At 41.4% G+C, this 57,671-nt stretch carries 60 protein-coding genes and 1 other annotated feature (2 of these 61 only partly in view); of the genes, 8 read left to right on the forward strand and 52 right to left on the reverse strand.

The genetic code is table 11. From position 1 onward, the window contains the following. From pstB (MHI35_RS11350) to MHI35_RS11390, 9 genes are all read right to left on the reverse strand, one after another. Positions 1 to 296: the 5' end (the start) of a phosphate ABC transporter ATP-binding protein PstB gene (gene pstB / locus MHI35_RS11350; RefSeq protein WP_335349175.1), read on the reverse strand. The gene continues 487 nt to the left of window position 1, outside the view; 296 of the gene's 783 nt are visible here — the first part of the coding sequence; its start codon is at positions 294 to 296; its stop codon lies off the left edge, out of view. Positions 297 to 310: 14 nt separating this feature from the next. Further along, positions 311 to 1,123 carry a phosphate ABC transporter ATP-binding protein PstB gene (gene pstB, locus MHI35_RS11355; RefSeq protein WP_417894679.1) on the reverse strand — a complete coding sequence of 271 codons (813 nt, stop codon included), beginning with the start codon at positions 1,121 to 1,123 and terminating at the stop codon, positions 311 to 313. Between the two features lie 23 nt (positions 1,124 to 1,146). After that, complete coding sequence (gene pstA, locus MHI35_RS11360; protein WP_144522067.1) at positions 1,147 to 2,031, reverse strand: phosphate ABC transporter permease PstA; 885 nt, start codon at positions 2,029 to 2,031, stop codon at positions 1,147 to 1,149. Continuing rightward, positions 2,031 to 2,957 carry a phosphate ABC transporter permease subunit PstC gene (gene pstC, locus MHI35_RS11365; protein WP_003217329.1) on the reverse strand — a complete coding sequence of 309 codons (927 nt, stop codon included), beginning with the start codon at positions 2,955 to 2,957 and terminating at the stop codon, positions 2,031 to 2,033. The genes pstA and pstC overlap by 1 nt, the downstream gene beginning before the upstream one ends. Positions 2,958 to 3,036: 79 nt before the next feature. After that, the gene (locus MHI35_RS11370; RefSeq protein WP_034661310.1) at positions 3,037 to 3,954 is read right to left on the reverse strand and encodes a phosphate ABC transporter substrate-binding protein; all 918 of its coding nucleotides are present in this window, start codon (positions 3,952 to 3,954) and stop codon (positions 3,037 to 3,039) included. A gap of 214 nt (positions 3,955 to 4,168) precedes the next feature. After that, a complete protein-coding gene (locus MHI35_RS11375) occupies positions 4,169 to 6,304 on the reverse strand; it encodes a peptidoglycan D,D-transpeptidase FtsI family protein (RefSeq protein ID WP_335349173.1) in 2,136 nt (711 codons plus the stop codon). Between the two features lie 122 nt (positions 6,305 to 6,426). After that, complete coding sequence (locus tag MHI35_RS11380) at positions 6,427 to 7,713, reverse strand: MFS transporter (RefSeq protein WP_144522069.1); 1,287 nt, start codon at positions 7,711 to 7,713, stop codon at positions 6,427 to 6,429. Positions 7,714 to 7,835: 122 nt separating this feature from the next. Next, positions 7,836 to 8,444 (reverse strand): superoxide dismutase SodA, encoded by a 609-nt coding sequence (gene sodA / locus MHI35_RS11385; RefSeq protein ID WP_007501264.1) that lies wholly within the window; start codon positions 8,442 to 8,444, stop codon positions 7,836 to 7,838. A 186-nt stretch (positions 8,445 to 8,630) separates the two neighbouring features. Beyond that, the gene (locus MHI35_RS11390) at positions 8,631 to 9,116 is read right to left on the reverse strand and encodes a DUF456 domain-containing protein (RefSeq protein ID WP_335349172.1); all 486 of its coding nucleotides are present in this window, start codon (positions 9,114 to 9,116) and stop codon (positions 8,631 to 8,633) included. Between the two features lie 142 nt (positions 9,117 to 9,258). Here MHI35_RS11390 and MHI35_RS11395 point away from each other — a divergent pair, with 142 nt between their 5' ends. Next, positions 9,259 to 10,029: a DUF1189 domain-containing protein gene (locus MHI35_RS11395; RefSeq protein ID WP_144457659.1), complete on the forward strand. Its 771-nt coding sequence runs from the start codon at positions 9,259 to 9,261 to the stop codon at positions 10,027 to 10,029. Positions 10,030 to 10,085: 56 nt separating this feature from the next. On the opposite strand, the gene MHI35_RS11400 is transcribed toward MHI35_RS11395, so the two are convergent. Beyond that, positions 10,086 to 10,631 (reverse strand): GNAT family N-acetyltransferase, encoded by a 546-nt coding sequence (locus tag MHI35_RS11400; protein ID WP_335349171.1) that lies wholly within the window; start codon positions 10,629 to 10,631, stop codon positions 10,086 to 10,088. Positions 10,632 to 10,822: 191 nt separating this feature from the next. Here MHI35_RS11400 and MHI35_RS11405 point away from each other — a divergent pair, with 191 nt between their 5' ends. Then, positions 10,823 to 11,125, forward strand: a complete 303-nt coding sequence (locus MHI35_RS11405) for a hypothetical protein (protein WP_012010590.1) — start codon at positions 10,823 to 10,825, stop codon at positions 11,123 to 11,125. Between the two features lie 105 nt (positions 11,126 to 11,230). Continuing rightward, the gene (ispG, locus tag MHI35_RS11410) at positions 11,231 to 12,343 is read left to right on the forward strand and encodes a flavodoxin-dependent (E)-4-hydroxy-3-methylbut-2-enyl-diphosphate synthase (RefSeq protein WP_003217392.1); all 1,113 of its coding nucleotides are present in this window, start codon (positions 11,231 to 11,233) and stop codon (positions 12,341 to 12,343) included. 46 nt (positions 12,344 to 12,389) lie between these two features. Here ispG and MHI35_RS11415 read toward each other — a convergent pair whose 3' ends face one another. Next, positions 12,390 to 12,752 carry a cell division protein CrgA gene (locus MHI35_RS11415; RefSeq protein ID WP_211064160.1) on the reverse strand — a complete coding sequence of 121 codons (363 nt, stop codon included), beginning with the start codon at positions 12,750 to 12,752 and terminating at the stop codon, positions 12,390 to 12,392. A gap of 139 nt (positions 12,753 to 12,891) precedes the next feature. Between MHI35_RS11415 and MHI35_RS11420 the strand changes: the two genes are divergently transcribed. Then, entirely contained in the window at positions 12,892 to 13,470 is a 579-nt protein-coding gene (locus MHI35_RS11420) for a 5' nucleotidase, NT5C type (protein ID WP_224925912.1), read from the forward strand. An 18-nt stretch (positions 13,471 to 13,488) separates the two neighbouring features. On the opposite strand, the gene MHI35_RS11425 is transcribed toward MHI35_RS11420, so the two are convergent. The 5 genes from MHI35_RS11425 to MHI35_RS11445 form a co-directional block, all read right to left on the reverse strand. Next, positions 13,489 to 14,406, reverse strand: coding sequence for an ROK family protein (locus tag MHI35_RS11425; RefSeq protein WP_335349170.1), 918 nt, complete (start codon positions 14,404 to 14,406; stop codon positions 13,489 to 13,491). A gap of 131 nt (positions 14,407 to 14,537) precedes the next feature. Next, complete coding sequence (locus MHI35_RS11430; RefSeq protein ID WP_003217433.1) at positions 14,538 to 14,966, reverse strand: Fur family transcriptional regulator; 429 nt, start codon at positions 14,964 to 14,966, stop codon at positions 14,538 to 14,540. Then, entirely contained in the window at positions 14,944 to 15,804 is an 861-nt protein-coding gene (locus MHI35_RS11435) for a metal ABC transporter permease (protein ID WP_335349169.1), read from the reverse strand. Before MHI35_RS11435 ends, MHI35_RS11430 begins: the two co-directional genes overlap by 23 nt. Further along, the gene (locus tag MHI35_RS11440; RefSeq protein WP_144522085.1) at positions 15,804 to 16,580 is read right to left on the reverse strand and encodes a metal ABC transporter ATP-binding protein; all 777 of its coding nucleotides are present in this window, start codon (positions 16,578 to 16,580) and stop codon (positions 15,804 to 15,806) included. Before MHI35_RS11440 ends, MHI35_RS11435 begins: the two co-directional genes overlap by 1 nt. A gap of 135 nt (positions 16,581 to 16,715) precedes the next feature. After that, positions 16,716 to 17,597: a YitT family protein gene (locus MHI35_RS11445; protein ID WP_335349168.1), complete on the reverse strand. Its 882-nt coding sequence runs from the start codon at positions 17,595 to 17,597 to the stop codon at positions 16,716 to 16,718. A gap of 140 nt (positions 17,598 to 17,737) precedes the next feature. Here MHI35_RS11445 and MHI35_RS11450 point away from each other — a divergent pair, with 140 nt between their 5' ends. Beyond that, positions 17,738 to 17,992 carry a DUF2624 domain-containing protein gene (locus MHI35_RS11450; RefSeq protein ID WP_335349167.1) on the forward strand — a complete coding sequence of 85 codons (255 nt, stop codon included), beginning with the start codon at positions 17,738 to 17,740 and terminating at the stop codon, positions 17,990 to 17,992. Between the two features lie 48 nt (positions 17,993 to 18,040). Here MHI35_RS11450 and MHI35_RS11455 read toward each other — a convergent pair whose 3' ends face one another. Both MHI35_RS11455 and MHI35_RS11460 read right to left on the reverse strand, forming a co-directional pair. Beyond that, positions 18,041 to 18,934, reverse strand: a complete 894-nt coding sequence (locus MHI35_RS11455; protein ID WP_044139400.1) for a deoxyribonuclease IV — start codon at positions 18,932 to 18,934, stop codon at positions 18,041 to 18,043. Between the two features lie 9 nt (positions 18,935 to 18,943). After that, positions 18,944 to 20,263: a DEAD/DEAH box helicase gene (locus tag MHI35_RS11460; RefSeq protein WP_144486558.1), complete on the reverse strand. Its 1,320-nt coding sequence runs from the start codon at positions 20,261 to 20,263 to the stop codon at positions 18,944 to 18,946. Between the two features lie 155 nt (positions 20,264 to 20,418). Here MHI35_RS11460 and vrrA point away from each other — a divergent pair, with 155 nt between their 5' ends. Both vrrA and MHI35_RS11470 read left to right on the forward strand, forming a co-directional pair. Then, positions 20,419 to 21,114, forward strand: coding sequence for a VrrA/YqfQ family protein (gene vrrA / locus MHI35_RS11465; RefSeq protein WP_211063025.1), 696 nt, complete (start codon positions 20,419 to 20,421; stop codon positions 21,112 to 21,114). A gap of 157 nt (positions 21,115 to 21,271) precedes the next feature. Continuing rightward, on the forward strand, positions 21,272 to 22,216 hold the full coding sequence (locus MHI35_RS11470) for a 4-hydroxy-3-methylbut-2-enyl diphosphate reductase (RefSeq protein ID WP_003217509.1): 945 nt from the start codon (positions 21,272 to 21,274) through the stop codon (positions 22,214 to 22,216). A gap of 38 nt (positions 22,217 to 22,254) precedes the next feature. Here MHI35_RS11470 and MHI35_RS11475 read toward each other — a convergent pair whose 3' ends face one another. From MHI35_RS11475 to rpsU, 25 genes are all read right to left on the reverse strand, one after another. Next, positions 22,255 to 23,376, reverse strand: a complete 1,122-nt coding sequence (locus tag MHI35_RS11475; RefSeq protein WP_335349166.1) for a Nif3-like dinuclear metal center hexameric protein — start codon at positions 23,374 to 23,376, stop codon at positions 22,255 to 22,257. Continuing rightward, positions 23,369 to 24,085 carry a tRNA (adenine(22)-N(1))-methyltransferase gene (locus tag MHI35_RS11480; protein WP_144522093.1) on the reverse strand — a complete coding sequence of 239 codons (717 nt, stop codon included), beginning with the start codon at positions 24,083 to 24,085 and terminating at the stop codon, positions 23,369 to 23,371. Before MHI35_RS11480 ends, MHI35_RS11475 begins: the two co-directional genes overlap by 8 nt. 110 nt (positions 24,086 to 24,195) lie before the next feature. Continuing rightward, the gene (gene cccA / locus MHI35_RS11485; RefSeq protein WP_041815739.1) at positions 24,196 to 24,555 is read right to left on the reverse strand and encodes a cytochrome c550; all 360 of its coding nucleotides are present in this window, start codon (positions 24,553 to 24,555) and stop codon (positions 24,196 to 24,198) included. 303 nt (positions 24,556 to 24,858) lie between these two features. Then, complete coding sequence (rpoD, locus tag MHI35_RS11490; protein ID WP_008342392.1) at positions 24,859 to 25,980, reverse strand: RNA polymerase sigma factor RpoD; 1,122 nt, start codon at positions 25,978 to 25,980, stop codon at positions 24,859 to 24,861. A gap of 201 nt (positions 25,981 to 26,181) precedes the next feature. After that, the gene (gene dnaG, locus MHI35_RS11495; RefSeq protein WP_144522095.1) at positions 26,182 to 28,011 is read right to left on the reverse strand and encodes a DNA primase; all 1,830 of its coding nucleotides are present in this window, start codon (positions 28,009 to 28,011) and stop codon (positions 26,182 to 26,184) included. A gap of 33 nt (positions 28,012 to 28,044) precedes the next feature. Further along, positions 28,045 to 28,545 (reverse strand): YaiI/YqxD family protein, encoded by a 501-nt coding sequence (locus MHI35_RS11500; protein WP_144486564.1) that lies wholly within the window; start codon positions 28,543 to 28,545, stop codon positions 28,045 to 28,047. A gap of 261 nt (positions 28,546 to 28,806) precedes the next feature. Further along, entirely contained in the window at positions 28,807 to 29,628 is an 822-nt protein-coding gene (locus MHI35_RS11505; protein WP_108611178.1) for a pyruvate, water dikinase regulatory protein, read from the reverse strand. A 25-nt stretch (positions 29,629 to 29,653) separates the two neighbouring features. Beyond that, positions 29,654 to 30,292 carry a helix-turn-helix transcriptional regulator gene (locus MHI35_RS11510; RefSeq protein ID WP_024423017.1) on the reverse strand — a complete coding sequence of 213 codons (639 nt, stop codon included), beginning with the start codon at positions 30,290 to 30,292 and terminating at the stop codon, positions 29,654 to 29,656. Positions 30,293 to 30,458: 166 nt separating this feature from the next. Next, positions 30,459 to 32,504: a glycine--tRNA ligase subunit beta gene (glyS, locus tag MHI35_RS11515; protein WP_335349165.1), complete on the reverse strand. Its 2,046-nt coding sequence runs from the start codon at positions 32,502 to 32,504 to the stop codon at positions 30,459 to 30,461. Beyond that, complete coding sequence (glyQ, locus tag MHI35_RS11520) at positions 32,497 to 33,384, reverse strand: glycine--tRNA ligase subunit alpha (RefSeq protein WP_003217487.1); 888 nt, start codon at positions 33,382 to 33,384, stop codon at positions 32,497 to 32,499. Before glyQ ends, glyS begins: the two co-directional genes overlap by 8 nt. A 112-nt stretch (positions 33,385 to 33,496) precedes the next feature. Beyond that, positions 33,497 to 33,674: a binding site (T-box leader), on the reverse strand. Positions 33,675 to 33,713: 39 nt separating this feature from the next. Then, positions 33,714 to 34,484, reverse strand: coding sequence for a DNA repair protein RecO (recO, locus tag MHI35_RS11525; protein ID WP_012010612.1), 771 nt, complete (start codon positions 34,482 to 34,484; stop codon positions 33,714 to 33,716). Between the two features lie 36 nt (positions 34,485 to 34,520). Continuing rightward, positions 34,521 to 34,664: a YqzL family protein gene (locus MHI35_RS11530; protein ID WP_003217288.1), complete on the reverse strand. Its 144-nt coding sequence runs from the start codon at positions 34,662 to 34,664 to the stop codon at positions 34,521 to 34,523. Positions 34,665 to 34,812: 148 nt separating this feature from the next. After that, positions 34,813 to 35,718: a GTPase Era gene (gene era, locus MHI35_RS11535; protein WP_088000408.1), complete on the reverse strand. Its 906-nt coding sequence runs from the start codon at positions 35,716 to 35,718 to the stop codon at positions 34,813 to 34,815. After that, the gene (locus MHI35_RS11540) at positions 35,711 to 36,109 is read right to left on the reverse strand and encodes a cytidine deaminase (RefSeq protein WP_144481943.1); all 399 of its coding nucleotides are present in this window, start codon (positions 36,107 to 36,109) and stop codon (positions 35,711 to 35,713) included. The genes era and MHI35_RS11540 overlap by 8 nt, the downstream gene beginning before the upstream one ends. A gap of 113 nt (positions 36,110 to 36,222) precedes the next feature. Continuing rightward, positions 36,223 to 36,609 carry a diacylglycerol kinase family protein gene (locus tag MHI35_RS11545; protein ID WP_144522100.1) on the reverse strand — a complete coding sequence of 129 codons (387 nt, stop codon included), beginning with the start codon at positions 36,607 to 36,609 and terminating at the stop codon, positions 36,223 to 36,225. Further along, on the reverse strand, positions 36,587 to 37,066 hold the full coding sequence (gene ybeY, locus MHI35_RS11550; RefSeq protein WP_144522102.1) for an rRNA maturation RNase YbeY: 480 nt from the start codon (positions 37,064 to 37,066) through the stop codon (positions 36,587 to 36,589). Before ybeY ends, MHI35_RS11545 begins: the two co-directional genes overlap by 23 nt. Next, the gene (locus MHI35_RS11555) at positions 37,067 to 39,178 is read right to left on the reverse strand and encodes an HD family phosphohydrolase (RefSeq protein ID WP_392387428.1); all 2,112 of its coding nucleotides are present in this window, start codon (positions 39,176 to 39,178) and stop codon (positions 37,067 to 37,069) included. Positions 39,179 to 39,292: 114 nt separating this feature from the next. Beyond that, positions 39,293 to 40,252: a PhoH family protein gene (locus MHI35_RS11560; RefSeq protein WP_003217430.1), complete on the reverse strand. Its 960-nt coding sequence runs from the start codon at positions 40,250 to 40,252 to the stop codon at positions 39,293 to 39,295. A 3-nt stretch (positions 40,253 to 40,255) separates the two neighbouring features. Then, complete coding sequence (yqfD, locus tag MHI35_RS11565) at positions 40,256 to 41,446, reverse strand: sporulation protein YqfD (RefSeq protein WP_335349164.1); 1,191 nt, start codon at positions 41,444 to 41,446, stop codon at positions 40,256 to 40,258. An 18-nt stretch (positions 41,447 to 41,464) separates the two neighbouring features. After that, positions 41,465 to 41,746 (reverse strand): sporulation protein YqfC, encoded by a 282-nt coding sequence (yqfC, locus tag MHI35_RS11570; protein ID WP_012010618.1) that lies wholly within the window; start codon positions 41,744 to 41,746, stop codon positions 41,465 to 41,467. 207 nt (positions 41,747 to 41,953) lie between these two features. Beyond that, positions 41,954 to 42,451 carry a hypothetical protein gene (locus MHI35_RS11575; protein ID WP_211063019.1) on the reverse strand — a complete coding sequence of 166 codons (498 nt, stop codon included), beginning with the start codon at positions 42,449 to 42,451 and terminating at the stop codon, positions 41,954 to 41,956. Between the two features lie 31 nt (positions 42,452 to 42,482). Continuing rightward, positions 42,483 to 43,475 (reverse strand): flotillin-like protein FloA, encoded by a 993-nt coding sequence (gene floA, locus MHI35_RS11580; protein WP_144522111.1) that lies wholly within the window; start codon positions 43,473 to 43,475, stop codon positions 42,483 to 42,485. Between the two features lie 26 nt (positions 43,476 to 43,501). Then, the gene (locus tag MHI35_RS11585) at positions 43,502 to 44,815 is read right to left on the reverse strand and encodes an NfeD family protein (protein ID WP_144522113.1); all 1,314 of its coding nucleotides are present in this window, start codon (positions 44,813 to 44,815) and stop codon (positions 43,502 to 43,504) included. A gap of 141 nt (positions 44,816 to 44,956) precedes the next feature. Further along, positions 44,957 to 45,406, reverse strand: coding sequence for a GatB/YqeY domain-containing protein (locus tag MHI35_RS11590; protein WP_041086254.1), 450 nt, complete (start codon positions 45,404 to 45,406; stop codon positions 44,957 to 44,959). 14 nt (positions 45,407 to 45,420) lie between these two features. Further along, positions 45,421 to 45,594 (reverse strand): 30S ribosomal protein S21, encoded by a 174-nt coding sequence (gene rpsU / locus MHI35_RS11595; protein ID WP_003152957.1) that lies wholly within the window; start codon positions 45,592 to 45,594, stop codon positions 45,421 to 45,423. 182 nt (positions 45,595 to 45,776) lie between these two features. Here rpsU and MHI35_RS11600 point away from each other — a divergent pair, with 182 nt between their 5' ends. After that, positions 45,777 to 46,706 (forward strand): Na/Pi symporter, encoded by a 930-nt coding sequence (locus tag MHI35_RS11600; RefSeq protein ID WP_335349163.1) that lies wholly within the window; start codon positions 45,777 to 45,779, stop codon positions 46,704 to 46,706. Positions 46,707 to 46,746: 40 nt separating this feature from the next. Here MHI35_RS11600 and mtaB read toward each other — a convergent pair whose 3' ends face one another. The 9 genes from mtaB to lepA form a co-directional block, all read right to left on the reverse strand. After that, entirely contained in the window at positions 46,747 to 48,105 is a 1,359-nt protein-coding gene (gene mtaB / locus MHI35_RS11605) for a tRNA (N(6)-L-threonylcarbamoyladenosine(37)-C(2))-methylthiotransferase MtaB (protein ID WP_335349189.1), read from the reverse strand. After that, positions 48,105 to 48,875, reverse strand: coding sequence for a 16S rRNA (uracil(1498)-N(3))-methyltransferase (locus MHI35_RS11610; protein ID WP_335349162.1), 771 nt, complete (start codon positions 48,873 to 48,875; stop codon positions 48,105 to 48,107). The genes mtaB and MHI35_RS11610 overlap by 1 nt, the downstream gene beginning before the upstream one ends. Positions 48,876 to 48,898: 23 nt before the next feature. Continuing rightward, positions 48,899 to 49,834 (reverse strand): 50S ribosomal protein L11 methyltransferase, encoded by a 936-nt coding sequence (prmA, locus tag MHI35_RS11615; RefSeq protein ID WP_144522120.1) that lies wholly within the window; start codon positions 49,832 to 49,834, stop codon positions 48,899 to 48,901. A 22-nt stretch (positions 49,835 to 49,856) separates the two neighbouring features. Then, positions 49,857 to 50,990, reverse strand: a complete 1,134-nt coding sequence (dnaJ, locus tag MHI35_RS11620) for a molecular chaperone DnaJ (RefSeq protein WP_119125137.1) — start codon at positions 50,988 to 50,990, stop codon at positions 49,857 to 49,859. A gap of 165 nt (positions 50,991 to 51,155) precedes the next feature. After that, the gene (gene dnaK / locus MHI35_RS11625) at positions 51,156 to 52,997 is read right to left on the reverse strand and encodes a molecular chaperone DnaK (RefSeq protein WP_335349161.1); all 1,842 of its coding nucleotides are present in this window, start codon (positions 52,995 to 52,997) and stop codon (positions 51,156 to 51,158) included. A gap of 24 nt (positions 52,998 to 53,021) precedes the next feature. Next, a complete protein-coding gene (grpE, locus tag MHI35_RS11630) occupies positions 53,022 to 53,579 on the reverse strand; it encodes a nucleotide exchange factor GrpE (protein WP_335349160.1) in 558 nt (185 codons plus the stop codon). A gap of 62 nt (positions 53,580 to 53,641) precedes the next feature. Next, a complete protein-coding gene (gene hrcA / locus MHI35_RS11635) occupies positions 53,642 to 54,673 on the reverse strand; it encodes a heat-inducible transcriptional repressor HrcA (protein WP_012010631.1) in 1,032 nt (343 codons plus the stop codon). A gap of 81 nt (positions 54,674 to 54,754) precedes the next feature. Next, on the reverse strand, positions 54,755 to 55,894 hold the full coding sequence (gene hemW, locus MHI35_RS11640) for a radical SAM family heme chaperone HemW (protein WP_335349159.1): 1,140 nt from the start codon (positions 55,892 to 55,894) through the stop codon (positions 54,755 to 54,757). Between the two features lie 117 nt (positions 55,895 to 56,011). Next, positions 56,012 to 57,671 carry the 3' portion of a translation elongation factor 4 gene (gene lepA, locus MHI35_RS11645; protein ID WP_088000422.1) on the reverse strand. The gene runs 179 nt beyond the window's last position, so 1,660 of the gene's 1,839 nt are visible here — the last part of the coding sequence; the start codon falls outside the window, past its right edge; the stop codon is at positions 56,012 to 56,014.

Consider the following 57,671-nt stretch of genomic DNA (forward strand, 5'->3'; position numbering starts at 1 on the left):
ACCATACCAACATTTTTGCGCAGCTCGACTAAATCGACACGACCTTTTAAAATGTTGTCCTCTTTATACATCATATCCCCGGTGATTTTCACACCTGGCACAGTTTTGACCATAAGATTTAACGTTTTAATAAACGTTGACTTTCCGCAGCCAGACGGGCCGATAATCGCTGTGACTTCATGCTCTCTAATCGCTAAGTCAATATGCTTCAATGCATGATGCTGTCCATACCAAAGGTTCATATCATTCACACGAAACACTTCTTTTTTTGCTGTTTCAGTTGCTACTGCATTCATCAAATCCACCCGCCTTATCCAAATCGACCATTGATATAGTCTTCTGTTTTTTGCTGCGCAGGACGTGTAAAGATACGTTCTGTGGCATCATATTCTACTAGATCTCCGTTTAAGAAAAAGGCCGTACGATCTGATACACGAAGCGCTTGCTGCATGTTGTGTGTCACAATGACGATTGAATAATCATTTTTCAATTCGCCTAATAGCTCTTCAATTTTCGCATTTGAGATAGGGTCTAGGGCAGATGCTGGTTCATCTAATAGCAAAACACTAGGTTTCATCGCAAGTGTACGGGCAATACAAAGGCGCTGCTGCTGACCGCCTGACAATGATAAAGCGGATCGGTGCAAACGGTCTTTGACCTCATCCCATAACGCCGCCTTTGTTAAGCTTTCTTCAACCGCATCATCAAGCACAGATTTTCTTTTTTCCCCAGCATACTTTAACGCATGGGTGATGTTATTGTAGATCGATTTAGGAAAAGGATTTGGTTTTTGGAAGACCATCCCGATTTCTCTTCTTAAATTCACGACATTAATACGATCATCCAAAATATTTAATCCTTCGTACATGATTGCCCCTTCACTTCTCGCACCTGGAATTAAATCGTTCATGCGGTTAATGCTACGTAAAAAGGTAGACTTCCCACAGCCGGATGGGCCGATTAATGCGGTAATCGCATTCTTCTCAATCTCGAATGAAATGTGATTGACCGCTCGTTTTTCACCATAATAAATGCTTAAATCCTGCACCTGTAAAATCTGTTCCACTTGAAGTGGAGCCTTTTTCGCTGCAATCTCTTTTTTTTCTGCTAGCATTTGAACCATATCCCCTTCACACCTCTCTCACATTATTTTGACGTAAGCTTTTTATGAATAAATGAACCAAGCCATCTAGCTGCTAAGTTGAACAATAAGACTGAAAGGACAAGTACAGCTGATGCACCATTTGCAATGGCCTCTGCATCTGGAATGATTCCTTGTGTATTGACGTTCCATATATGAACGGCTAATGTTTCTGCCGGTCTAAACACATTCAGCGGTGACGTATCAGAAAAAGGACTCCAGTTTGTGAAATCAAGGCGCGGTGTAGAGAGACCTGCTGTAAAAAGAAGGGCTGCCGCCTCACCAAAGACTCTTCCTGATGCTAAAATCGCACCAGTGATAATAGATGGAAGCGCACCTGGAATAAGGATCGTTTTGACTGTGTGCCACTTCGTTACACCAAGCGCAAGTGATGCTTCCTTTTGATCCTTCGGTACAGAGCGAAGCGCATCTTCTGTGACCCTGACCATCACCGGCAGGTTAAACACAGTGAGTGCAAGAGCTCCCCCAATGATCGTATAGCCCCAGCCTGTTAAATTCACAAACATAAGTAAACCAAACATACCAATGACGATAGACGGAAGTGAAGACAGCACTTCAATACATGTACGAATAAAATCTGTGACTTTGTTTTGAGGCGCATACTCTGCCATATACACGCCACCACCGACGCCAAGCGGTACTGTAATCAGCATCGTAATAAACAAAATATAAAACGAGTTAAAGAGCTGATCCCTAATACCACCGCCAGAGCCAATCGCACTTGAGCGTGTTGTTAAAAAGTCGAAATTTAATTCTTTTGCACCGTTGAAAATGATATAAGAAAACAAACCAACGAGAATCGCCGTAATAATGGCAGCACATAATCCAAATATAAATGTGGCAAAACGATCGGTCATTTTGCTATTCATTAAATCTTCCTCCTAGACGACAAGTATCTGATAATGAGTATGAACATAAATGATACAACTAGAAGGACAAGTCCCATTGACCAAAGTGTATTGTTCTCAACACTTCCATACGTTGTGTGACCCATGTTTAACGTAATAATGGTTGTTAATGTACCAGCTGTATCCATAATGCTCTCTGGTAAATTACGCGTGTTTCCAATGACCATCTGTACAGCAAGGGCTTCGCCAAATGCTCTAGCCATGCCAAGAACGACCGCTGTCATTAATGTTGGCAGAGCTGCCGGGACAAGCACACGTCTAATCGTTTGCCATCTTGTTGCGCCTAATGCGTACGATCCCTCACGTAAACTTTTTGGTAGTGAACCCATTGCATCAGTCGCAATAGATGTAACGGTTGGCAGAATCATAATAGACAGGACAATCGTTCCTGCTAGCACGCTATGCCCTGAACCGCTTGACTTGAAGTGTCCGATAAACGGTACCAATACTGTAAGACCTATGAATCCGTAAACAACGGATGGAATCCCTACAAGCAATTCAATGACTGGCTGGAGGATTTTACGTCCCCAAGCAGGTGCAATTTCTGTCATAAAGATTGCGCCTGCAATGCCTAGCGGCGCTGCAATGAGTGCCGATAGGAGCGTGACGGCGATTGATCCGAAGATAAAAGGAAATGCACCGTACTGCGGGTTTTCTGCTGTTGGGTTCCAATTGATACTGGTTAAGAACTCAATTGGGCTTACACCATTTACGATGAAAGATTGTAAACCCTTAATGCCAAGAAAGATGGTGATGGCGATCGATACAGCAATCATTAAGAATGCGCAGAATCTCACCAAAATACTTCCTCTTACTTCATCCATTTGCCTATTTTTCTTCGAGCTAATCAGTCGATCACTCGCTTCTGTATGTTCTATCTGCTTCATCTTTTTCTACACTCCTATGAATGTCATAAAAGGAAAAGTGAAAAGCTCCACTTTTCCTTCATCAGCAATTCAAGACCTCTTACTTATCTGTTTGTTTGCCTGTTGCGTCTCTTTCTACTTTCATATTAGAAACTGAGATGTAGCCTTGGTCTTTGACGATTTCTTTTTGTACTTCATCACTCATGAGGTAATCTAAGAATTGTTTTGCTAGACCATCTGGCTCACCTTTTGTATAAGAATGCTCGTAAGCCCAAATTGTATATTTACCGCTTTCTACATTGCTTTCTTCCGGTTTCACACCATCAATGCTAAGCGGTGTAATTTTGTCATCTGTTAAATAAGAGAATGCTAGGTATCCAATCGCACCTGGTGTTTCTGCAATCAATTTTTTCACTGTGTTTGAAGAATCTTCTGTGATTCCTTCTGCAGGTGTTGCACCATCAAGTGCATATTTCACAAATGTTGCACGAGTTCCTGAAGAGTCAGGTCTGTTCACAAGAGTGATTTTTTGGTCTTTCCCGCCAAGCTCTTTCCAGTTTTTGATTTTACCAGTGAAGATTTTTTTCAATTCGTCCTTTGTGATGTCTTTGACACCCACTTCAGGGTTTACAGCTGCAGCCATTCCAACAACTGCTACTTTGTGGTCTGTTAAAGCTTTTGCGTCGATTCCGTCTTTCTCTTCTGCGAATACATCTGAGTTACCAATTTGTACAGATCCTTCTGACACTTGAGAAAGTCCAGTTCCTGAACCGCCGGCTTGTACTTGAATATCGGCTTTTGGATGTTTATCCATGAATTTTTCTGCTGCCGCAAGAACTAAAGGCTGCATCGCAGATGATCCTGAGATGGTAATGGAACCTGATGCCTCATCTTTGTTTGAAGCATTTCCTTTACTGTCTTTTGAATCTCCGCTTGAGCTGCTGTTTCCGCATGCTGTAACGAATGCTAACAATGCGATTGTAAGGAAAGTAAGCAGCCATAATTTGTTCTTTTTCATTTCAAGAATACCCCCTGAATAATTTGTCCTACGAGTAATACATTAAAGGTTCTTTATTAATTTCGTTTAAATGGAATGTTAAGGTTTTGTAAATGTCGAAGTTTTGTAGAGATCTTGCGATGTTTTTTATGTATTTTGTCAATTTATCTCGATAAATTTGAAGAAAACGTAAAAAAACGCCCACAAAAAGTGAGCGTTTTTACCTAGAAAAGGTCTAGTCATTTGTTTCTGCTTCATTTTCAATTTTATTTTTGTTCTTCGCTTGTGTATCATTGCTTTCCTGTTTTGATTTTAGCTCAAAGTATTTGTCTAATACTTGTTCACCGATATCATTTGTAATTGGATAGCGCTGATTGTAGTCTTGATACACCCATGGTACAACGACGGAAATGGCCACTTCTGGGTTATCAGCAGGCGCATACGCCACAAGTGTCGTGTTGTATGTTGGTGTGCCGCGCTTGCTTTTAATTGGGCCGTCATAGAATGATTGAGCGGTTCCTGTTTTGCCAGCTGGGTTGTATTTTTTGTTGCCAAAGTTCGAGTAAGCTGTCCCTCTTGGGTTCTGCATGACAAGCTTGAAGCCTTGCTGAACACGCTTGATCTGATCACTTGTCATGTCTAGCTTATTCAATACGTCAGGTTTGACGGATTCTGTTACAGCACCAATACCGCGCTGCGGATCTGGCTCTCTCACTTCTTTCACAAGCTGCGGACGTAAACGATATCCGCCATTGGCAACCGTTGAAACGTATTGCGCCATTTGTAGCGGTGTAAACGTATCATACTGTCCAATTGCATAGTCAAGCAGGAGACCAGATTGTGTAGACGTTCCCCGGTAGCCTGTCGCTTCGTTTGGCAGGTCAATCCCTGTTTTGACCCCAAGACCAAATTTACTGAAATTATAACGGAATGTATCAAAAGCTTTCGGATCGATTGGGAGCGGTTGGTTCTTACGATACTCCCCTTTTCCAACGGCAATCGCTGTTTTAAACATATACACGTTAGATGAACGCTCGAGTGCCGTTAAATCATTAATGAGTCCCATATTTTGATAGGATTTCTTAGGCGGTGACTGCGCGATATATAGCGGTTCATCGTACTGAGTACTTCCAATATGAATCACGCCTGTTTTATAGCCAGTCAGTACAGTGGCCCCTTTTACAGCTGAGCCCATCGCATAAGATGATGTCATTGACCCTAATGCGTAGTCATCAAATTTGTATTTTCCGTTTTTGTTTGAAATCTGTTTCCCCGCAACAGAGAGAACTTCTCCATTTCTAGGGTCCATCATGACAACAAACGCACGATCAAGAAGCTCTGTCCCGCCTCGTTGTTTCGCACTTCTTAAGTTCTTTTCAACGATTTTTTCTACCGCTTTTTGCAGCTGAATATCAATGGTGAGCACAAGGTCTTTCCCGCTCTTTCCTTCTGTTAGCACTTTAGAGCTTGTTACATTGCCCTCTTTATCAGTTGTGCTCTGCTCTTTTTCCTTCTGTCCTTGCAGAACATCTTCATATTGATATTCTAAATAGCTTTTTCCTACACGGTCATTTCGGCTGTAGCCGAGTGATAAATAATGTTCAAGCAGTGACTGCGGGAGTCCTTCATCACTTGAAGACACACTGCCGAGCATACTGCGGAGCAGTCCTTTATACGGATAGCTACGTGACCAGTCTGTTGTGACATCCACACCTGGCAGCACGTCCAAATGCTCAGAGACATAAGCAATTTCGCTTGGCTTCACATCATCATTTTTAATGAATTGAGGCGTAAGTGCATAGCCTGCATCCATTTGTCTTTTAATCGCAAGCACTTGTAAGTCTTTTTTCGTCAGTTGATTTAATTCCTTGTCCGTGATGCGTTTCAGCTGAAGCTCATATAATTTATCATCAGCGACCTTATCGTCACCCTTTAATTCCGATTCCTTTTGAACAAGCTTTTTCGCTTCATTCGGATGCGTTAAAATCCAGAAATCTTTTTTGTCACGATCTGTGATTTTTTTCGTGCTCACATGAATCATATCCGCTAATTTTGTAGCCACTTTGAGCCGCTCTTCTTGTGAAGTTGTAGAGGTTCTCGTATATGTAATGGCATTTAGCGCTTTATTGCTGACAATCGTATTATAGTTTCGATCGTAAATTTTTCCACGCGGAGCAGCTGAGCTGACATTTACATCCTCTTGTTTTTCTGCCTGCTTTTTATAATCTTCTCCATTGACAATTTGTACAAATCCGAGTCTTACAACAACACCAGTAAAAATAATAAACGCAGCTAAAAACAGTAAATTCAGCCTGAGTGGAAGTGTTTTGCGCCCTTCCTTCGCATCTTTTTTGTTTTTCTTGTTTCTCATCACATCACCTTTTCTATCAAGAAAGAAATGGCACCCCTTTTTGTGTATAAAAGGTGCCATCATCATTTTAGCGGTTTTTCTATTATTTATCTATAAATTTGATGTTCCATTGGTAAGAAATTTTACCTTTCTCCCTTAATAAGGTTCGTCTGAGAAACTGGCTTTTGACCGTCTGCCTCTTTCATATCAACAGTTTTTTCTTTCAAATGAATATCTTTTACAAAGTAATAAATGAGGGTATGTCCCGCTCCAAGCACAACAAGAGATGCTGGTATTCCGAGTTCATCTCCAAGTAAGGTGACAGATAGAAGAAACAACACAATGGAACAAATACGGCCAGCATTTAAAAACAGCTCCCTGACCACAATATATTCAATTCGGGCTTTCCTTGCATACCTTGCATGGCCGATGACATCGTATGTTAAGGATACATATGGAACAAGCAGAAGCGGGTATCCTATGGCGATGGCTACCGCATACATGAGAAGTGATACATAGGATAAGTGAAAGACGATTAAAAACAAGGCACCGTATAAAATCAGCCCGCCAAGCATAATGGCTTTCTTACGCCACTTTTTCTTAATCAAACGCGTAGCGAAGAAATAAGCGAAAAAGGCAACACCTGAGTTCACCAAACCAAATGTCCCAAGAGCAAGCTCACTGTTTGTTGCGATAAACACAAAGACACTAATTAAGAAGACAAAGACCCCTTCACGAAGCCCTTGAAAAAAGTGAGCTGTTGTAATCTTACGCCAATTCTCATCGGCATGGCGTTCTTTCCATATTTGCTTGATGATGAATTTCCCTTTGGACTGCCTTCTCTTGAGGAAAAAGCTCATCACAACCGCTAGTGAAAACAAAAAAAGCGATAACGTGAAAATCACCGTATAGCCTGTATCATCCGTTAATTGAGATATGACAATCCCTGCAATAAGAGGACCGATCATGCCAGCTGTAGATGACAGCACGCCGAGAAATCCATTAAAGAAATCTCTTGTTTCAGGCTCAGTGATCTCAAAGGTAAGTACGTTAAAAGCAAGCCAGTAAAAACCATAACCGATCCCAAGGACACTCCCTAATAAAACAAGCCGTGCGGCCGCGTGCTCTCCTGCTATTAAGACAATTAAGTAAAAAGCAGCTAAGAAGATAACGCCGAAACGAAGGACAAACGCTCGGTCTATTTTTTTAGCGAGCTTGCCTGCGAATAAAAATGTAATGGGCTGCAGCACAACAATAGCCAGGTTGTAAATCGCAAGATCGGTGAATTTTCCAGACTGTTTCCATAAATACACGTTTACAAACGTATTAGAAAGCGCAATAGCAAGTGCATATAATCCGCCAATCGTGAGGAGGAGCATTAAATCTCTTGTCACATCCATGTCCCCGAACATTTTCTTTAATCTGCTCATATATTTCATTCTCCTTTTCTACACAATAGTCTGTCTCATCAAAAGGCAGATATGTAAAAAAAGGAGGGAAAATATAAAAAGACCTGCTTCTCTAAAGAGCAGGTCTTTTCAAATCAAATGATTTATTTAGCTTCGCTGTAAAGGCGAGCCACTTCATCCCAGTTCACAACATTCCAGAATGCTGAAATGTAATCAGGACGACGGTTTTGGTAGTTTAGGTAGTAAGCATGCTCCCAAACGTCAAGTCCTAGAATTGGTGTTTTTCCTTCAGTTAAAGGAGAATCTTGGTTTGGCGTGCTTGTGATTTCAAGTTTGCCATTGTTCACAACAAGCCATGCCCAACCAGAACCAAAGCGTCCTGCAGCTGCTGCAGCGAAATCAGATTTGAATTTTTCAAATCCGCCTAATTCTTTTTCGATTGCATCTGCAAGTTCACCAGTTGGTGCGCCGCCACCGTTTGGTGAAAGAAGCGTCCAGAATAATGAGTGGTTAGCATGTCCTCCGCCATTGTTACGTACAGCTGTACGGATGTTCTCAGGCACAGAGTTTAGGTTAGCCACTAGCTCTTCGATTGATTGATCTTCAAGAGCTGATACACCTTCGATTGCTTTGTTTAAGTTTGTTACGTATGTGTTGTGGTGTTTTGTGTGGTGAATCGTCATTGTTTCCTTGTCGATATGTGGTTCTAATGCATCGTAAGCATATGGTAATTCTGGAAGTTTAAAAGCCATGGTTAAATTCCTCCTTAGAAATGTATGTACTGAAATGCTTCCTTAGGTGTAAGCAAGCAATTCACCCTACTCAAAGAGTATCAAAAGAATTGGCTTGTTTCAACGTTATTGCTCATGATCTGAAACATTTCAGTGTTTATTTTGTATTTAGCCCTTTAGAAAAAGTTTTAAACGCCCCTTTTCTATTTATTGAAGAACATAAAATAAAAAGATGCCCAGCATTAGCGCTTGGATCAGTCCTTTGGCAAATACACCTGATATAAATCCGATTAATGAGCCCAATCCTACTTTCACACTTGTCTTCACATCTTTTTGATGAACAAGGAGCTCTGCAATCACACTTCCGATAAATGGACCAATGATAATTCCTGCAATCGGGATGACAAAAGGACCGACTAATAACCCAATGGTGCTTCCCCAAATAGCTGCACGGCTACCGCCAAAACGCTTGACCCCAATAAGATTTGAGACATAATCTGCCGCAAATAATACTGCGGTAAACACGGCTTGAATGAGCCAAAACGTCAGTGTCAGCGGCTCGAAGCTGAAAAAGAAACCATATAGAATAAAACCGAGAACCATAAAAACCACGCTAGGGATAATTGGATAAACAAGTCCAACAAATGCAATGATAAATGCACAAATAATGAGAATCCAATACAGCACGTCCAAGTCACAGCCGCCTCCTTTTATTTGCTGTATTCATTATGCCTCATTCCCTCTATCTTAACCAGCAATGAAGGCCATACTTGTACTTGTTAGATAGACATTGATACAATATGAGAAATAGAAAAGAATGTAGGAAGTGAATTGATTGAACGTATTTAAACTATTGTTAAAAGGCATTTATTCACCAAAAGATATTGCTAAAGCACGGTTTACAGGGATTGGAAAAGCGATTTTATTCATTTTTATCCTTTCGATCATCGCAGCAGTTCCTCAGGGTTATCATATGAGTCAAGAGATCTCGAATGCAATGTCAGGATTTCAGCATGTGATCAAAAAAGATTTACCTGATTTCTCAATCGAAAAAGGAAAGCTTCAAGCGGATCAAAGTGAACCGATAGAAAAAGAAGAAAACGGCATTACGATCTTTTTTGATCCTGCTGAAAAAATAAAAGCAAGTGAGCTTGAATCAAAGCAAACGGCCATCGCATTATTAAAAGAAAAAGCAGTGATTGCCATCGATGGGCAAATGACAGATATTCCGTATCAGCTGCTTGGTGGAACGCTGACAAAAGACGAACTTGCTCGCGTCACAAATCAGAATCAAGCGATTATTATCCCAGTCATCTGTGTGCTGCTATATCTATCAACTGCGGCTCTCATGTTCATTAGCGCAACTTTCCTTGCGATGCTTGGTACATTTATTAAACGCATGCAGCAAAAAGAGCTTTCCTTCCAAATGCTGTGGAAACTCTCTGCTTACTCACTCACATTAACAACAGTCTTTTTCGCCATCATGAGCGCATTAAACACACCTGTTGCGAATTCATTTTTATTAAATTGGGTCATTAACTTTATCTTCTTATACCTTGTCGTAAAGGAAATACCCGCTAAACATAAACCACTTGTTAAAAATTAATTAAGTATATGAAAGCTCCCCCAACTCGGAGGAGCTTTTTATGTATATGCCGTGCTCTATGATTCATCCGGATGAATGATCGCAAACAAATAATGATCTTCCCATACGTCATTAATCTTTACTTTTTTACGATTCAGTCCCTCATTTTCAAAACCTGACTTTTCCAGCACACGAATGGAACCTATATTACTCGGCTTTACTCCAGCTTCAATACGATGCAGGTGCAGCTCATCAAAAGCATAATCGATGATTAAACGAATGGCTTCTGTCATATACCCTTTCCCGCCATGCTTTTCATCCAGTACATACCCTAGCCAAGCTCCCTCTATCGGACCTCTTACGACAGAACTTAAAGAGATTGTTCCAATTAAGGCATCTGTTTCATTTAAGAAAATACCTTGCATGTAGGCTTCATCCTGTGCGCATCTTTCCACACTGCGCTGAATTCGTTCAATTTGACGAGACAACGTGAAAAAATCGTCTTTCACCAAAGGTGTAAATTGCTGAAAATAGGAGCGATTCTCAAGCTCAAGTGTAAGTAGTGATTGTGCATCTTCTTCTGTTAGCGCTCTCACATATATATGCTGACTGATTTTCTTCATAAACTCTCCCCCCCTGTTTTTATTTTATCATCATCGTGATAGATGCTTGAAAAAGCACCGCCGAACGTAAATTCATTACAAGACGCACTAGAACGAACTAGAACCTTCCTTTCCAGCTTTTCTTCTCATGTTGGTTCTATCATTTCAGCACATGCATAGACTGAAGTAAACTCTTAAAAGCGGTGAGTGAAATGCGGCGTATTATTTTTTTGCTAATCAGTTTGTTTGTTCTCTTTATTATCTTTTTTGATTTGAAAAATGGCACCATCCCCGTTGAAGAAGGTCCAGCAGTCCCTGCAAATGCCTTTCAAACGGCTGAGAAAAAAGCATATAAGAAAGTCACGGTGAAACAAGGTGAAACCGTCGTCTCTATCGTTCATACAAGTAAGCCACTTGATGAAGTCATTGAGGATTTCGAAGAGCTGAATCAAGGCGTCAAAGCAAACGAAATTCGGGCAGGCAGCACATATAAGTTTCCGGTATATAAGAGATAAAACGTTAATTCCTTGTCATTCATACAAAGAGACTGTTACAATATGAACTGTAAAACAAGACGTACATGGCAAATGATTGCTTGTACACTAAGGAGCGATTGACAAGTGAGTGAAGTCACACATCGTACTAAAACGCGTCCCGTCAAAGTGGGACCTTTAACTATAGGTGGAAATAATGAGGTTGTCATTCAAAGTATGGCAACAACCAAAACACATGATGTCGAAGCGACAGTAGCTGAAATTAAGCGTCTTGAAGAAGCAGGCTGTCAAATCGTGCGTGTCGCATGCCCAGACGAGCGTGCAGCAAATGCGATTGCAGACATAAAAAAACAAATCAACATCCCGCTTGTTGTCGATATTCATTTTGACTACAAGCTTGCACTGAAAGCGATTGAAGCAGGTGCAGACAAAATTCGAATCAATCCAGGGAACATCGGAAGACGAGAAAAAGTCGAAGCAGTTGTGAAAGCAGCCAAAGAAAAAGGCATTCCAATCCGTATTGGGGTAAACGCTGGTTCATTAGAGAAAAAAATTCTTGATAAATACGGCTACCCAACAGCAGATGGTATGGTCGAAAGTGCACTGCACCACATTAAAATTCTTGAAGATCTAGATTTTCATGATATCATCGTCAGCATGAAAGCATCTGATGTCAACTTAGCGATTGAGGCGTACGAAAAAGCAGCAAAAGCATTTGATTACCCTCTTCACCTTGGAATTACAGAATCAGGTACATTATTTGCAGGTACGGTCAAAAGTGCAGCTGGTCTCGGCGCTATCTTGAATATGGGGATTGGGAACACACTCCGCATCTCATTAAGTGCTGATCCAGTTGAGGAAGTAAAAGTAGCACGCGAACTGTTAAAATCATTTGGTCTTGCAGCAAATGCAGCAACACTGATCTCTTGCCCAACTTGTGGACGAATCGAAATTGACCTCATTAGCATTGCAAATGAAGTCGAAGAATATATCTCCACAATTAAAGCACCGATTAAAGTAGCTGTTCTTGGCTGTGCTGTAAATGGTCCGGGGGAAGCGCGTGAAGCTGACATCGGAATTGCCGGAGCTAGAGGCGAAGGCCTATTGTTCCGTAAAGGTGAAATTGTTCGTAAAGTGCCAGAAGAAACAATGGTCGAAGAACTGAAAAAAGAAATCGATAAAATTGCTGAAGAGCATTATGCAAAAATGGAAGCTGAAAAAGCAAAAGCCAACGCATAACAACAAAAAACGCCTGACATCTCTGTCAGGCGTTTTTCTGTTCTTGTTAAAAGAACGGGGTGATAAATATGCCTAGGATGACGGAAACAATCCCGATCCCGATTGACCATGCGCCAAGCGCATGTGCTCCTTTTCTTCTTGCAATATAACCAACGACGATTGCCGCTACTCCTAATAGCACCGGCAAGACAAATAATGAGATAATCGCAATCGCGAGTGCTGTATAGCCTATCCCCTTACTGCCTGAATCGTCCCCTACTTGGTCACGTTCTCGTCTGTCTACTCGATCTCTTGATGCCTGATATGGCTCTGCAATTTCAGCAGCTGTTTCCTCTAGATAGCCATCATCATTACTAAAGTGTGTGTCGATTTCACGATCATTTCTGCTGAAATCTTCGTCTCTTTCCATGATCAATTCCCCCTTTTGGTTAATAGAAAGGAGCTTTTTTAGTATGAGCAAAAATGTCTGTTTCATGTTTGCTAAAACTTGCTGGAATTGTGAATTGATTATGTTACACTTTAAGAGTATAAAAATGAGGAGTGTGGGCATGTTACGTTTAGGAATTGATATAGATGGCACAGTGACGGCGCAGGACACCTTTGTTCCCTATTTAAATGAGTCGTTCCGATGTGCCATGACACTAGATGATATGACAGAATATGATTTGACGAAGCTTTTAAATATTTCTCAAGAAGAGTTTTGGGGCTGGATGAATCAACATGAGCCTCTGATATATAAACAGGCAAAGCCTGCTAAGGACGCAAAAGAGATTCTTGATCAAATGAAACATGAGCACAGGCTGATCTACATTACAGCAAGAAGGCAGCATCATGCGGATATCACCTACGAGTGGTTTCATAAACATCACGTGCACTATGATGACATTGAGCTGGTTGGCGGTCATCATAAGCTCGAAGCTGTTCAGAAGCACGAGATTGATGTGTTTTTCGAGGATCATCATGGGAATGCCACAATGATTGCAAAAGAGGCTGACATCCCGGTTATTCTTTTTAACTCCCCATATAATCAAATGCCCATTGATGACAGGATTATACGCGTCAACAACTGGCAGGAAGCATCTAAATGGATCAAACAATACGAGCAGCGTTTGGAAACTGCTTATTAATACAGAAAAGCCGATACTCTAATGTATCGGCTTTTTTGATGGAACAAGTTTCCCTTCTGTCATGAGAAAATGGTACAGCGCTCCCTTCATGCCTGCCTGATTCAAGTAATAGCACGTTTCCACCTTCACTTGAATGTTCTTCCACGCAGGCAGAGTATGTAAATGTCTCTCAATGTTTGATAGCAAATCTGCTCTTGCACTTACACCCCCGCCAATGAGGATTTTCTCTGGATTAAGGACGGTAGCTACATTGTAAATGCCAATGGCGATTCGCTTGTACCACTGATCCACTAGCTTTTCAATGGACGGATCATGCTTTGCCTTTTCAAAAATGTCTTGACCGTCTATTTGAGTACTTTGGGGAATGTCTTGTTTTTCTTTATAGCTACGAATTAAACCAGCCGTTGAAGCACTGCTGTTGAGTGTTGTAAATTGTCCATTGTCTGTTTCTGTCAGCATCATGCCAAATTCACCGCCGCGGAAGGAAGCCCCGCGCACAAGCTGACCCCCAGCGAAAATACCACCGCCAACACCTGTGCCAAGCGTCATACAAATAAAACTGTCACACTCTTTTGCATGGCCACTATATTTTTCTGCAAGAGCTGCACAGTTGGCATCATTTTCGACTTCAACACGAAGAGAGGTTTTCTCTTCTAAAAGAGTTTTTACATTTTGACCATTTAAGGCAATGATGGCTCCTGCAAATTCTGTATAACCTGTTTCACTGTCCACAAAGCCCGGAAGACTAATCGCGATTCCGCTGACATCCGACGTTCTCTGATATTGCTTGACCACATCCGCCATCGCTTCTAAAAACGGTTCAAGTTGCCGGCAGTTCGTTTCATAGTCACCGCTCGTGACAACCTCTCCATCCTGATCCATTAATCCATGTTTTGTTCTCGTCCCGCCTACATCGAACACGACATAATATGCCACTTTTGACCCCTCCCTTTCCTCCAAAAGACGCAAATTGGTTCAGTACCTTGTTCTCATTTTAATGAAACAGCCGCTCTTTGTAAAACGTTTTCAAAAAGACAAAAGAAAAAGCCAGCTCTGCGGCTGGCTTTTTATGAATGAACTTCCTTCGGTTCGCAGGAAGGACACGTTCCGTATATTTCGAATTTATGTCCGCTAATGTGATAATCCTCTAGATCTGCGTCTAACTTGTCCATAGGACAGGCATCGATCTCCTTTGTTTTACCGCATGTCAGACAAATAAAATGATGGTGGTGATGAGAAAACGAGCATTTAAAACGAAAAAGCTTCTCCCCTGACAATTCCGTTGTTTCTAATATACCTAAGTCTTCATATAGCGACAGGTTTCGATAAATCGTATCAAAGCTAAGACCCGGGTAGTCTTCACTTAATGCCGTCAGCACATTTTTAGCAGTCAAATATTTATCAGAATCAGAAAACAGTTGAAGCATGTCTTCACGTTTGCTTGTATACTTGTAGCCTTTTTCCTTTAATAAATCAAGCGCTTCTTGTACGTTCATGATGATTCCCCCTTTTGAATTTTCCAATAAAAATACATCCGATTAAAATCAAAATGGACAGCATCACAATGGTTCCGCCTGGCGCTAAATCTAGATAATAGCTTAAGATCAACCCCGCCAATACAGACAATTCACCAAACAAGATCGAAAGGAAGATTGCCTGTTTGAAGCCTTTGGCAATGCAGATGCTTGCCGCAACAGGAAGTGTCATGAGCGCAGAGACAAGCAGTGTACCTACGATACGCATCGATGCCGCAATGACAAGTGCGACAACTAAGATAAAAATAAAATGAATCCATTTCGCTGAAATACCAGAAGCCTTTGCATGCTCTTCATCAAAAGAAAGTAAAAATAATTCTTTATATAAAAGCACGACAACTAACACTACAATAAGTGAGATCCCAACAACAATCCAAAGATCTAATCTTGACACCGCACTGACACTTCCGAATAAATAACTAAACAAATCTGTATTAAAGCCATTCGCTAGTGAAATGAAGATGACGGAAATTCCGATACCGCCCGATAAAATAATAGGGATCGCCAGCTCCTGATAATGCTTATATACGGAGCGCAGGCGTTCAATGAATAATGAACCGGCAACAGAAAACGCCATCCCTAAGTACAGCGGGCTCACCCCTGTCAAAAGGCCAAACTTTTTATCAAGGAATAAACTAGCTGCAATACCAGCAAGTGATACGTGACTGAGGGCATCTGCAATCAGCGAGAGCCTTCTCACGACGATAAATACACCAAGCAAGGGCGCAATAAAACCAATCAGCATTCCTGCGATAAACGCATTTTGTAAAAATTCATAATGAAAAAATGGAAATAGCATTATTCATGTCCCCCATGATGGTGATGATCGTGATGAATCACTTGAATGTCATGTCCGTAAAATTGGGATAACGCTTGATCATCCATTGAATCAAACGTTGCTGCATCCCCGTGGAAATGAAGTGTCTGATTTAAGCAAGCCACATGGGTGACTTTATCAGAAACAGTGCCCACGTCGTGTGTGACGAGAATTAAAGACATTCCTTTTTCTTTGTTTAATGTTTCTAGCAGCTGATAAAAGCCTTCTACTGTCCGCTGGTCTACCCCAACCGTTGGTTCATCTAAGATGAGCAGTTTCGGCTGACTGACGAGCGCACGGGCAATAAAGGTACGCTGCTGTTGACCGCCTGAAAGTTCCCCAATGTTTTGATGCTTCAAATCTTGTATTCCAACTGAACGAATGGCTTCCTCAACTTGCCATTTGTCCTGCTTGCTCATTCGTTTAAATAAACCTATTTTCGCCGTCAATCCACTAGCGACGACTTCGTAAACAGAAGCAGGAAAACCTGTATTAAAACTATTCGCCTTTTGAGAAACAAATCCAATTTGGTCCCAGTCTCTAAATTTAGAAGCAGGCGTGCCAAATAGTTTTAATTCGCCTTGCTGTGGTTTAATGAGCCCAAGCAGACATTTTAATAAGGTTGTTTTACCAGATCCATTCGGTCCAACAAGTGCTAGAAAGTTCCCTTCCTCAACTGTTAAATGAATGTGATCGATGACATTTCGCTGTCCATACGAGTACGAAATGTCCTTCATTTCAATAATTGGCTTTGCCATGAATCTTTCCACCTTCAATCAATATAAAAAGAATGATTACGATTTATACAACAAAAAGAAAATGGCTTTTGCCATTTTCTCTGTCTATACATACATTTCATTATATAAAAGAAAGATTAAAAAGTAAAATAAAAGCTAATGAATGGCTGTTTTGAACTTACCGCCTTTTGTTTCATGCGTATCCATAATCGTAATAAATGCTTGACTATCAATTTCAAATACAATGGATTTTAGCTTTGTAATTTCAAGTCTTGTGACAACGGCGTAGATGACATCTTTTTCTTCATCTGTATAACCGCCTTTCCCTTTCAGCTTTGTCGTTCCCCTGCCAAGTCGATGCAGAATCGCATCTGAAATTTCATCATAATAATCTGATACGATAATGACAGCTTTTGTTTCATCAAGTCCTTGAATGACAGCATCAATTGTTTTCATTGCCAAATAATATGTCATGACAGAATACATAGCCTGCTCTGGTCCGAAGACAAAGCCTGCCCAAATAAAAATGAACACATTGACGATCATGACAAACTCACCGACGGAAAAAGGAATTTTTTTCGTTAGCAGAATGCCTAAGATCTCCGTTCCATCCATTGAGCCTCCATTACGGATGACAAGTCCAACACCAAAACCAAGTAATAGCCCGCCAAACACAGTGGCTAAAATTGGCTGAGTGGTAAACGCCTCTACATGATGGAGCGAAGATTCAATCACGGCAAGACTGACAATCCCAATCACTGTGGAAACCAAAAAGGTTTTCCCAATATGTTTGTATCCTGATATCATAAATGGAATATTCAAAATGACAACAATCGTCGCAAAATTGATGAATGGGTTATCTGTAAAGAGATAATCCAAAATGAGCGAAATGCCGATGATGCCTCCATCGATAATATTGTTTGGCACTAAAAATAATTCAATGCTAACCGCTGCGCATGTAGCTCCTACTAGAATCAGAAAAATTCTCAAAATAAAATGAGGCACTGATTCCTTTCTATGCTGTTTACTATTTGCCATACGTTCTCCCTTCTACACTTGTTAAATTTTCAATGAACATTTTATTCACTTTACTATTTTATCATTTCACAGGGTAAAATAAAATTTTTTGCACATTTTCCGTTTTCGCCCATACATTGTTATAGAGGGGAGGAATGGAATTGATTTTAATTCAAAAAATTGTCCTGCAACGGCTCAATCAGATCACAGCAAATGATCTGTTAAGGTATGCGAAGCAGTATGGTGTCAGTTTAACGTCAAACCAAGCTGCCGACGTGGCCAAACTCATGAACGGTAAAAACATCAATATTTTTAATGATGCAGAGCGTAGCCGGCTTCTTAAGCAAGTAGAAGCGATTACATCTAAACAGACAGCTCAGACTGTCAATGATCTGTTTAATCAGTTTACAAGTTAAGCAAAAAAGGGCCGCATTTAGCGGCACCTCATGATGTTGTATGCTTTTTTACTGATCCTTAATTTTATCTAGTAAGCCTTCGTCAAATTGCTTTTCTTTTAGCATCGCAATTTCGAATTTATAAGGTGGTTTTTTGTTCTTTTTATCTTCACCTACATAAGGCGTTTCTAAGATTTTTGGTACATCTTGAAGCTGCGGATGATGCACAATATTGTTCAATGCATCGAAACCAATTTCACCAAAGCCGATATTTTCATGTCGGTCTTTTCTTGCGCCTTGTACGTTTTTACTGTCATTAATATGAAGAACCTTGATTCGGTCAATACCAACGATTCGATCAAATTCTTCTAACACCCCATCAAAGTCTGTCACAATCGGATAACCAGCATCGTGTGTGTGACACGTATCAAAGCAGACAGAAAGTGCTTCGTTATGTGTCACTCCGTCGATAATTTGGGCAAGCTCTTCAAAGCTTCTTCCGCACTCTGATCCTTTGCCTGCCATTGTTTCAAGTGCAATTTGAACCTTTTGCCCTTTTACGATGACTTCGTTTAAGCCTTCGATGATTTTTTGGATTCCTGCTTCTGGTCCTGCTCCGACATGTGCACCTGGGTGGAGAACAATTTGCCTCGCACCTAGCGCTTCTGTACGTTCAATCTCAGAGCGAAGGAAGTCAACACCAAGCTCAAAGGTCGCTGGATTGACGGTGTTCCCAATATTAATAATATATGGTGCATGGACGACGATATCTGTCATTCCATGCTCTTTCATATGCGCTTGTCCAGCTTCAATATTGAGGTCTTCAATTTTTTTACGGCGCGTATTTTGAGGTGCACCTGTATAAATCATAAACGTATTCGAACCATAAGAGGCAGCTTCTTGACTCGCTGCAAGAAGCATATGTTTTCCGCTCATGGATACATGTGAACCAATCTTCAACAATGTTTCCCCCTACTTTCCATTACGCTTTGACTTTCTACGTTCCTGTCTTTTGATTTTGTCCATCTCACGTGTCATTTTCTTTTTATATCCAGGTTTGACGGCTTTCGGTTTTCTCACAAGACGCTTTGCTTTTTCTTCAATTTCATTAGGTGCTTTTTTACGTCTTTGACGCTTCAAGCGGTCATCTGCATCTCGCCATTCGCCATGTACAATGGTTTTGTTTTCAAACACAACGCCCATTTTCTCGATTTGAATGAGTGCATCCTCATCAGCAAGCTCATAAATCGTCATCGCAATTCCAGATGAACCAGCTCGAGCTGTTCGACCAACACGGTGAACATAAAAATCAAGATCAGATGGAAGTTCATAGTTGATCACATGGCTGACGCCTTTAATATCAATTCCTCGGGCTGCAAGATCAGATGCCACAATATAAGTGAACTCTAAATCATCAATTTGTTTCATCACTTTTTTACGTTCGCGAGGCGTTAATCCGCCATGAAGCACCCCAACTCTCATTCCTTTTTCTTGTAGGAATGATGCGATTTCATCAACGGTTGTTTTTGTATTGGCAAAAATGATGCCTAAATAAGGCTGTACATTTGTCACCATTTCATGAAGTAATTTTAGCTTGTCACGCTGTTTAGATGGTACTAAAATATGCTGAATGTTTTCAGCTGTAATTCGTTTTGGTTCAACATGGGCATATTTTGGATTGTCCATATATTTTTTTAGGAAAGGCTTTAGTTTTTCTGGAATCGTTGCTGAGAACACCAGCATTTGCAGCTGTTCTGGCATTTGTGAACCAATACGATCCACATCTTCTAAAAATCCCATATCCAGCATTAAATCCGCTTCATCAATGACAAGAGATGTCGCTTTGTAAACGTTCAGCGCCTGCTCATGAATGAGGTCAGCAATACGTCCAGGTGTACCAACAACCAAATGCGGCTGGTTTTTTAGCTTTTGAATGGATTTCTGCTTGTCCGTACCGCCAATGTAAAGCTTTGCTTTAATCTCTTCTTCTGGGGAAGCATTTTTTAAAATCGTTTGGGCTTCTTTGAAAATTTGATTGGCTAATTCTCTTGTAGGTGCAGTAATCACGACTTGTACGTGCTCTTTGCTTGGATCAATTGAATGAATCAGCGGCAATAAGTACGCGTGGGTTTTTCCTGTTCCTGTTTGTGATTGACCAATCACGCTTTCTCCTTTTAACACAGCAGGGATGATTCTTTTTTGAATATCAGTCGGCTCATAAAAGCCCAGTTCATGAATAGCATCTATAATAAAAGACTTTAATTCATATGTCGTAAATTTTGTTTCGTTCATGTTTTCACTCCTTAAGGCAATGCCTTTTTGCTCATCTCCTCATTATAGCTGATTTTCAGCAAAAAAACCATGTCCGCTTTTCTTACAGGAAACCAATTGATGCTTCCTTGCATAACCTATGAAGAGAAAGAGAATGCAGTAAGGGAGGTACAAGTATGTTAGGGCAAAGGCCTATGGGCGATTTTCAGCCGCACCGTCCCTCACGTCGGCATCTTGGAAATGGCGGACAGCCCGGAATTTTTCAAAGGAGGCAGCAGGCTCCTATCGAACAGCCTTTTCAAGGGCAAGGCAATCAATTTCAGCAAATGATGCCTCGCTCCCCGTCTGTACAGGGAGGCGGTGTACGCGGAATGGGCGGAATTCCAGGAGGCGAAAGCCGTGCACTAGGCGGCGCAGGAATGAAAGGCATGCTCGCTAAATTTCTTCCTGGTGCAGGAGGAGCAGGGGTCTCTGGAGGTGGTGCGGGATTACAAGGAATCCAGAGCTTTGCAAATCCGGCAACGCTCTCAAGCATGTTAGGAAATGTTCAAAAAGTGCTCGGTATGGCGCAGCAATTTACACCAATGATTCAGCAATACGGTCCTTTAGTCAGAAATCTGCCTGCTATGATTAAGCTATACAGCCAGCTTGGTAGTGCGGATGATGATGAAACAAACGCAGATGAAGAACATAAAGAAATCGGCGAGGAAACAGAAGTGCCAAAAGAGGGAGCAGCGCAAGATGATGAAATAGAAGAAAACGAAGAACCAGAGGACATTCTCGTCAAAAAAGCAGCTCCTCTCACATCACCTGCTCCTGAAGCAAAACCGAAAAAAAGACCTGGCAGCTCTGTTCCAAAACTATATGTCTAGTGTTCTTTTAACGGCGAAGTGTCACCTGCGTATAACAATCTTTGATATATACGCTTACTTTGGCTATAATGGAAGCTAGAGAATGATAAAAAGCCGTTTTTCACGGCTTTTTATATTGTTCTTCTCTAGCAGCACTTCCCTACAGGAGGACGAATAAATGAATGTAATTAAAATTTCGCCGCGTGGCTATTGCTATGGCGTTGTAGATGCAATGGTCATTGCTAAAAATGCCGCACTTGATAAAAACTTGCCACGCCCAATTTATATATTAGGTATGATTGTGCACAACAAACACGTGACAGATGCTTTCGAAGAAGATGGGATTTACACACTGGACGGACCAAACCGCTTGGACATTTTAAAGCAGGTTGAAAGCGGAACAGTCATTTTCACCGCTCACGGCGTTTCACCTGAGGTTCGTCAAATTGCAGAAGAAAAAGGTCTTGTCGCCATTGATGCAACCTGTCCTGATGTAACGAAAACACATGAACTCATTTCAGAGAAAACAGCTGATGGATATGATATTATTTATATCGGAAAAAAAGGTCACCCTGAGCCAGAGGGAGCTGTCGGAGTAGCCCCTGACAAGGTGCATCTTGTCGAATCAGAAGCCGACATTGAGGCGCTCGATTTAACATCAGATAAACTGCTCATTACAAACCAGACGACGATGTCTCAGTGGGATGTCCACGATCTGATGGAGCTCATAAAAGAGAAATATCCTCACGTTGAGTACCATCAAGAAATTTGTCTTGCGACACAAGTACGTCAGGAAGCTGTATCTCAGCAAGCTGGTCAAGCCGATCTTACCATTGTTGTCGGCGATCCAAAAAGTAATAACTCCAATCGTCTGGCACAAGTGTCAATGGAGATTGCCGGAACGCAGGCTTACCGTATTGGTGACCTAAGTGAGCTCAAGCTGGAGTGGCTACAAGGCGTAAATACCGTTGCCATTACTGCTGGCGCTTCTACACCAACACCTATTACAAAAGAAGTGATTCGTTTCTTAGAAAACTACGAGCCGGATGATGAATCAACTTGGAAGATCGAACGGTCGGTTCCTCTTTCGAAAATACTACCGCGCGTGAAAACAAAGAAATAAAAGAACGTCAGAGCATAGAAGCTCTGACGTTTTTTTGTTTACATAAATTGAAATGGATTTGTGTTCGATTCAGAAACAAACAGCTGTACATCATACTTTTTATCTGAACATAGCGATTGAAGCTTCGCCTTTACGCCTTCTTTCATGATCTTTTCCGCATAATGTCCTGGGTCCACTACGTTCAACCCGAGCATCATGGCATCATGGGCGACATGGAAATAAAGATCTCCTGTCACATACACATCAGCACCCATTCTTTTTGCTTGATGAATGTATTTATTCCCGTCTCCGCCAAGCACAGCTACTTTTTTTACAACAGCGTGCTGATCACCCACAAAGCGAGCACCATTTACATCTAGCTTTGTCTTCACAAATCGTGTAAAGTCTCCTAGAGTCATTGGCTCTTTTAGCTCTCCTATACGGCCAAGTCCTTTTTGAATAGGCGGAAGATCTGTCGTATGTACACTATAAGCGACTTCTTCATAAGGATGCGCTTTGATCATTTCACGAATGACTTGTTTTTCAATACTTGCCGGGAAAATGGTTTCAATCCGCACTTCTTTAACAAATTCTAATTGACCGGATTCACCAATGAACGGGTCCGCATCTTCTGATGGCAAAAAGCTTCCTGTCCCTTCATTTGAAAATGCACAATGGCTGTAGTTGCCAATATGGCCGGCACCAGCATTTCCTAAAGCTGTACGGATGGCTTCTTCAAATTCCTGCGGGACATAGAGCGCAAGCTGTTTGATTTGATCCTCATATGTCGGGACTAACACACTTGTTTCTTCAAGCTCTAAAGCCTCCGCAAGCAAATCATTAACTCCTCCATCAGCCACATCTAAATTCGTATGTGCCACATATACTGCAATATCATGTTTAATACATTTCTCAATGATCCGTCCAGCTGGCTGATCTGTCGCTACATGTTTTAACGGACGGAAGACCGGTGGATGGTGAGCAATAATGAGATCCACATTTTTTTCGATTGCTTCATCTACAACATTCTCTAATACATCTAAGGTGATCATGACATTGTTTATCTTTTTATTTAACGTCCCAATCTGGAGACCGATTTTGTCACCTTCCATGGCATATGCCTTTGGTGAAAATTGTTCAAATAATTGGATGATTTCATGTCCATTTACTGTTTTAGCCAACAGTCAAAACCTCCTTTAGAATCTTAATTTTCACATGTAGCTCTTCAAGACGATCCTTGTTCTCTTCTGTTCGTGCTGCCTGTTGGATTTGACTTTCTATCTTCTCCATATGCTGAAGTTCTTGCATCCACTTGCGCCGGAAGACGTCATTTTGCTCTTTCGCAAGAAACGGACCAACTAGCATGCCTGTTTCAATTGACATCCCTTCATAGGCTTTATCTTTGTCGCCTTTTTCGGCGATGATAATTTCGTATATTTTGCCATCTTCTTCTAAAATGACTTCATCCATCAATTCATACCCCTCTTGATAAAGCCATAAACGAATGTGGTGAGCATGAATATTCGGCTGAAGAATGAGTCTTTCATCGCCTGCGAGCTTATGCTTGCCGTCATTTAAAATGCTTGCGATGAGTGCTCCGCCCATACCCGCAATCGTGACTGCATTCACTTCGCCCTTTTCAATGACTTCAAGGCCATTTCCTTTTCTGACCGAGATCTGGTCATCTAATTCAAGTCTATGTACTTGCTGCTTCGCTGATTGAAGCGGCCCTTCTGTTATTTCACCAGCAATCGCTTTTACTGCTTTATGATGCAGGATCGCATAGCACGGCAAATAGGCATGATCTGAGCCGATATCAGCAAAGACAGCCTCATGTGGTAAAAAGTCTGCGACTCTTTTTAATCGTTTTGATAAATTCATTTCATTCATACGTATCACTACTTTTCTTTAATGTTCATTCTTGTCTATCTTATATAAATTAAAAGTCGTTTTCAAATGAAAAAAAGCTCTTCTGATCAAAAAGAGCTTTTTGCGTAACATTATTTAATTTTGGATACCCATTCCGACATTTCATCGAGCTTTTCATTCGGGATTAGCCCGGCTGGCATCCCGTTGCCGCCTTCTTGAATTTTCTTCTTGATGTCTGCTACTTCAAGCTTGTCTCCAACACCTTTTAATGCAGGACCTGCACCGCCTTCATAGTTTTCCCCGTGACAACTTAGACAGTTTTGCTTATACAATTCTTCCGGCGTCGCATTTGCTGTTTCTTCTTGCTTTTGCTCCTCGCCTCCAGAGGCGATTTTGTCTTCGTCTTTCAACCCCTTCATTGATAAGAAAAAAGTGAGTCCAATACCTAAAATGGCAATCAATAAAAATGGTATAAGTGGATTCCGTTTCATTTCTTTCATCCTCCCCTTTGTGAAAACCCCTTTAAAACTATACAAACAATTCTAATTCTACTTTAATTTTACAAAAAGTAAACGAATTATGATACAAAACTTTGGTCAAGTTCACAGATTAGACAAAAATGGTGCAAAGATGAGAAATGAAGCCTTCAGCACATTTTGATGTATTTTTTATACATCTTTTCTCTAAGAACGTTGCAAATTCATTATTTATTCAGTAAAATATAATCAGATTGAAAAAAGCGTTTTCATTTCTGATGAAGAAAGAACGGATCTCTTTCAAGATCCGTCCAGTTTCTACTCTAAGAAGTCTTTTAATCGTTTACTTCTGCTTGGGTGTCTTAATTTACGCAGAGCTTTCGCTTCAATTTGGCGGATACGCTCTCTTGTGACGCCGAACACCTTTCCAACCTCTTCTAACGTACGTGTTCTTCCGTCATCTAGTCCGAAACGTAGTCTCAGTACATTTTCTTCACGGTCCGTTAGCGTGTCTAATACATCTTCAAGCTGCTCTTTTAACAATTCGTATGCAGCATGGTCAGATGGAGATGTCGCCTCTTGGTCTTCAATAAAATCACCAAGGTGCGAGTCATCTTCTTCACCAATAGGTGTTTCTAAAGATACAGGCTCTTGTGCAATTTTAAGAATTTCTCTAACCTTTTCTGGCGTTAAGTCCATGTCTTCAGCAATTTCCTCTGGCGTTGGTTCTCTGCCTAGGTCCTGCAGAAGCTGTCTTTGAACACGAATCAATTTATTAATGGTTTCCACCATATGAACCGGGATCCTGATTGTTCTTGCCTGATCGGCAATCGCACGCGTGATCGCCTGTCTAATCCACCAAGTCGCATATGTTGAGAATTTGTATCCTTTGCGGTAATCAAACTTCTCAACTGCCTTCATAAGACCCATGTTTCCTTCTTGAATCAAGTCTAGGAACAGCATACCTCGACCGACGTAGCGTTTTGCGATGCTGACAACGAGACGAAGGTTTGCTTCCGCTAATCTTCTTTTTGATTCCTCATCGCCTTCTTCGATCTTTTGAGCATACGTAATTTCTTCTTTAGCAGATAACAAATTGACGCGTCCGATTTCTTTTAAGTACATACGAACAGGATCATTAATTTTGACACCTGGAGGTACGCTTAAATCATTCAGATCAAATTCTTCCTCTGCTTTAGCCAGCTGCTGAACATTTGGGTCTTCTGTCTCTTCGTTTTCACTAATGAGCTCTACACCCTGTTCGCCTAAGTATTCATAGTATTCATCCATTTGGTCTGATTCAATTTCAAAGCTAGACATACGCTCTGCAATTTCTTCGTATGTTAAAACGCCCCGTTTTTTACCTGTTTCAGTGAGCTTATCTCTCACCTGTTCAAAGGTTAATTCAGTTTCGGTTTCGTGGGCTTGTTTATCAGCCATTATGGATCCCTCCTTCCAAAGCTTGCAACGAATTCTAAAGTAACTTGCGATTTGCTTCCGTCCTGCTTTTCTCTCTTTATCAAGCAGATGAGCAAATAGGAATAAAATAAATAATGATGAAGGCAAGATGCTTGCGGTCTTATGCTCCTCCCGTAAAGGATTCATTGCCAGCCGAAAGTCTTGTCATAAATATTAGACGTATTACTTCAGCGAACGGTTCAACTGAACAATTTCTTTTGCGAGTGTTGCCGCTTTGAAGAAATCTCTTTGCCTCTCCGCTTCTGCACGTTCTAGTTCTTTTTCCTTTATCATTGACAAATTCCGATGATTCAACACTTTTTTTACATAATCACTTAATTCAGCTTCACTTAGTTCGTCCCCAACTTGAATCATGAATATATCCGTCAGAAGCTGATTGATGACATCATCTTCTATACGGTTCATCAGGTGCTGCGGCGTTGGTTCTTTGCCTTCTTCATACAAAGCATAAATGTACGTGGCCAGCGCCCTGTGAGAATCTATATTAAATTCAATCCCTATTCTGTCCAGTACTTTGCGGATCACGTCATCGCTTTTCAACATATGAGCAAGCAGCATTCGCTCTGCATTTTCATATGCTGGCCGCAGACGCTTTCTTCGTACTTGTGTTGACAGATGTGCACGCCTTTTTTCAAGCCCGCTTTCTTCCTGCGTGCTTTTGGCTTCTTGACGCTGCTGTTTTTCAAACAGCTCTAGTTGTTCCTTTAATGAATCAAGTGAGATCGAGAACTCTCCAGCAAGCTGTTTCATGTAAATCTCTTGTTCCAAGGAACCGTTTAACCGGCTAATTTCTCGGAGTACCTGCTTCATATAAGTAAGCCGGTCCCCTTCGTCAGATAAATTCTTTCCCCTTCGAAAAAAATTCATCTTAAAAGTCATTAATGTCACACTTGCATCTATGATGTCATTCCTAAATTTCTCGCCACCATATTTACGAATGTAATCATCTGGATCAAGTCCATCTGGTATCATGGCAACGCGAACTTTACATCCTCTTTTTCCAAGCAAATCTGATGCTTTCATGGTGGCTTCATAACCGGCCGTGTCAGAGTCATAGCAAAGAATAATCTCTTCTACGTTCCGTCTGAGAAGTTTGACGTGCTCTTCTGTTAGAGACGTACCCATTGTTGCAACACTTTCGCCGACACCTGATGCGACAGCTGAGATAACGTCAGCAAATCCTTCGAAAAGAACCGCTCGTTCGCGTTTTCGAATATGCATACGCGCGTCATGAAAGTGATAAAGCAGCTTACTTTTATGAAAAAGTGGCGTTTCAGGACTATTCATATACTTAGGCTGCTGATCCCCAAGCGATCTTCCGGAAAAAGCGATGACTGTCCCATGATGATCATGAATGGGAAACATCACACGATCCCTAAAGCGGTCAAAAAAGCCTGTTCCGTTTTCACGTTGAATCAAAAGACCGGCCTTCTCCATCATCGCAGGATCAAACCCTCGTTTTTCTAAAAACTTGGTCACGAAATCCCAAGAGTCAAGAGCATATCCGATCTCAAACTTGGCAATTGTTTCATCTGTAAAGCCTCTCGCCCGTAAATAATCGAGTGCGTTTTGACCTTCCTTTGTATTTACCAGCAAATGGTGGTAAAATTTCTTAAGAAGCTCATGCGCTTCAATCATTTTATGATCTGCAGTGTCCTCTTGCTGTGAGGAGCTGATCTGAGCATTTGCTACATGATCAGGCAAATCAATATGGTACTTATCAGCAACATGTGAAACGGCTTCAATAAATGAGTAGCCTTCCATTTGTCTGAGGAACGAAAATACATTACCTCCTGCACCACAGCCAAAACAATGGAAGATTTGCTTATCTGCTGAAACAGAGAATGAAGGAGTATTTTCACCATGGAATGGACAAAGACCGAAGTAATTTCGACCTTGCTTTCTAAGCTGTACGTATTCTCCAATCACTTCGACAATGTCTGCGTTTTTTTGGATTTGCTCCAAAAGTTCATCTGGTATACGTTTGCTCATCCTAATAACACTCCGTCGTACATTATTCGCCTTTTAATTTAAAAATCCTTCATGATTCGACAGGATTTTTTGTAGTTGCGCAATAAATCGCTTTTTATCCTCTTCTAAAAGCTTTTTGGGACCTTTTCCGTATACACCTTTTCTTCGCTGTTTACTGGAAACATGCCTGCGTTCCAAATCAAAATCAATTGTTTCGTTCGTGTACATCCGTCCTCTTTCTGACAGGACAATGACCTGTCTTGGAAGCAGTAAGGAGGCAAGACCAATGTCTTGGGTGACGACAATATCATGCGCGGCAACTGAATTCGCAATGACTAAATCCGCTGCTTCCTTATGTGTATCCACAAACCGCCAATCTTCAAGTGGAGATCTTTTGGTTTGAAAATGCTCATATGAAGCAATGAACGTCACAGGTACTTGAAATTGAGATGCGACAGAAAGGATTTCGTCTTTTACAGGACAAGCATCTGCATCGACATAAATCGTCCTCTCTTGTTTATGTTCATTCAGGTGACTAATTCTCCATCCCTCCACCTTATTCCTGCTTTAGAGAAGCAAAAAGACCATACTTTTCCCCCATATAGCAAACAACAGTAAAACTCATTTTGTCGAAAAGTTATGTTCAGAATCACTTGACTTCTGCCAATATTAGTTTATTCGTTCTTGACTTAACTTAAACCTAAAATCAATCATTTTATCACAATTTTTTATTATAATACAAATGCAGCAAATATGCCATTGTTTTTGTTTACCCGTTTCCCACCATAGGAAAAACCCAGGAGGAGCATCCTGAGTTTATTCGGAACCTCTTTTGGTCAGCATTTGATGAATGACATTTGCCGTTTCTTCAACTGCTTTATTCGATACATCAACGACTTGACAGTTAATGCGATCCACCACTTTTTCAAAATACTCTAGCTCTTCTTTAATCCGTTCAATGTTCGCATAAATCGCGCGATCATTTAAACCTAGAGATTTCAATCGTTCTTTACGAATATGATTGAGTTTGTCTGGACTGATTTTCAGACCGATGCATTTCTTTGGATCTACTGAAAATAATTCCTCTGGCGGATCTACTTCAGGTACAATTGGAACGTTTGCTACCTTCAGTCGTTTATGCGCCAAGTATTGAGATAGTGGTGTCTTAGATGTGCGTGATACACCGATGAGCACAATATCAGCCTTTAGAATGCCTCTTGGATCTCTGCCATCATCATACTTCACTGCGAACTCAATGGCTTCAACCTTTTTAAAATAGTCCTCATCTAATTGACGTACACGCCCCGGCTCATGTTTCGCTTCATTTCCATAAGCAGTCTCCATTTTATCGATCAGTGGCCCGATGATGTCATAATAAATGACTCCGTTTGCTTCTGCCTCTTCAATTAAGAATTGGCGCATTTCTGGCACAACAAGAGTAAAGCAGACGATTCCGTTATCTGCTTTCGCCAGTGAAATGACTTCTTTAATCGTACCGACATCCTCTACATACGGGATTCTTCTAATATTTGAATGGTCTGATGAGCCGCCATCAAATTGGCTAAGTGCCGCTTTGACTACGAGCTCTGCCGTTTCTCCTACTGAATCTGATACCACAAAAATTACGCGATTACTCATAACATCCCCTCGCAGTCTTCTGAAATTAGATTATTTCGTTCTCTGATAAGCTAACAAGTATTTTCGTCATGTTTGTTTTTGTAATTCTGCCGACCACTTCAAAGCCTTTATCCGTATCTTTTATAACAGGAAGTGCGTCTATCTGCTTTTCAATCAAGTGCTTCGCCACATCCATAATGAAATCTTCCTTGCGGCAAACGGTGATGTTCGGCATTCTTGTCATAATGATATGGACAGGGATCGATGGAAGCTCTTGTTTTCCAATACTCGCGCGAAGGAGGTCCTTCCTTGATAACACACCTGTTAAAATAGAGTGATCGTCGACAACGAATAATGTGCCCACATCCTCTAAAAACATCGTACAAATCGCATCATAAACCGAAACATTCTCATGTATCACCACTGGAATGGATTGAAAATCTTTCACTTGAAGTTTTTTCAGCTTATCCGCTAAAAGCTGCGTGCCTGTTTTTCCTGTGAAAAAGTAGCCGACCCTTGGTCTTGCTTCTAAAAAGCCTGACATCGTTAAGATGGCTAAATCCGGTCTGAGGGTCGCCCTCGTTAAGTTCAGCCGATCGGCGATATGCTCTCCAGTGATCGGACCATTCTCTTTGACAATCTGTAAAATCTGCTCTTGCCGTTTATTTAACTCGATTGTACTCACCACCTTTAAATAGAGAGAGCGAATCTTTATTTTATGTATATCATTTTCATAACTCATCATATTATAGCGCATCTTTGTCCGAATGAAACAAAAATCCACTCAAAAACAGTGAATTAAATGAGTAAAAAACGATTGCCCTTCAAAAAAGGCAACCGTTCTTAGGTATTTATTTTACAATTAAATTGTTCATATTCGCAAATGATTGAATGACTTTTGCTAGTTTGACCATTTGTGCCAAACGATTTCTCTTTAGCTTTTCATCATCTGCATGAACCATTGTGTGATCGAAATAATGTACAATCGGTGTTTTTAACGTATCAAGCGCCTCAAGCGCTGCGCTGTATTGTCCTGCTGCTACATGTTCCTTAACGGCTGTCTCTACTTGCTGATACGCCTCATATAGCTTTTGTTCATGCTCATTTTCAAACAGCTCAGGCTGAATCTCTGCGTCTTCACCTTTTTTACTGATTGAAATGACGCGTCCTAGTGCTTCTGCTGTTTCTTTAAAGCTTTCTTGTTTCACACTCTCTTCAAGAACAGCTGCTTTTTTCACGACTGCATAAGGTTCAATATCTTCAACATCTAGCACTGCATCGACAACATCATGACGGATTTGCTCTGCTTGGAGGACATATTTTAAACGATGTGTTAAAAATTCCATGAGAGCAGTTTCGTGTGCTGCTTCTACTTGAGCAAGTGCCAAAAGCTCTTTGAATGAAATATTCCAATGACGATCAAGCAGAATTTGAACGATACCGCTCGCTTGTCTTCTTAGTCCATAAGGATCTTGAGAGCCGGTTGGAATGACATCAATTGAGAAGAAGGAACAAATAGAATCTAGCTTATCGGCTACTGCCACCATCGCACCAATTAAAGTGGAAGGCGCCTCATCACCGGCAAATCGCGGCATATAGTGCTCGTTGATGCTTTTAGCCACTTCTTCATGTTCGCCAAGTGCTTTTGCATATTTCTCGCCCATAATTCCTTGTAATTCTGGGAATTCATAGACCATTTGAGTCACAAGGTCAAATTTCGAAATACTTGCCGCTCTTGCCACACGCTCTGTCGTTTCCTCATCCGCACCGACATGTGCTGCTAAACGCGTCGCAATGTCAGTCACTCTCTTTAGCTTGTCGCCAATTGTGCCAAGTTTCTCATGGAATACGACCTTATCAAGCTTCTTAATATTGTCTTCAATGACTAGTTTTTCGTCTTCTTTATAGAAGAAGGCAGCATCTGATAAACGTGCACGAAGTACTTTTTCGTTCCCTCTTGCGACATTTTCGAGCGCTTCGCTGTTTCCATTTCTCACCGTAATAAAGTGCGGCAATAATTCCCCTTGCTCATTTTTCACAGGGAAATAACGCTGATGCTCTTTCATTGTCGTTACCAATACTTCTTCCGGCAATGCAAGGAATTCTTCTTCAAAGGAACCAGATAGCACCGTTGGGTATTCTACAAGATTGTTGACCTCCTCTAGAAGCTCAGGATCAACCGGAATCACCCAACCTTTTTCTGAAGAAAGAGCATTTAACTGTTCGGTAATAGATTGTTTTCTTTTATCTGAATCTGCAATGACAAATTGATCGCGCAATGTTTGCTCATAAGAAGCAGGCGAGTCGATGATCGCTATTTTACCAAGGAAACGGTGTCCTCTTGTCTCACGGCCGCTTTTCACACCAGCAATGTCAACAGGTACAATCTCCTCTCCAAATAAACAAACAATCCATTTAATGGGACGGATGTAGCGTAAATCGTTGCTTCCCCATCTCATGTTCTTTGGAAAACTTAATGAAGCGGCGATCTCACCTAATGCTGGCAGAAGGTCTTTGACTTGTTTTCCTTCTTCAAACTTCTGGACATGGACATAATCCACTCCTTTGATCTCTTTAAAATAGAGATCTTCTGTTGAAGCACCTTGTCCGCGGGCAAAACCTTCCGCTGCTTTTGTCCAGTTGCCTTCCGCATCTTGCGCGATCTTTTTAGCTGGACCTTTTGCTTCTTCTTTGATGTCTTCTTGTTTTTCTGCGACACCTTTCACAAGTACAGCAAGACGTCTTGGTGAGTTAAATAGGGCAACATCTTCAATTGAAATGTTTTGCGCTTCAAACCACGCTTTTACTTTTTCGCCTAGTTGCTTTGTGCTTTCTGACATGAAACGAGCCGGCATCTCTTCTAAGCCGATTTCGAGTAATACATCTTGTTTATTCATGAGAAGCCGCCTCCTCTTTTAGCATAGGGAATCCCAATTTTTCTCGTTCTTCATAATATGTTTTGGCTACTTTTCTTGCTAACTGGCGCACTCTTCCGATATAACCAGTTCGCTCCGTAACAGAAATTGCGCCCTTTGCATCGAGCAGGTTAAAGGTATGAGAACATTTGAGCACATAATCGTATGCTGGGTGAACAAGCCCTTTGTCCATTTGGCTATGTGCTTCTTTCTCATAGGTCGTAAATAAATCAAACAGCATATCAGTATTAGATGTTTCAAATGTATAAACAGAGTGCTCATATTCAGCCATTAAGAATAAATCTCTGACCGTAAATCCGTCAGTCCATTCAAGATCGAAGACATTTTCTTTGTCCTGAATGTAGGAAGCAAGACGTTCAATACCATATGTGATTTCAACTGAAACAGGCTTACATTCCAAGCCGCCGACTTGCTGGAAATACGTGAATTGGGTGATTTCCATTCCATCAAGCCATACTTCCCAGCCAAGTCCTGCACAGCCAAGAGATGGGTTTTCCCAGTTGTCTTCGACAAAACGAATATCATGTTTCAGCGGGTCAATACCAAGCGCTTTCAATGATTCAAGATACAGTTCTTGAATATTGTCAGGTGACGGCTTAATGATCACTTGGAATTGATGATGCTGATACAATCTATTTGGGTTTTCTCCATATCTGCCATCAGCCGGACGTCTTGAAGGCTCAACATACGCTACCTTCCACGGCTCTGGGCCAATGCTTCTGAGGAACGTGTATGGACTCATCGTTCCGGCACCTTTTTCTGTGTCATACGCCTGCATTAATACGCAGCCTTCATTTGACCAATGCTTTTGCAGCGTCAAAATCATGTCTTGAATATTCAATGATCGCACCTCCATCTTTTCTACACCATCCACTATGTACAGCGGGTGGGTCTAGAACCCCGCAAAAGAACACAAAAACTCCCGTCTCTATGCTCGCAAGGCTCCTTGCAAACATAGGGACGAGAGTTTTTCCCGCGGTTCCACCCTATTTGCTGGTATCGTAGCAACCAGCCGCTTTGTTTTACGTTGCTCAAGAATGCCTTTCGTTACGCTTCCATCCTTAGCTCACACCGCCCTAAGGTCGCTTTTATGGATTCTGCGCAAGTACTTCTTTCTGTCAATGCAACATATTTGATCTTAGATGATCTTACAAAAAGTCATAGAAGATGTCAACTTTTGTTTTCCCCGCCCATGAGCTTTTTCATGGATTCCATTTGATTCATGAATTTTTTTGATTTCAAATAAAGGCCTGAATACTCGTCATAGTAGTGATCGAGCACTTGACGAATTTCTTGTTTCGTCTGCGGTTTCACATCAACCTGACCGAGCCTTGATAAATCAAAATAATGAAATAAACGGAGCAGCCTTGCAGCTGCTGGGGATAAGGGCAGTTTATACGGGTCTTTAGAAAAGCAATTTTGGCAAATGAAGCCGTTATCTCTAATTGAGAAATGAAACTGCCCTTCTTTTTGACCACAATGAACACATTGATCAAGTTCGGGCTTCATCCCCATCACTGATAACATTTTAACCTCTACGATAAATAAGATAATATCAGCATCTGTGCCTTCATTCAGATGACGCAGAGATTGAAGCAGGAGCTCAAACAAATAAGGGTTTGGCTTTTTTTCTTCTGTGCCTTTATCGAGTAACTCTGTCATGTATGCGGCATATGCGGTCAAAAATAAATCTTCCCGAATGGTCCGCATACTTTCAATCATTTCACCTTGCTGGAGCGTTCCAAGTCCTGTTGATGATTGGATCAAGAAGGTTCCGTATAAAAACGGCTGGCTTATGGCTGACAGGCGGCTGTTTGATTTTTTTGCGCCTCTTGCCATCACACCAATTTTCCCATGTTCTCTAGTGAGCAGCGTGACAATTTTGTTTGTTTCGCCATAATCTGTTGTTCTAAGGACGATTCCTTCACTTTTAATGAGCATTTTGTCTACACTCCGAGCATTGGAGGGGGTCAAGAATTATAAGATTGGAAAATCAAATCGTGCTATCTCTTCTTCAAGTACATCGGGTCTTTCCAGGTTCTCCTTTTCTAACTCTTTGAAAAGCAGATACGTGTCAACGCTTCCTGTTTGTGAAAATACGTTCCATGTAAAATTCAACATAAAAACCCCACCTTTCTTTATTAGAAGCAGCAACGCTACATCCAACATATTAATTTTATCTTGACCAGGCTACCTCCATTTCATGATAAACAATTTTTACTAATCGAACCGCACCATTGTCAGATTTTATGACAACAGCAACGATTTTTTAATATTCGTCTTCTCTAAATCCGAAGTCACGAAGGTGAGTGGACTTATTACGCCAGTCCTTCTGAACCTTTACCCAAAGCTCCAGATACACTTTTGAACCGAGAAGTGCTTCGATATCTCTGCGCGCTTTTTGTCCCACTTCTTTTAATAAGCTGCCTCGTTTCCCAATCACAATCCCTTTTTGCGAATCACGTTCTACGACAATGGTCGCCGCCACATGGATCTTGCCATTTTCATCTGGCTTAATGGATTCGATCGCAACTGCAATGCTATGCGGAATCTCTTCTCTCGTTAAATGCAGCACTTTTTCACGAATTAATTCAGAAATAATAAACCGCTCTGGATGGTCTGTTACTTGATCTGCTGGGTAGAATTGCGGGCCCTCAGGAAGATAACCTTCAACCTGCTGAAGAAGCGTATCAATGTTGTTTCCTTCAAGAGCTGAAATTGGCACAATTTCCTTAAATGGATAACGTGTGCGGTATTCATCAATTAAAAGGAACAATTCATCTGGGTGAATTTGGTCGATTTTATTGACGACTAGAAATACCGGTGTAGATGTTTGCTTTAGTCGTTCAATGATGAATTCATCACCCTTGCCGTAGCCTTCCTTTGCATTGATCATGAATAAGATCAGGTCGACTTCCTTCAATGTATTTTGAGCCACTTTCATCATAAAATCACCAAGCTTATGCTTAGGTTTATGAATCCCTGGTGTATCGATAAAGATCGTTTGAGACGTGTTTGTTGTTAAGACACCTTGCACTTTGTTTCGTGTCGTTTGGGGCTTATCACTCATGATGGCGATCTTTTGTCCAATGACACGATTAAGAAAGGTTGATTTTCCTACATTTGGTCTTCCAATAATTGATACAAATCCTGATTTGAAGCTTTCGTTAGTCATTTAAATCCTCCGGTGAAAATGCGCCTGGCAATAGTTCATTTACTGTTGTTTCGTATATTTGTCCTTTTAAGTTCGTTAGAATCACTGGCATGTCAGGTGCACATAGCTCTGAAATGACCTGTCTGCATGCGCCGCACGGCGAAACAGGCCGGTCTGTATCAGCCACTACCGCTAGCATTTGAAACGATGTAATGCCTTCTGAATAGGCTTTAAAAAGTGCTGTTCTTTCCGCACAATTACACATACCATATGCTGCATTTTCAATGTTGCAGCCGCCATACACTGTTCCATCATTCGACAGTAATGCTGCACCGACTTTGAATTTCGAATAGGGTACATATGCAAAGTCCCTTGCTTTAACTGCTTCTGAAATCAACTCTTGTTTGTTCATTCCTAGTTCCCACTTTCAGAAGAAATGGTACCACTGTCACATTTATATTTTACATAATTCACGTGACATTTTCACGCCCATTTCTAAAAATGTTAATAAATAGTAATATTGTTCTATTGCATGATCTTCGGTAAGAAGATGATCAATCCAATCATAACCGAAATCGCGGCGTAAACGCAAACAGCGCCTGCTGCAGCGTCTTTCGCTTTCTCAGCAAGCGGGTGCCTCTCTTCTGTCATCAGGTCCACTGTATGTTCAATGGCTGTATTGACAAGTTCAAGTGCAAACATCCCCCCGCATAAAAGCAAAACGATCATCCATTCAAATGGTTCAATGTGAAACCAAAAGCCGCAGATCACCACGATGATGGCTGCGACTGTGTGAAATCGAAAATTCCGTTCATTCAAGAAAGTTCGCCATATTCCTCTAAATGCATAATAAAAACTCCGAAAAAAACGGGCAAGCGGCCTTCTTTTCTTACGAAAATCTTGAAAGGCCATAATCATCCAAGATCTTTGTCTGTTTGGCGAACATTTCTTTCTCATCTTCCTCTGTCATATGATCAAACCCGAGCAAATGCAGGAATCCATGAATGGTAAGAAATCCAAGCTCCCTCATAAAGGAATGTCCATATTCCTCTGCCTGCTCTTTCGTACGGTCCACACTAATGATGATGTCACCAAGTACAGGCGGAATATCATCAGCACCAATGATTTCAATTTCCCCTTCTCCTTCTTCCTCAAGTGCAAAGGAGATCACATCTGTTGGTGCGTCTTTTCCGCGGTATTCCTTATTGATTTGATGAATTTCTTCATTCGAGACGATCGTCACTGATACCTCCGCTTGATCTTTGACCTCAAGGGCATCAGCAGCAAATTGAAGAAGCTTTTCCACTTCTTCAAGCTGCTCTTTTGATACTTGTCCTGTTTCATCTATTAAATCGATTAACAATGTCATTTACTTCACCTTCTGCTTCGGGGCATCTGGATATTCAATCCGAGAATGGAAAATCCCCTTTAATGTTGTACAAATCGTTTGACTAATAATATTTAACTCTTTAAATGTCAGATCACATTCGCTGAATTGCCCATCCTGCATTTTATCGGAAATAATGCCTTTGACGAGCTTTTCGATCCGCTCTGGATTTGGATTATGCATCGATCGTACCGCTGCTTCCACGCTATCCGCTACAGAAATAATTGCTGCTTCTTTTGATTGCGGTTTTGGACCAGGATAACGGAATTCTTCTTCTGTCACCTGATCATCACGCTCTTTTGCCTTATAGTAAAAGAACTTTAACAGTGACTTCCCGTGATGTTGTTCGGCAATATCGACAAGCTCTTCAGGAAACTTCTTTTCTCTCAGCATATCAGCTCCATCTGTCGTATGGGCAATAATGATATTTTTACTTAGCTGAGGAGAAAGTTTGTCATGCGGATTATCAATATTCATTTGGTTTTCGATAAAGTATTGCGGTCTTTTCGTTTTGCCAATGTCGTGATAATAGGCGCCAACCCTTGCTAAAAGACCGTTTGCTCCGACTGCTTCACATGCAGCATCCGCTAAATTTGCCACCATGACACTATGATGATATGTACCTGGTGTCTCTGTTAAAATCTTTTTAAGCAGCGGATGATTTGGGTTTGATAGTTCAATCAGCTTCATTGTTGAAAGAATACCGAACATACTCTCAAACACAGGCATTAACCCAATGACCAAAATAGATGATGCAAACCCTGACACAATTGCCATCATAAGGTTTACACCGATTTCAAGCCCTGATGGTGAGGAGTTTTGGATGAGCGTAATAGAAAGAACCGCAAGGACATTCACCAAAGCGACTGAAAGCCCTGCCTGCAATATTTTTGAACGTGCATTATGCTTTCTCAAAAATAAAATGCCCGCCATCCCGCTCACTAGGTAATAAGCGCAGATCACATAGTTAAAGACGCCGGTTACTCCTTGATTAAACATCATACTGCCGCAAAGAGCAAATACAAGGCCAGAGAAAATCGCTAGCCGCTCATTGATAAGGAGCTTGATCAGCATCGTGCCAAGTGCCACTGGCACCACATAACCTATTGTCGTATACTTCGTTTCCTGAAAGAGACTGAATACTTCCATGATCACTAAGATAATCGTGAAAATAAGCGAGTAGAGCAGCAACGACTTATTTTTATGAACAAGCGATTTTTTTCTCGTTTCAAGTGAATGAATAATCGCTGCTAAGAACAGACCAATCAAGATCATAAGACCGCTTACAGGCTTAATCAAATTGGAGCTGTTTAAGAGCCCTGTCAGTTCTAATTTACGATACACTTCTCGGTCGATAAGCTCTCCTTCTTCAACTAAGATTTGCCCTTGCTTAATCTGAACTGGCTGAATATTATCAGCGGCTTCTTGTCTTTTCTTCTCTGTTGCCACTGGATCAAATACATAGTTTGGAATGATCGCAAATTCACCGATTTCTTTCGCTGCATTTAAGTATTTTGATGGAATTGAGTTGTTTTCAAGCTCTGTTTTCACTTGTTTTTTCTCTTCTTGTAATTTCGCTGCTGTGATTTCTTTACTCATCAGTGAATTCACGACTGTGATGATAGAATCTTTAGTAAAAGAGAGATTTTCCTCACTTGCCTGAAGCAGCGCTTTGATGGATTGGTCTGAAACAGCCTCCTGCATATCTGAGGTCAGTTTTTCTTTCACACGCTTAACCATTTCTTTATCTGATGGCGGATTCTCTTTTTCATCAGCTGCTTTTTTCTCTTCTTTAATGGCTTCGAAAAGGGAGGAGATGAGGTCCACACGATTGTCTGAATACGCTTTTTTGAGTGTATATTGATCCTCTACTTGATCTGTTGCTTCTTGCTTCTTTTCTTCTGTCGCTTCTTGATCATCGACGGTTGATGGAGAATAGATGGTCTGTTCGCTCACCGAAAATAAATCTAAGTCGAGCGATTCAGGCTTTACATGGAAGAAGAGCACCACGAATAGAATGGCTGCTAAACCAGCGTATAGCAAAACATTTAAATAGCGTGAGCGCTCCATTTTCTGAGGTTCTTTTTTAGACAGCAGTCTTTTGCGCTTACTGTCTTTCTGATTCTTTCTCAAGGAAAGTACCTCCTTTTTTACTTTAAACCACGATCGAAACAAAATGACCCGATGAAGACGATCGGGTCATTAAGGTCATTTTTGCTTTTCGTATGCTCCGATGATCTTTGCCACAAGCGGGTGTCTGACCACATCTGTTTGGTCTAGCTCAATAAATGAGATGCCCTTGATCTCTGCAAGCATGTCCTTTGCAGCTGCAAGGCCAGACTGCATGCCCTTCGGCAGATCAATCTGTGTAATATCTCCTGTAATGACCATTTTAGAGCCAAACCCAAGTCTCGTCAAAAACATTTTCATTTGGGCAGGCGTTGTATTCTGCGCTTCATCTAAAATAACAAATGCGTCATCGAGTGTCCGCCCTCTCATGTAGGCAAGAGGCGCTATTTCAATCACACCGCGCTCAATTAAACGTTCCGTATGATCACTGCCCAGCACATCATGTAAGGCATCATATAGTGGTCTTAAATAAGGATCTACTTTTTCCTTTAGATCACCTGGTAAAAAGCCAAGACTTTCTCCTGCTTCTACAGCTGGTCTTGTCAGGATAATCCGTTTCACATGTCCATTTTTCAGTGCATGAACGGCATTGACGACTGCCAAATACGTCTTCCCTGTTCCAGCTGGTCCAATTCCAAAGACAAGGTCATCTTTTTTCATTGCCGCAGCATATTCCCGCTGGCCAATGGTTTTGACCCTGATTGACTTTCCTTTAGCATTTTTCGTAATTTCATCTTCATACATATTTTCAAAATAATTGAGCTTGTCTTTTTGCGCCATTTTAATGGCATATACGACATCCCGTTCAGAAATCTCAATTCCTTTTCGGATGAGATGTAAGAGAGATGTCATCAGACGGCTCGCTGTTTCTCTTGATGCTTCCTGACCAGAAACATACACTTTTTCTCCGCGCGTAATAATGGAGACATTCAGCTCGTTTTCCATCAGTTTCAGATAAGCATCTTGATTACCAAATAAAGCAATCGCTTCGTTTGGGCTATCTAATTTTTGTTGAATTTCAAGTAAATGTTCTGTCATTCTCTAGTCTCCCTGAACAATAGGTGTTGGTTGAACAATATCTTCTATTACTTGGTAAAGGATGATTAACTTAACTTTACCATTCCCTGTTGTCTCGTGCAAAACTTTTTCGCTTTTCACCTCTCCTGTTTGACCTAGCTTCTCTTCTAATTCTTTTTTACCCATTTTAATCCCTGCTTGAACTGCTTCTTTATTTGTGTATGTCCGGTTCATTTTTTCACTTTCGCGTGTCGTTTCTTTTTCATAGGAAAATGGTAGCTTGAAATTTAAGAAATGGAGTGGGTGAACTTCTGTTTCTATTTTTGGCTGCTTAAAATCATCCTTTTTAAAGGAAAAGCCCCAAAATGGCATTGAACCTCCAAATGCGGAGAGCTTGTGCTTTGTCTTCATTTTACCCGTAAAGACATCAAAAGATGTTCGAAGAGGGACAGAAACTTCAGAACGGTACCACGTTTCACCATCAATTTTCGCTTTAGCACCGACCGTTTTTTGCTGGTCTTCGCTACCGATGAGGCCTGAAACGAGCATTTGTCCTTTCTTCACATGTTCATTAACTGAGGCAAGCGGCTCCCCTTTTTCCACATACATTCTCGTGATGACCGCCTTTTTCTTGGCCACAATATGCTGTGGACTTGTATATTTTTCTTTTTCTGGTTCATTTTTTTCCACAACTTTCATTTGAAATGTTGTACCGTTTAGTTCAACGCCAACCCATGTAATGCTTTGAATATTGGCAGTCAGTGATTTTTGAATTTTTTCAGGTGTTCCCATTAGAAACTGAAAACGGCCTTTTTGTACGCCAATCTCGTCTAAATGCTTTCTCATCTGATGTTCAGTTTCTGGATTGGCTCCTTTAATATCAATTTTCCACACCATGTTCGAAAGCGCCAATATCGTCACTAGAAAAAACACAATCCCAAGGGTAAACCCAATATTCTTCCTTGACCATAGGAGAAGGAACGGAAATCCCTTTTTTTGATGAAATGAACATGTTACCTCATGGTGTCTTTGAACTTTTCTGAAAGCATGTACATCTGATAAGCGAATAAATAAGCGCACGCTGTCTTGACGGCGGTTCACTTGAAACATTGTGATCCCCTGTCTCGTGCACTCATTGATAAGTCGCTCAATGCCGTTTCCCTTGATCTCCACTTCCACTCTGCCAATAAAATAGGCGAACCATTTATTCTTCACACTTCTCCCCTCCGTCAGTTAAGAATCAATATAACGGACCTCATCGATTTTCCCTTCTAATAAGATCTCTTCTGGCAAAATCGTTTTAATCACAAAATCTTTCCCTGAAATAATGCATTGTCCTTGCTTGAGCATTAGCCTTACTTCTTGATCACTGAAAAGCAAAAGCCCTTTATGGTTCTCTATGTAAATGTGGAGTCTGCCAACCATCGTAATACGGGGAAGATCCATCATGACGTCTGGAGGGATTTCAAGTGTTCTTGTCAGCCATGCTTTAAGTCGATTTTTTCTTTTTCCCATTCAATAAGAACCCCTTCCCACCTCATGTGTATGAGATCAAACTGAAAGATGGTGAGACTGATGAGAAAGCCTCTATAGCATCTTATTCCTCAGCAGTTCAGATCATGCTAATGAATCCCGCAAAACAGCCGTTTCATCATTTTTCATTGCGAGAGGTCTCCGTCAGGTCAAACAAAAAAAGCCCCTTTAATAAAGGGACTTCCTTGTTTATCTTTTATATGGCCGTTTCATCGTTCTGTGCGGCTTTTTCGCGCGCGGCTCTCCAAATACTTCTCCAAGGATCATCCCCTGAACAATTGTATCTTGGTTGAGCTTTTCAATGATCTTTGGCTTCACTTCGGCAGAAGCAGCCTTTGGCCTTGTCAATTCTCTTTCAAGCGATTGGAATTCTCTATTCAGCTCGCTTTTTCTTTCTTCCATTTCGGCAAGTGTAGCGGTATAGCGGTCCTGTAAGGATTGAGAAGTTTTTTTCTTCATCCCGCCATGATCATGTACATCACCGAAATCGTCCATCTGATCCGTCACGACTGGATCTGGACTTGTTTGTTTTGTTTGCTTCTGGGGCATCTGCTTACGCTGAGGAGCTGGCTTGTTTTGTTGATTCTTTTGCTCGTTCTCCTCTTGTTTGCCGATTTTCCCAAAGACAGCAGAGATGATACCGATGATAATCGCAATTAGTAGCGGATTTTCAAATAGAATGTCCAATGGGCTCCCTCCTTAAAGCGTGAGAGGATGCTTATTTGTTTTCATTATCAGATGGACCTTTTGTCATTTTACCAAATGAATCTCTCATATCCGTATCAGCATCGATATTCTTAATGTTCATGTAGTCCATGACACCAATATTGCCTTCACGTAATGCTTCAGCCATTGCAAGTGGTACCTCAGCCTCTGCTTCTACCACTTTCGCGCGCATTTCTTCAACTTTCGCACGCATTTCTTGTTCTTGGGCAACAGCCATCGCGCGGCGTTCTTCCGCTTTTGCCTGTGCAATGTTTTTGTCTGCTTCTGCTTGGTCTGTTTGCAGAATCGCCCCAATATTCTTACCGATATCAACATCTGCGATATCAATCGAGAGAATTTCAAACGCAGTACCTGAATCCAATCCTTTACCAAGGACTGTTTGTGAAATCATATCAGGATTCTCAAGAACCTTTTTATGATTATCTGATGAACCGATTGTAGAGACAATCCCTTCACCTACACGAGCAATAATCGTTTCTTCCCCTGCACCACCGACAAGTCGGTCGATGTTTGCACGAACTGTAATACGTGCTTTTGCTTTTACTTCGATCCCGTCCATCGCCACACCAGAGATAAATGGTGTTTCAATGACTTTAGGGTTTACACTCATTTGAACTGCTTCAAGTACATCACGGCCTGCTAGGTCGATTGCTGCACAGCGTGCAAAGTTCAATTCGATATTCGCGCGTTGAGCTGCGATCAATGCGTTCACAACTCGGTCCACGTTACCACCTGCAAGATAGTGGCTCTCTAACTGGTTAATTGTCGCATCAAGTCCTGCTTTATGTGCTTTAATAAGCGGGTTGACCACTCGGTTTGGAATGACGCGGCGAAGTCTCATTCCTACAAGTGTAAAAATGCTTACCTTTACGCCAGCCGCTAGGGCAGAAATCCACAGCATCACCGGTACAAAGGTGAAGAAGATCGATAGAACGATCAGACCTGCTGCGATAATCACAAATAATAGTAAAGTAGATGGATCCATTTTATTCCTCCTATAAAATCAGTTATCTATACTTTCCTCACGACAATGCGTGAGCCTTCCGCTTTCACAATTTTCACTTGTTCATCCTTATCGATGAATGCACCTTCTGACACAACATCAATGCGCTCATCTCCAAATACAATTGTACCTGACGGACGAAGTGCGGTTGCTGTCACCGCGATTTGTCCAACAAGATCTTCTCTTGTTTCATTTGAGACATAACCGCTTTCCTTATTGGTTGAATCGGTTAAAATGAACTTTTTGAAAAATTTCATACGTTTCCCCAACACCTTTGTCAATATAATAACTGCTATGATTGAAACAGCAGTGGCAATCAAGATGGAAATCGCCATTTCTGTGAAGCTTCCAGCTGCTAAAAATAAGCTGACAACCACACAGATCAGTCCAATGACACCTACGATTCCCCCCGGCAAAAACAATTCCAGAATCATGAGCAATATCCCTGCTAAAAACAGGAACAACGTCTCATATCCTGCAAAACCAGCCACGAGATGACCATAAAAGAATAAAAGAAGCGCTGTCACTCCCATGGTGCCTGGAATCCCAAAACCAGGAGAATAGAGCTCAACAATTAACCCTAAGCTTGCGATGGATAAAAGGATTGGAATGACGATTGGGTGCGTGAGAAAGCGCGCAACCTTTTCAGCAAAGCTCACTTCATCGTATTGAACAGATGCGTCTGCTAACTTCAACGTCTGAAGCAAGTCATCCATATTTTTCGCTTCCCCTTCTGCATAACCGAATTGAAGCGCACGGTCTGTGTTGAAGGTGAGCAATTCTCCTTTTGGTGCACCAGCTTCTTTCGCATCTATATCTACATCTGCCATTGCAAGTGCATACTTTGGATCACGCCCCTGCTTTTCGGCAGCGTCACTCATTTCAGCAAGCCAAAGCGATTCAGATTTTTGGTCGGCAGCATTGCCTTCTCCATCAATGATCGCAGCAGCCCCCATCTTTCCATTTGGGGTCATATAGATTTGATCGGCATTTAATGCAAGGAATGCCCCAGCAGAAAGCGCTCTATGATTCACAAACGCTGTCACAGGGATATCAGACGCACGAATGGTATCTGCGATCTCAAGCGCCGCATCGACTGCACCACCTGGTGTATTGATGTCTAGAATAATATGTTTCGCTCGTTCGGACTTTGCCTGCTCAAATGATCGTTCAATAAATTGAGAAAGTCCTTTTTCTACTGTATCTTCAATTGGGATAACATGAACTTTCCGATCTACTGATTTCGCGGTCAATTGAACCCCTAATAACAAGCATATTATAAAACAACTGAAGAGAGCAATAGAAATTTTTATTTTTTTCATCTATTTGGTGATCCCTCCTCTCTATCTTCCATTTTACCGTTCCTTTACATACGTTACAAATGTATCATAGGTTTCATTTTTATATGACAGAATGATGAGGGTATAAAAAAAGTACCCTTCTAACAATAGAAGGATACTTTTTTATTGAGACAGCTGTTCGCTGACAAGTCTGTTAATGACAGCTCCATCAGCTTTACCTTTTACTTTTGGCATAATAGCGCTCATGACTTTACCCATATCAGCCTTCGATGAAGCACCTGTTTCAGCGATCGTCTCTTTCACGATCGTTTGCAGTTCTTCTTCAGAAAGCTGTTCAGGTAAATAAACGTCTAAGATGTCAATCTCTTTTTGAACTTTATCTACTAAATCTAAGCGATTAGCTTTCGAAAATTCATGGAGGGAGTCTTTACGTTGCTTAATCTCGCGGGAAAGGACGGTTAGTTCCTCATCGCCGGTCAAACTGTCTTTCTTAAGCTTAATTGCTTCATTTTGGAGCGAAGCCTTTACCATCCGAATGACAACAAGCTTGTCTTTCTCACGGTTTTTCATCATAAGCTTCATATCAGAATTTAATTGCTCAAGAAGACTCATAAAATCCACCCTCTTTAGAATTTACGTTTTCTAGCAGCTTCAGACTTTTTCTTGCGCTTTACGCTAGGCTTTTCATAAAATTCACGCTTTCTTGCTTCTTGCAATGTTCCAGTTTTGGATACACTGCGTTTAAAGCGACGAAGAGCATCTTCAAGCGATTCGTTTTTTCTAACGACCGTTTTTGACATTCTCTTTCCCTCCCTCCGAATACACCAATCGACTGCATTAAAAAAAGATATACATGCAAAACATGTACCTAGACATTATAATATAAGCCTAGTGTGAGGTCAACTAAGTGATTTGGAAATATATTTTCGTCATGAGCAGGTAGACAAGTCCATATATTCATTGGTAAGAGGAGGACTTTTCTATGATGGCGATCATTTATTTTTGTGCACTTATTTTCATTTTTTTATGGTCAATGGGCTTGCTGAGAAAAGGATTAATGGCGCTTGCGTCGTCTCGTATTGAGAAATCACTTCTTCTCTTTACAGACCACCCAGTAAAAGCATTCTTGGTCAGCATTATATTTACAGGGATTCTCCAAAGCAGTTCAGCGTTTATGGTCATCGTGATTGGCTTTGTCAGTACAGGCATTCTCTCTTTTAAAAAATCTATTCCAATGATTCTTGGTACCAATATTGGTTCTACATTTACAACAGAGTTTATCGCCATTAAAATGGATGTTTTCATGTGGGTCTTGATACTGGCTGGTCTGATATGCATCACGTTTAGCAGAAAATCCTTTAGGCATGCAGGAAAAAGTATATTTGGACTCGGGATGATCTTTTTTTGTATTCAAGGCTTTTCTAAAATTGCAGGTATGATGACAAGTCAGCCTGAGACATTGCGCTTTCTCGAAATGATGCAGCATTCTGACTGGACGGCACTGCTTTCGGGTACTATTTTCACAGCGATTGTTCATTCGAGCTCCGTCTGCATCGGCATTTTAATGGGGTTTATGAATGAAGGAACGGTTGGGCTTCAGGAAGGCATCAGCTTTGTGTTAGGGTCCAATATCGGGACTTGCATTACGGCTGTAATGGCTGCCATATCTGGCGGCTATGCAGCCCGTCAAACGGCTTATGCACACGTTTTGTTTAATGTGCTCGGAGTGCTTTTGTGTCTCCCATTTCTCGCGATGATGACAGAATTCGTCGCCCTTCTTGCAAACGCTCCAGCCCAGCAAATTGCACATTTCAGCCTGCTGTTTAATGTGGCAAGCTCTTTGCTTTTCTTCCCGTTCATCCGTCCATTTCACACATTGATTTTATGTCTTTTACCGAATCAGTCAAAATAAAAACACCGGCTTGCCCTTTTGGCAGCCGGTGTTTTATTGATTATGAGGTCATTCTCACTTTGTCTGTTTGTACTTCATCACTTTTACGAACGAATTGTCCTTCGTTATAAGGATAACCCGCTTTCGTGATTTTCACTTTGACCAAACGACCGATCATGTCCTCTGTTCCTTCAAAAACAACCTTCATATAGTTATCTGTATAGCCCACATAAAGATTGTGCTTTCCTTCTTGTTCTTTGAAGGATTCTTCCGGAATAACTTCTAGGACATCTCCTTCATAAGTTGATGCGTATTCTTTCGCAAGCTGGTCAGAAAGAGCGATCAAGCGGTGGACACGTTCGTTTTTCACATTTTCATCCACTTGATCTTCCATTCTTGCAGCTGGCGTACCTGTACGTTTACTGTATGGGAATACGTGCAGTTCAGAGAATTGATGGTCTTTGACAAAATTATATGTTTCCAAAAATTCTTCTTCTGTTTCTCCAGGGAACCCAACAATCACATCAGAAGTGACAGCAAGACCTGGCAATGCTTTTTTCAGCTTTGTTAAACGCTCTGCAAAGAATTCCATCGTATATTTACGGCGCATTCTTTTCAGCACTGTGTTAGAGCCAGATTGAAGCGGGATGTGCAGATGTCTGACAATTTTATCTGACTGATCAAGCACTTCGATCACTTCATCTGTAATTTGGCTTGCTTCGATAGATGAAATACGAATTCGTTTTAAGCTGTTGACACGTTCATCTAATTCTTTCAGAAGCTTTGCAAAGTTATAATCCTTTAAGTCTTCTCCGTATCCGCCTGTGTGAATACCTGTTAATACAATTTCTTTATAGCCGGCATCTACAAGCTGCTGCGCTTGGTTGATGACCTCTTCTGGATCTCGAGAACGAAGAAGTCCGCGCGCCCAAGGAATAATGCAGAATGTACAGAAGTTGTTACAGCCTTCTTGGATTTTCAATGACGCACGTGTTCTGTCTGTAAAGGCAGGAACATCGAGTTCTTCAAACACACGTGCTTTCATGATATTGCCAACCCCATTAATCGGCTGTCTTTCTCTGCGAAATTCTTCAATGTAACCGAGTAATTTGTGTCTATCTTGTGTTCCCACGACAATATCAACACCAGGAATCGCCATGATTTCTGCTGGAGATGTTTGCGCATAACAGCCTGTTACACAAATGACACCATCCGGGTTATGACGAATGGCTCTTCTAATGACTTGGCGACTTTTTTTATCACCTGTATTCGTGACCGTACATGTATTAATGACATATACGTCTGCTTTTGATTCGTACTCTTTTCTTTCATAGCCTGCTTCTTTAAACAGCTGCCAGATCGCTTCTGTTTCATAGTGATTGACCTTACAGCCAAGTGTATGGAACGCTACTGTTCCCATCATGATTCACCTCTTAATAACTCTGTTTGATAAGATATAGCAGAAAGCGCGTAAAGAGGAGCTGTTTCTGTTCTTAAAATGCGTGGTCCGAGCCCGCAAATGACTGCACCAAGCGTTTCAAGCGCTTCAATCTCCTTTTCTGCCAAACCGCCTTCAGGGCCAAAAACCACTAGCAAGGTCTGTCCGCTTTTCATTTGTTGGAGCACAGTTTGAAAGCGGCTTTGCTCTCCTTCTTTCGATGATTCTTCGTATGCAACGACACATTTATCGAATTCACTAGCAAATTGAGTCAGCTCTTTAAACGTTGATACTGGATAAACATGAGGAATGATATTCCGGTAGGACTGCTCAGCTGCTTCTTTCGCAATTTTCTCCCAGCGTTCTCGTTTTTTATGTGACTTCTTTTGGTCAAGCTTTGTAATAGAACGAGCCGCTTGAAACGGGATAAATGCACTTGCGCCAAGCTCTGTGCCCTTTTGGATAATCAGCTCCAGCTTATCTCCTTTTGGGAGTCCGCTCGCAATTGTTACTTTTACCGGAAGCTCTCTATCCTGATTTGTCCAGCTTTCAAGGTAACAAATGACTTCTTCCTTTGTTATTGTATCAATTTTACTGAGCGCTTCAAAGCCGTCTGTCGTTAAGCAAAGGATTTCCTGCCCTGCTTTCATGCGCATGACGTTGGAAAGGTGATGTACATCTTCCCCTTTGATGACGATAGATCCTTTTGCGATCACTTCTTCTTTCGTGAGGTCGATAAAATATCGTTGCATACGTGTCCTGACACCTACTCGCTTTATTTTTTCGCTATAATGCTGACCCAATCTTCCATTGACAGCACTTCAACAATGTCAAAACCTGCTTCTTCTAATGCTGTTTTGACTTGTAATTTCTTTTGTCCAATAATGCCTGATGTAATGAAATAGCCATCTTTCTTCAATAAGTCATAGGCTTGATCTGTAAAGCGCAAAATCACTTCTGCGAGAATGTTGGCGACGATCACATCACGTTCACCTGAAATCCCATCAAGTAAGTTATTTTGCTTGACCGTCACTTTTTCGCTTACACCATTTAGCTCGATGTTTTGCTTCGCACTTTCAACCGCAACGGTGTCGAGATCAAAGGCTTGAATGTCCTTTGCACCAACCATCGCTGCTGCCACACTTAAAATCCCAGAGCCTGTTCCAACATCTATCACCGTATCGTTTTCCTTCACATAGCGCTCAAGCGCCTGAATACAAAGAACGGTTGTTGGGTGTGTCCCTGTTCCAAATGCCATTCCTGGGTCCATTTCAATAATCAGTTCATCAGAATGAACCGGCGTATATTCTTCCCATGTTGGAACGATGGTGAATTTTTCAGAGATTTTCACAGGATGATAGTATTTCTTCCATGCGGTGGCCCATTCTTCTTCATTTACTTCACAAATGGACAGCGTATTTCGCCCAAGATCAATATCGTATAGAAGAAGATTGTTGATGGCTTCTTTGATCTCATCTACCGTTTCCATTAAAAAGCTATTCATTGGAAGATAGGCTTTGACGATGACCCCTTCTTCAGGATAGTCATTCGGATCGAGCTGGTAGATCTCACCGTATACATTTTCACGTTCCTTGACTAAATCAAGCGGGTCCTCAATCACGACACCACTCGCACCAGCTTCATGCAAAATATTGGTGATTGGTTCCACCGCTTCATTTGTTGTATGGACGCTAATTTCTGACCACTTCAATACTACCAACTCCTTATCCGTCTTACTCACCTTTAAATGCGCGTTTTACCTTATCGAAGAAGCTCATTTCTTGTTCGTCCGGTTTATTTCCGCTCACTTCAGCAAATTTTCTAATGATATCTTTTTGATTGTCCGTTAAATTTGTTGGTGTGACGACTCGTACAACGATATGCTGATCGCCTTGACCATAGCCGCGTACATTTTTCACACCTTTTCCTTTAAGTCTAAATTTCGTGCCAGTTTGTGTACCAGCAGGGACTTTCAATTTTACTTTACCGTGTAATGTCGGCACTTCAATTTCGTCACCTAATGCCGCTTGTGCAAAAGTAAGTGGCATTTCGCAGTAAATGTCATCTCCGTCACGCTCAAAGAATTCATGCGAGCGCACATGGAACACAACAAATAAATCGCCTGGAGGCCCTCCATTTACACCTGGCTCCCCTTGACCAGACACTCTGAGCTGCTGACCATCGTCAACACCAGCTGGAATCGTCACATTGATTTTCTTACGCTTACGCACTTTACCAGAGCCGCCACATGTAGAACATTTGTGATCGATTTGTTTTCCTGTTCCGCTACAGTAGTTACATACTCTGCGGTTGACCACTTTACCAAACGGCGTCGACTGTTCTACATTTAATTGACCAGAGCCGCCGCAATGCGAACAAGTCTTCGCATCTGTTCCAGGCTTTGCCCCTGATCCATGACATGTTTCACATGATTCCTCACGAGGAATTTCAATCGTTGCTTCTTTCCCAAATGCTGCTTCTTCAAATGAAAGCGTCATTGTATATTGCAAGTCTGCTCCTTGACGCGGTGCATTTGGATCTCTTCTTCTGGCTCCACCGCCAAAAATACTAGAGAAGATGTCATCAAAGCCACCGAAGCCGCCAAAGTCTCCACCTCCACCAAAACCGCCGCCGCCAAAGCCTTGGTTTGGATCGGTATGACCGAACTGGTCATATTGTGAACGTTTTTGATCGTCAGAAAGGATTTCATAGGCTTCTTTTACTTCTTTGAATTTCTCATCTGAGCCAGCTTCTTTATTAATATCAGGGTGATACTTTTTTGAAAGCTTGCGGTATGCCTTTTTGATCTCGTCTTTTGAGGCGCTCTTACTCACGCCAAGCACTTCATAGTAATCACGCTTACTCATCTCTTCACACTCCCGATTTTCTCACATAAATACGATTGTATCATTTTGATTTGACCTTTTTCAATTGCTTTCATCGTTGGAAAGAAAAAAAGTCAAAGCCAAGAGATCCTGACTTTGACTTTCTGACGAGTACGTTTCAGCAGTCTTTTTCAAAAGTAAAGGTGATTATTTTTTCTCTTGATCGTCGTTTACTTCTTCGTATTCTGCATCCACTACATTGTCATCTGCTTTTTGAGCACCTTCAGCGCCGCCTTCTTGCTGAGCTTGTGCTTGTTTTGCAGCTTCTTCATAGAGCTTTGTCGTTAGTTCTTGAACGATTGTTTGCAGCTCATCTTTTTTCGCTTTGATGTCTTCAAGCTCGCCTTTTTCGATCGCAGCTTTTAGTGCATCTTTCGCGTCATTTGCTTTTTTCACTTGCTCTTCATCGATTTTGCCTTCTAAATCTTTTAATGTTTTTTCACTTGTAAACACTAATTGATCTGCTTCATTGCGCACTTCGATTTCTTCTTTTTTCTTCGCATCTGCTTCAGCATTTTCTTCTGCTTCTTTGACCATTTTTTCGATCTCATCATCAGAAAGACCTGAAGAAGATTTAATTGTGATGTTTTGCTCTTTGCCTGTACCCATATCTTTCGCACGTACGTTGACAATACCGTTTTTATCGATATCAAAAGAGACTTCGATTTGTGGTACGCCGCGTGGTGCTGGCGGAATGTCAGTCAGTTGGAAACGACCTAATGTTTTGTTGTCTGCTGCCATTGGGCGTTCACCTTGCAGGACATGGATGTCTACCGCTGTTTGGTTGTCAGCAGCTGTTGAGAATACTTGAGATTTACTTGTTGGAATTGTTGTATTACGTTCAATCAGCTTTGTGAATACGCCGCCCATTGTTTCAATTCCTAAAGAAAGTGGTGTTACGTCAAGAAGAACAACGTCTTTGACATCTCCTGTGATGACTCCACCTTGGATCGCCGCACCAAGAGCAACCACTTCATCAGGGTTTACACCTTTATGAGGCTCTTTGCCTGTTTCTTTTTTGATTGCTTCTTGTACTGCAGGAATACGAGTTGATCCACCAACAAGGATGACTTTATCAATCTCGCTAGCAGATAAACCAGCATCTTTTAATGATTGACGCACAGGTGTCATTGTACGCTCTACAAGATCTGCAGAAAGCTCTTCGAATTTAGCACGTGTTAACGTTAATTCAAGGTGAAGAGGACCTGCATCTCCAGCTGTGATAAATGGCAGTGAGATTTGTGTAGAAGATACACCAGAAAGATCTTTTTTCGCTTTTTCAGCAGCATCTTTTAAACGCTGAAGCGCCATTTTATCTTTTGAAAGGTCAATGCCGTTTTCTTTTTTGAATTCAGCCACTAAGTGATCAATGATCACTTGGTCAAAATCGTCTCCACCTAGACGGTTGTCCCCAGCAGTTGAGCGTACTTCAAAGACGCCGTCTCCAAGCTCAAGAACTGATACGTCAAATGTACCGCCACCAAGGTCGTATACAAGGATCGTTTGGTCTTCATCTGTTTTATCTAAACCATAAGCAAGCGCAGCTGCTGTTGGTTCGTTGATGATACGCTCTACTTCAAGACCAGCAATTTTACCAGCATCTTTTGTCGCTTGACGTTCTGCATCGTTGAAGTAAGCAGGAACTGTGATAACAGCTTTTGTTACTTCCTCGCCAAGGTAGCCTTCAGCGTATGATTTAAGATGTTGAAGAATGATTGCAGAGATTTCCTGCGGTGTGTAGTTCTTGCCTTCAACTTCAACTTTATAATCTGTACCCATATGTCTTTTAACAGACATGATTGTGTTCGGGTTTGTAATTGATTGGCGTTTCGCTACTTCACCAACTTGGCGCTCTCCATTTTTAAAAGCGACAACAGATGGTGTTGTACGTGCTCCTTCAGCGTTTGCAATGACTTTTGGCTCTCCGCCTTCAAGTACTGCAACACATGAGTTTGTTGTTCCTAAGTCAATCCCAATGATTTTACTCATAATCGATGACCTCCCATTATGTAGTTATTGATTTACTTTTACCATTGATGGACGAATAACTCGGTCTTTGAGTTTATAGCCCTTTTGCAATTCTTCTACGACGATATTTGAATCGAAGTTTTCATCTTCAACTTGCATGACGGCTTGATGAAGGTTCGGATCGAACTCTTTGCCGACAGCTTCAATTGGTTCAACGCCTTCATTTTTCAACGCTTCTACCAGCTGGCGGTAAACCATTTGCATTCCTTCTAATAAACTTTTCGCCTGCTCATTGTCTGGATCAATTCCAAGCGCTCTTTCAAAGTTGTCAAGAGCTGGGAGAAGATCGCTGACAACATGTTGAGAACGATATTTTTGCACGGTCTCCACTTCAGTTCGAGCACGGCGTTTATAGTTTTCAAAATCTGCTTGAACACGCAGAATCTTGTTTTCTTTTTCATCTAGAAGCTGCTGCAATTCATCGATTTTCTCTTGGAAGGCAGACTGTTCATCCTGTGTTACTTCCTCAGTATCTACTTGAACTGCTTCTTCTTGTGCTTCAACCTCTGCTTCTTGCTCAGGTGTCTGTTTTTCTTCTGACATTGTGTTCACCTCCCTCAAAAGATTCAAGAATACGAAGGGCTGAGCCCCAATCTTTTATCACCCTACTCATCATACAAATTGGAAAGTGCGTTTGACAAGTCTTTTGATACATGATGCAAAAGACTAACGACTCGCCCGTAATCCATGCGGGTTGGTCCGATGACGGCAATGGAGCCGAGTGATTTTTGATCAATCGAATAAGTCGCTGTGATCAAACTGCAGTTCTCCATTGCTTCCAAGTTGTTTTCTGAACCGATTTTAATGGTGATACCTTGCTGATTTGGATGAAACAGCTGCATGACATCATTCTTTTGCTCAATCAGCATCATGAGTGAGCGAATACGGTCGATGTCATGAAATTCAGGCTGATTCAACATATTAATCTTCCCGCCAAAGAAAAGTTTTGATTCATTTTGTGTTGATGTAAATGTGTTGCCGAGCGCATCTAAAATGTGATCATAATCTTTTAAATGTGTGCGCAGAAGCATGACTACTTCTTTATACATCCTGTCCTTCAACTGGTCCATCGGAACGCCAGCTAAGCGGCTATTCAAAATATTCATCAGCTTCTCAATATCGGAGACATCGAGATGCTCAGAGAAGGTAATGGTTTTGTTTTCAACATGTCCGCTGTCTGTAATCATGATCGCAACTGCTTTGTTTGGCTGAACGGGAACAAGCTGAATTTGCTTTAATCGATTTTCACTCAGCTTTGGACCAAGCACGATCGATGTATAGTTTGTGAGATCTGATAAAATTTCCGCCGATTTTTGAACTGTTTTTTCAAGCTCAAAAATTTTCTCCTGAAAAGCCGACTGGATGAGCACAAGCTCGTTAGACGACAGTTTTCGTGGAGAGAGCAAATGATCTACATAATAACGATATCCTTTTTCTGAAGGAATTCTTCCTGATGAAGAATGGGTCTTTTCGATAAAACCAAGTTCCTCCAAATCAGCCATTTCGTTTCTAATCGTCGCAGAGCTGAATGTGATGTCCTCTTTTTTAGAAAGAGTCCTTGACCCAACTGGCTGCGCCGAACGAATAAAGTCATTAATGATGACTTGCAGAATCAAAAGCTGACGATTTGTTAACATCATCATCACCCCTGTTAGCACTCTCTTACAACGAGTGCTAATTGTATAAACAAAATTACCAAACTCAAATTAAAATGTCAATTATAACTCACCGAGAAACGCTTGAAATACTTCATTTCCTAACAATTTTCCTTTTCTTGTTAAACGAATACCAATGTCATCTTTTACAATGAGACCTTTTTCTTCTAATTCTTCAAGAACCGAGGGAAATAGAGCTTCTGGTGAAGTACCATATTTTGCTTGGAAGTCGGCACTTTTCACCCCTTCGATTTTTCGAAGGCCTAAAAACATTTCTTCCTCTATCTGCTCTGCTTTTGTGACTTGATGAGTTTCTTTATACGGGAACCCAGTTTGCTCAATCAGTTCCAAGTAATGCTTCACTGGTCCTGCGTTCACATTTCGGATGCCATCTACATACCCGTGTGCCCCTGCACCGAAACCGAAGTAGTCTTCATTGCTCCAATAGGTCAGGTTATGCTGGCTTTCAAAACCAGGTTTGGCGTAATTGCTGATTTCGTATTGATGTAATCCGTGGCGCTCCATTTCATCCATCACAAGCTCATACATTTCAGCCTCACGTTCTTGCGGGGGTAAATGTAGTTTTCCTTTTTGCATTAAGTTGTAAAACACCGTTTTCGGCTCCACAATCAGTGAGTAGACAGAATAATGCTCTGCTCCTAATGAGAAAGCTGTCTCAAGTGAATTCATGACATGATGCTTTTCTTGATGCGGCAAGCCAAACATGAGGTCAAGGCTAATGTTGTCAAATCCGACATCTCTTGCTCGCTCGAAAGACACGAGAACATCTTTCTTTTGATGAACTCGTCCGATTTTTTTGAGTAGATCATCTTCAAAGGTTTGGACGCCAAAGCTTAACCGATTGACACCGGCTTCTTTTAACACATGCAGCTTCTCGAGTGATAATTCATCTGGGTTTGCTTCCACTGCAAATTCAACCAGGTTTTTTGACGGTTTTAACACACGGTGGATGCTGTTCATGAGCTGATCTAGCTGGCTGACGGTCAATGATGTCGGAGTCCCCCCGCCAATAAAGATCGTCTTGAGTTCTTGCTCACCCTTTTGCTCGATCGTGCGTTGCACCTCTTTTTCAAGAGCCGCTAAGTATTCATCGACTGGCTGCGTTTTAATGAAAAATTTATTGAAATCACAATAGTGGCAAATGTGCTCACAAAATGGAATGTGAATGTATGCTGCTTTCATTTGATGACACCTTCTTTACAGGTAAAGAGCCGCAGTTTATCGCTGCGGCACCTTTGTTTGTTTTCGACTATAAACGCCAAGGCTGACATTGTAAAGCAGGTTGCCTTGAGGAGGATGTTATTTTTTCGGTGTGCTGTCGTCCATCTTCAGCACAGCCATAAACGCTTCTTGCGGGACTTCAACTGAGCCCACTTGTTTCATGCGCTTTTTTCCTTCTTTTTGCTTCTCAAGAAGCTTTCTTTTCCGGGAAATGTCTCCGCCATAACATTTAGCAAGTACGTTTTTACGCATAGCTTTAATAGTAGAGCGGGCCACGATTTTTTGTCCAATCGCCGCTTGAATTGGTACTTCAAAGTGCTGGCGTGGAATGAGTTCTTTTAGCTTATCTACGATGATCTTGCCTCGTTCATAGGCGTAATCGCGGTGAACAATAAAGGAAAGGGCATCGATTTTTTCGCCATTCAGCATGATGTCCATTTTCACTAGAGTCGATGGACGATAGCCAATCAGCTCATAGTCAAAGGACGCATAGCCTTTTGTATTGGACTTGAGCATATCAAAGAATTCATACACGATCTCCGCCAAAGGAATTTCGTACACAATGCTCACTCGGTTTGCATCAAGATATTGCATATCAATGAAATGTCCGCGCTTTCCTTGGCAAAGCTCCATGACAGAACCTACATAATCATTCGGTACCATCATTGTTGCTTTCACGTATGGTTCTTCAATTTTCTCAATCTTTTGCGGATCAGGCAGATTGGACGGGTTATCGACGATGATTTTTTCTCCGTCTGTCATATACACATCGTAAATAACACTTGGTGCTGTCGTAATGAGATCGATTTTAAATTCACGTTCAATCCGTTCTTGGATGATTTCCATATGAAGCATTCCAAGAAAGCCGCAGCGGAAACCGAAGCCAAGTGCTTGGGATGTCTCTGCCTCATATTGAAGTGAAGAATCATTTAATTCAAGCTTTTCTAGCGCTTCACGTAAATCGTTATATTTGGCTGTGTCAATCGGATAAAGACCGCAGTAAACCATCGGATTCAGCTTTCTGTATCCTGGCAGTGCTTCTTGTGCTGGGTTCACCGCACTTGTGATCGTATCCCCCACACGTGTATCGCCGACATTTTTAATTGCTGCTGTTAAGTAGCCAACATCTCCAACAGTGAGTTCATCTGTCGGCATGGCTTTTGGTGTGAATACGCCGACTTCAAGTACTTCAAATTCTTTGCCCGTCGCCATCATTTTGATTTTCTGACCTGGTTTGACGGTTCCTTCAACAATTCGTATGTACGCAATAACGCCGCGATACGCATCGTAAAGAGAATCAAATATAAGAGCTTGAAGCGGTGCTTCTGGGTCTCCAGCAGGTGCTGGCACCTTTTCGACGATTTGTTCTAAAATATCTTCGATCCCAATACCCGCCTTAGCCGAGGTGAGAACAGCTTCAGATGCATCCAACCCGATGACATCTTCAATTTCTCCTCTTACACGCTCAGGCTCTGCACTTGGCAGATCGATTTTATTGATAATCGGAAGAATTTCTAAGTTATTATCAAGAGCTAAATAAACGTTTGCAAGTGTCTGTGCTTCAATTCCTTGTGCTGCATCTACTACGAGAATTGCACCTTCACAGGCAGCAAGGCTTCGAGAAACCTCATAGGTGAAGTCGACATGCCCTGGTGTATCAATCAGGTGCATAATATATTCTTCTCCATCCTTCGCCTTATATTTCAGCTGGACAGAGTTTAATTTAATCGTTATGCCG

It is taken from the genome of Bacillus sp. FSL K6-3459 (genome assembly GCF_038003305.1).
Classification (GTDB): Bacteria; Bacillota; Bacilli; order Bacillales; family Bacillaceae; genus Bacillus; species Bacillus pumilus_O.

Bases quoted from the DNA above. Each gene is read 5' to 3' on its own strand.
- rpoD (WP_008342392.1), bottom strand. From the start codon at position 25,980: ATGGCTGATAAACAAGCCCACGAAACCGAAACTGAATTAACCTTTGAA.
- cccA (WP_041815739.1), bottom strand. From the start codon at position 24,555: ATGAAACGGAATCCACTTATACCATTTTTATTGATTGCCATTTTAGGT.
- rpsU (WP_003152957.1), bottom strand. From the start codon at position 45,594: ATGTCAAAAACGGTCGTTAGAAAAAACGAATCGCTTGAAGATGCTCTT.
- MHI35_RS11445 (WP_335349168.1), bottom strand. From the start codon at position 17,597: ATGGCAAATAGTAAACAGCATAGAAAGGAATCAGTGCCTCATTTTATT.
- MHI35_RS11585 (WP_144522113.1), bottom strand. From the start codon at position 44,815: ATGAAAAAAATAAAAATTTCTATTGCTCTCTTCAGTTGTTTTATAATA.
- pstA (WP_144522067.1), bottom strand. From the start codon at position 2,031: ATGAATAGCAAAATGACCGATCGTTTTGCCACATTTATATTTGGATTA.
- pstC (WP_003217329.1), bottom strand. From the start codon at position 2,957: ATGAAGCAGATAGAACATACAGAAGCGAGTGATCGACTGATTAGCTCG.
- MHI35_RS11590 (WP_041086254.1), bottom strand. From the start codon at position 45,406: ATGAGTCTTCTTGAGCAATTAAATTCTGATATGAAGCTTATGATGAAA.
- MHI35_RS11600 (WP_335349163.1), top strand. From the start codon at position 45,777: ATGATGGCGATCATTTATTTTTGTGCACTTATTTTCATTTTTTTATGG.
- ybeY (WP_144522102.1), bottom strand. From the start codon at position 37,066: ATGACATTGTTAATCGATTTAATAGATGAAACAGGACAAGTATCAAAA.
- pstB (WP_417894679.1), bottom strand. From the start codon at position 1,123: ATGGTTCAAATGCTAGCAGAAAAAAAAGAGATTGCAGCGAAAAAGGCT.
- MHI35_RS11610 (WP_335349162.1), bottom strand. From the start codon at position 48,875: ATGCAACGATATTTTATCGACCTCACGAAAGAAGAAGTGATCGCAAAA.
- MHI35_RS11530 (WP_003217288.1), bottom strand. From the start codon at position 34,664: ATGTTGAATTTTACATGGAACGTATTTTCACAAACAGGAAGCGTTGAC.
- floA (WP_144522111.1), bottom strand. From the start codon at position 43,475: ATGGATCCATCTACTTTACTATTATTTGTGATTATCGCAGCAGGTCTG.
- MHI35_RS11420 (WP_224925912.1), top strand. From the start codon at position 12,892: ATGTTACGTTTAGGAATTGATATAGATGGCACAGTGACGGCGCAGGAC.
- MHI35_RS11430 (WP_003217433.1), bottom strand. From the start codon at position 14,966: ATGAACGTACAAGAAGCGCTTGATTTATTAAAGGAAAAAGGCTACAAG.
- mtaB (WP_335349189.1), bottom strand. From the start codon at position 48,105: ATGGGAACAGTAGCGTTCCATACACTTGGCTGTAAGGTCAATCACTAT.
- MHI35_RS11480 (WP_144522093.1), bottom strand. From the start codon at position 24,085: ATGAATGAAATGAATTTATCAAAACGATTAAAAAGAGTCGCAGACTTT.
- sodA (WP_007501264.1), bottom strand. From the start codon at position 8,444: ATGGCTTTTAAACTTCCAGAATTACCATATGCTTACGATGCATTAGAA.
- MHI35_RS11460 (WP_144486558.1), bottom strand. From the start codon at position 20,263: ATGAACGAAACAAAATTTACGACATATGAATTAAAGTCTTTTATTATA.
- MHI35_RS11380 (WP_144522069.1), bottom strand. From the start codon at position 7,713: ATGAGCAGATTAAAGAAAATGTTCGGGGACATGGATGTGACAAGAGAT.
- MHI35_RS11545 (WP_144522100.1), bottom strand. From the start codon at position 36,609: ATGGCCTTTCAAGATTTTCGTAAGAAAAGAAGGCCGCTTGCCCGTTTT.
- era (WP_088000408.1), bottom strand. From the start codon at position 35,718: ATGACTAACGAAAGCTTCAAATCAGGATTTGTATCAATTATTGGAAGA.
- MHI35_RS11405 (WP_012010590.1), top strand. From the start codon at position 10,823: ATGCGGCGTATTATTTTTTTGCTAATCAGTTTGTTTGTTCTCTTTATT.
- MHI35_RS11400 (WP_335349171.1), bottom strand. From the start codon at position 10,631: ATGAAGAAAATCAGTCAGCATATATATGTGAGAGCGCTAACAGAAGAA.
- MHI35_RS11375 (WP_335349173.1), bottom strand. From the start codon at position 6,304: ATGAGAAACAAGAAAAACAAAAAAGATGCGAAGGAAGGGCGCAAAACA.
- recO (WP_012010612.1), bottom strand. From the start codon at position 34,484: ATGCTCATTAAAAGTGAAGGAATCGTCCTTAGAACAACAGATTATGGC.
- MHI35_RS11415 (WP_211064160.1), bottom strand. From the start codon at position 12,752: ATGGAAAGAGACGAAGATTTCAGCAGAAATGATCGTGAAATCGACACA.
- yqfC (WP_012010618.1), bottom strand. From the start codon at position 41,746: ATGGGAAAAAGAAAAAATCGACTTAAAGCATGGCTGACAAGAACACTT.
- MHI35_RS11470 (WP_003217509.1), top strand. From the start codon at position 21,272: ATGAATGTAATTAAAATTTCGCCGCGTGGCTATTGCTATGGCGTTGTA.
- grpE (WP_335349160.1), bottom strand. From the start codon at position 53,579: ATGTCAGAAGAAAAACAGACACCTGAGCAAGAAGCAGAGGTTGAAGCA.
- MHI35_RS11540 (WP_144481943.1), bottom strand. From the start codon at position 36,109: ATGAACAAACAAGAGTTGATTTCAGAAGCAGTTAAAGCAAGGGACTTT.
- dnaG (WP_144522095.1), bottom strand. From the start codon at position 28,011: ATGAGCAAACGTATACCAGATGAACTTTTGGAGCAAATCCAAAAAAAC.
- MHI35_RS11435 (WP_335349169.1), bottom strand. From the start codon at position 15,804: ATGCTATTTCCATTTTTTCATTATGAATTTTTACAAAATGCGTTTATC.
- dnaK (WP_335349161.1), bottom strand. From the start codon at position 52,997: ATGAGTAAAATCATTGGGATTGACTTAGGAACAACAAACTCATGTGTT.
- MHI35_RS11370 (WP_034661310.1), bottom strand. From the start codon at position 3,954: ATGAAAAAGAACAAATTATGGCTGCTTACTTTCCTTACAATCGCATTG.
- glyS (WP_335349165.1), bottom strand. From the start codon at position 32,504: ATGAATAAACAAGATGTATTACTCGAAATCGGCTTAGAAGAGATGCCG.
- hemW (WP_335349159.1), bottom strand. From the start codon at position 55,894: ATGAAAGCAGCATACATTCACATTCCATTTTGTGAGCACATTTGCCAC.
- MHI35_RS11505 (WP_108611178.1), bottom strand. From the start codon at position 29,628: ATGAGTAATCGCGTAATTTTTGTGGTATCAGATTCAGTAGGAGAAACG.
- dnaJ (WP_119125137.1), bottom strand. From the start codon at position 50,990: ATGAGTAAGCGTGATTACTATGAAGTGCTTGGCGTGAGTAAGAGCGCC.
- vrrA (WP_211063025.1), top strand. From the start codon at position 20,419: ATGTTAGGGCAAAGGCCTATGGGCGATTTTCAGCCGCACCGTCCCTCA.
- MHI35_RS11560 (WP_003217430.1), bottom strand. From the start codon at position 40,252: ATGACAGAACATTTACTTGAAATTCAACAAAAATTAGATAGCCCAAAC.
- MHI35_RS11440 (WP_144522085.1), bottom strand. From the start codon at position 16,580: ATGGCAAAGCCAATTATTGAAATGAAGGACATTTCGTACTCGTATGGA.
- hrcA (WP_012010631.1), bottom strand. From the start codon at position 54,673: ATGTTAACAAATCGTCAGCTTTTGATTCTGCAAGTCATCATTAATGAC.